Consider the following 55,802-nt stretch of genomic DNA (forward strand, 5'->3'; position numbering starts at 1 on the left):
GATATTGCCAGCCAGACGATTGAGGTCGGGGTGCTGCTGGAGGCCTCACGCCAGAGCGTGGTGCAACGCAAGTTTGCGGCCTGGGCGGCGATCCTGGCCTTCCCGACGGCGGTGGCGGGGATCTACGGGATGAATTTCCAGAACATGCCGGAGTTGGGCTGGCACTACGGGTATTTCGGGGTGCTGGGGTTTATTACGGTGGGTTGTCTGGGGTTGTGGGCGAGCTTCAAGAAATCGGGGTGGCTGTAGGAGCGAGCCTGCTCGCGAAAAACCTGAGAGCACCGCGGGCTGTCAGGTTTGGCGCGTTATCGTTCACGACCATCGCGAGCAGGGCTAGCTCCTACAGGTTTTAAACAGCTGTTGGCTTGTGCGCGACAAACCGCATCATCCACTCGGCAACCGTGGTGCCGTGGTGTTCCTGTTCCAGGCTCGCGATACCTTTGGAGTAGACCTGCTCGCCCAGTGCCTGTTGGCGAATATCCAGCAGTGCACGGGAGTAGTCGTGGATGAATTCCGGATGCCCCTGGAAGCACAGCACCTGGTCGTTGATGTGGTAGGCGGCAAACGGGCAGAAGTCGCTGGAAGCGATGACCGTGGCGTTCTCCGGCAGCGACGTGACCTGATCCTGGTGGCTGATCAGCAACGTCAGCTCCTCGCGCACCGGGTTCATCCACGGCGCCTTGGCGGCCAATTTGTAATTGTGGGTGCCGACGCCCCAGCCCTGGGTCGCACGCTCGCTCTTGCCACCGAGCAGCAACGCCAGCAACTGATGACCGAAGCAGACACCCAGCAACTTGTCGCCGCGCTCGTAGCGGGTCAGCAGATATTTCTTGAGGGTTTCGATCCACGGGTCGGTGCCGAAAGAGTCGGCCTTGCTGCCCGTCACCAGGTAGGCGTCGAACGTCAGGTCGTCGCTTGGGTACTCACCCTGCACCACGTTGTAGACGGTGAACTCGGCGGCAATCGGCTGCTGCGAAAACAGGTGTTTGAACATCTGCCCGTAGCCCTGATATTGGTCAACCAATTCCGGACGCAGGTGGTCGGTTTCCAGAATGCAGATGCGTAACGACATAAAAAATACCTGACACGTGATGGGAATAATGCACACCCCAGAGCCTGCCTTGAAACGCTGTGACAAGGCAAGCCCCGAAATGCATCATCTCCCCCTTAGAACGCCTCTCCTTTGGCGGCCTTCTCCAGCAGCAAGGCGGGAGGCGCGAACCGCTCGCCATACTGCGTGGCCAGATACTGGGCTCGGGCCACAAAGTCCTGCACGCCGTACTGATTGATGAACTGCAGCGCACCGCCGGTCCAGGCGGCGAAACCGATGCCGAAGATCGAGCCAATGTTGGCATCCGCCGTCGAGGTCAACACCCCCTCCTCCACACAGCGCACGGTTTCGATGGCTTGCACGAACAGCAGGCGATCACGCACGTCCTTGGGCGAAATCTGCCCGTCGGCTTTCTCGAAGCGGGTTTTCAACTCAGGCCACAGGTGTTTCTGGCCGCCCGCCGGATACTCGTAGAAACCTCCACCGCCAGCCTTGCCCGGACGCTTGAACTCATTGAGCAACAAGTCAATCACGGTAAATGCCGGGTGTTCTGTCAGCGGTTTGCCTTCTGCTTGCAGGTCCTTGGCCGTTTGCAGGCGGATATGGTTCATCAGGCTGAGGGAAACTTCGTCAGAGATCGCCAGCGGTCCTACCGGCATGCCGGCCTTGCGCGCTTCAGTCTCGATCATCGCCGCGCTCACGCCCTCACCCAGCATGGCAATGCCTTCATTGGTGAAGGTGCCGAACACCCGCGACGTGAAGAAACCGCGGCTGTCATTGACCACAATCGGGGTTTTCCTGATTTGCAGGACGTAATCGAAGCCGCGGGCCAGGGTTTCATCGCTGGTGTTGGCGCCCTTGATGATTTCCACCAGCGGCATTTTTTCCACGGGGCTGAAAAAATGCAGGCCGATGAACTTGCTCTGATCGGGCACGGCACACGCCAGGCCGCTGATCGGCAAGGTCGAGGTGTTGGAGGCGATCACCGCGTCCGCGCCGACGACCTTCTGCGCCGCCAACGAGACTTTGGCCTTCAAATCCCGATCCTCGAACACGGCCTCGATGATCAGGTCGCAACCGGCCAGGTCGGCATCGCTTTCGCTGGTTTGAATGCGTGACAGAACGGTGTCGCGTTGCTCGATGCTCATCTGTCCGCGAGCAACCTTCTTGTCCAGCAGCGCCGCCGAATGCGCCTTGCCCTTCTGCGCCGCCGCGAGGTTGATGTCCTTGAGCACCACATCGATCCCCGCCGACGCACTGACAAACGCAATACCGGCGCCCATCATCCCGGCGCCGAGCACGCCGACCTTGCGGGTGACATAAGGTGCAAAGCCTTGAGGCCGCGAGCCGCCGGCATTGATTTCGTTGAGCTGGAACCAGAACGTGCCAATCAGGTTTTTCGAGACCTGGCCGGTGGTCAGTTCGGTGAAGTAGCGGGTTTCGATCAAGTGCGCCGTGTCGAAGTCCACTTGGGCGCCCTCGACCGCTGCGCAGAGGATTTTCTCCGGCGCGGGCATCGTGCCCTGGGTTTTACTGCGCAGGATCGACGGCGCAATCGCCAGCATCTGCGCAACTTTCGGGTTTGACGGTGTGCCGCCCGGAATCTGGTAGCCCTTCACGTCCCAGCGCTGCACCGCCGCTGGATTGGCCAGAATCCACGTCCGCGCCTTGGCCAACAAGTCTTCGTGATCGGTCGCCAGCGCGTCGATCAATCCTGCCTGCAATGCCTGTGGTGGCCGCACTTTCTTGCCTTCAAGCAAATAAGGCAGGGCTTTTTCCAGGCCGAGCATGCGCACCATGCGCACCACGCCTCCGCCGCCTGGCAGCAGGCCAAGGGTGACTTCCGGCAGGCCGAGTTGCACCGACGGGTGGTCCAGCGCCACGCGGTGATGGCAGGCCAGGCAGATTTCCCAGCCGCCGCCCAGTGCGGCGCCATTGATCGCCGCGACCACAGGCTTGCCGAGGGTTTCCAGGGCGCGCAACTGGCCCTTGAGGCTCAGCACCATGTCGTAGAAGGCCTTGGCCTGGGGTTTGCCAACCTTGATCAGCTCGTTGAGATCGCCGCCAGCGAAAAATGTCTTCTTGGCCGAGGTGATGATCACACCGGCGATGCTGTCCTTGTCGGCCACCAGGCGCGTAACGCAGTCCGCCATGGCTTCGCGGTACACCGCGTTCATGGTGTTGGCGCTCTGGCCCGGCATGTCGATAGTCAGGACGACGATCTGGTCCTGGTCTTTTTCGTAACGAATGGCTTCGCTCATAACTGGGTTCCTTGATGTCCGGGCTCAGAGGCGTTCGATGATGGTGGCAATGCCCATGCCGCCGCCGACACACAGGGTCGCGAGGCCATAACGCAGGCGCCGGGCTTCCAGCTCATCGAGCAGCGTGCCGAGAATGGCGCAGCCAGTGGCGCCCAGCGGGTGGCCCATGGCGATTGAACCGCCGTTGACATTGACCTTGTCCGGATCGACGGCCATGTCCTTGATGAATTTCAACACCACCGACGCGAACGCCTCGTTGACCTCGAACAGGTCGATGTCTTCGACCCGCAGCCCGGCCTTGGCCAGCGCCTTGCGGGTCGCCGGCGCGGGGCCGGTGAGCATGATGGTCGGATCGGTGCTGGTGACCGCCGTGGCGACAATCCGCGCCCGTGGCTGCAAGCCCAGCGCCCGGCCCTTGGCTTCGGAGCCGATGAGCATCAGCGCCGCGCCGTCGACAATCCCGGAGCTGTTGCCGGGGGTGTGCACATGGTTGATCCGCTCGACATGGCTGTAGACCCGTAGCGCGGTGGCATCGAAACCCATCTGCCCCATCATCTCGAAACTCGGCTTGAGCTTGCCCAGGCCTTCCAGGGTCGAGTCGGCGCGGATGAACTCATCGTGATCGAGCAGGATGATGCCGTTCTGGTCCTGCACCGGCACCAGCGACTTTTTGAACGAACCGTCGGCCCGCGCCCGTGCAGCCTTTTGCTGGGAATGCAGGGCGTAGGCATCGACGTCCTGACGGCTGAAGCCTTCAAGGGTGGCGATCAGGTCGGCACCCACGCCCTGTGGCGTGAAGTGACTGTGCAAGTTGGTCGCCGGGTCCAGCGCCCAGGCCCCGCCATCGCTGCCCATCGGCACCCTGGACATCGACTCGACACCACCGACCACCACCAGGTCTTCGAAACCGGAACGCACTTTCATCGCGCCGAGGTTCACGGCCTCCAGCCCCGAAGCACAGAACCGGTTGATCTGTACTCCCGCCACGCTGACATCCCAATCGGCCACCTGAGCGGCAGTCTTGGCGATGTCGGAACCTTGATCACCAATCGGGGTTACGCAGCCAAGCACCACATCATCGACCTGGCTGGTGTCCAGCGCTGTGCGCTGTTGCAGTGCGGTGAGCAAACCAGCCACCAGGTTCACCGGTTTGACGCTGTGCAAGGCGCCATCGGCCTTGCCTTTGCCACGGGGCGTGCGTAACGCGTCGAAAATCAATGCTTGGGTCATGACGTCCTCGAACCGCAGTGCAGGTGGGTAAATACCGAGTGCCCACTCTTGGCCCGAGCCGCGTTTGATTCAATGACCGCAGCGCTCACAGACATTGACGCTCACGCTCAGACGAACGGTAGTCAGCTACCGTTCAGGACACCAAGCTGTCTAGCCAACGGCTGCCAAAGAAGCTGGCACTAGGCCTCATGCCATTTTTAACGCGAATTTGAAGAACACCATACGAAATGGATCTAAGCCAAGCGTACCGCGGGCTCTAAGGTGAACATGTACGAAGTTGTCGTCGGGTTTTGCCGAGGCACTCGTCACTACAGGAAGTGCAACGCGCTGCCATCATGGATGCTATGCGGGCAGGCATCAGGAAATAACAAAAAAGGCGGTCAAGCCATGTTCAAACAATCGAAAGTACGTCAAGCCGGGCTCATCCTTTTCGCCACCACGCTGTTGTTGATATTGCCGAACCTGACCAAGGTCATCGGCTAGTCGCGTCTATAAAGCTACGGCGTCACAGTTTTTGAATTGCCACTCTCAAAATGTGACTGGCCCGCTACCCGGGCCAGCGTGGCTGTGCCAATCTTTGCGGCACTTGCACGACATGGACGGCGATCACTTGAAAATGCTCATTCTGCTCGGGGCCACGCTGTTCGGCTCGCCCCTGTATGCCGCACAGCTGAACCTGGAACTGGGCGCGAACAGTCGCACCTGGCAGACCGAGCAATTGCTCAAGCATCCTCAGGTTCAAACCATCGACATCAGCAACGACGTTTCCTACAAGCGGGACATGAGCTACCGCGCCGTGCCGCTGTCCGCACTGCTGACCGGCATCAAGCCTGAAGACCACCTGCAAGCCGTTGCGCTGGATGGTTTTGCCGCCGAAATGACCGCCGCGCCGTTGCTCAATACCCAGGGTGCACAGGCGTGGCTGGCGATTGAAGACCCGAGCAAGCCCTGGCCACCGCTATCCGAAGGCAAGCCGGGCGCCGGGCCGTTCTATCTGGTCTGGAGCAATCCGCAGGCCGGCAACATCAGCCCAGAACAATGGCCATTCCAGGTGGCGAGCATCAAACGCCTGGCACCCGTGGCCGAGCGCTTTCCCGCACTGCTGCCCGATCCGGCATTGAAGGCGGATGATCCGGTGAACAAGGGATTTGCGTTGTTCCAGAAGAACTGCCTGGCGTGTCATCGACTCAATGGCGCCGGGGACGCGCAATTCGGGCCGGACCTGAATATTCCGTACAACCCGACCGAGTATTTCGGTGCGGACTTCCTCAAGCGCTACATCCGCGATCCACAGAGTTTGCGCCAGTGGCCGCAAGCGAAGATGCCCGGGTTCTCGGCCGAGGTGTTGCCGGATGGGGATCTGCAGAGCCTGGTGGGGTATTTGCAGCATATGGTCGGGCGCAAGGTTAAGCCGTAACAACATCGCTCCCACAAGGTTCCTTGGTATCGCGCCTACTGCTGCTGCACTGAAATCACCGGCGCTGGCGTCGGTGACACCAGCACCTTGGCGTGCATCTGCTCACACCCGCCGCCCCGGCGCATCCCGCGCACCGGGCAGGCATCCAGGTAATCCAGGCCCACCGCCAGTTTCAGATGGCGTTCCGGCCGGGCCAGCTCATTGGTCACGTCGAAGCTGTACCAGGCGTCATCCAGCCAGGCTTCGGCCCAGGCGTGGCTGGCCAGGTGTTCGCTGTTTTCGCTGTACAGATAGCCCGACACATAACGCGCTGGAATGCCCAGGCTGCGGGTGCAGGCGAGAAACGCGTGGGTGTGGTCTTGGCACACGCCGGACCGTCCGGCAAAGGCCTGGGCCGCGCTGGTGTCCACTTCCGTGGAGCCCGGTGTGTAGGTCATATGCTGGTTGAGGCCGTGCATCAGATCGATCAGCGCCGTGCGATCGCGACGTTGCCTGCATTCCTTCTCGGCGAACGCACGCAGGGCGGCGTCGGCTTCGGTCAAACGGGTGAAGCGCAGAAACGGCAGTGCCGACTGGCTCTCGTGTTCGGCCTCACGCAATTCGTCGATATCGACCTGGCCACGGGCACCGATGATGATCGCCTCATGGGGCTCGTCCATGGTCAGCACATGCAGGATGTTGCCGAACGGATCGAGTTGCGCCCGCACCGGACGCGGCAGGTCGAGCTGCCAGCTGAGCACGTGCTGGCGCTCGCTGTCGTGGGGGGTCAGGCGCAGATACTGGATGCTCGCCCGCACCTTGTCTTCGTAGTGATAGGTGGTTTCGTGGCTAATGGAAAGTCTCATGCGGCCTCCAGATAAGAACTGTGAATCGCGTTACCCAACTGGCGCACCAGCGGGATGAACTCGGTCAGCCAGGCGTGCAGGCCTTCTTCGAGAATTTCATGGATGCCGGTGTAGCGCAGGCGTGCGTCCATTTCTGCCGCCAGGCGTTGTGCCGGGCGACCGTTGGCCCCCGGCAATTGCGAGAGAATCTGGTCGATTTCTTCGGTGCAGGCGCGCAAGGATCGCGGTACATCGGCCCGCAGCAACAGCAACTCCGCCACATGCCTGGCGCCGGGGGCGTCGCGGTAGATTTCCGTGTAGGCCTCGAACGACGACAACGCCCGCAACAACGCGCTCCACTGGTAATACGCGTGAGCGGTGCCATCGCTGACCGCTTCGGCCTGATCGCCGGCCATTTCGTAGCGGGCATCGAGCAGACGCAAGGTGTTGTCCGCCCGTTCGATAAAGGTCCCCAGACGAATGAAGCGAAACGCATCGTTACGCATGATGGTGCCGTAGGACGCACCCCGGAACAGGTGGGAACGTTCCTTGATCCACTCGCAGAAACGGCTCATGCCGTAGCGACTGAGGCCCTGTTCGGCGATGCCGCGAATTTCCAGCCAGGTGGCGTTGATGTTTTCCCACATGTCGGCGGTGATGCGCCCACGCACCGCATGGGCGCTGGCCCGTGCCGCACCGAGGCAACTGTAGATGCTCGCCGGGTTGGCCGCATCCAGGGCGAAGAAATGCAGCAGCCGTTCGGCATGCAGTTCGCCATGGCGCTCCAGGTAATCGTCCAGGGTGCCGGTGATCAACAGCGGCATGGCCAGTTCGTGCAAACCGTCGCCACGACCGTCCTGCGGCATCAGCGACAGCGAATAGCTGATGTCGAGCATCCGGGCGAGGTTTTCCGCCCGCTCCAGGTAACGCGACATCCAATACAAATCCGAGGCAGTTCTACTTAACATGACAGGCTTCCTTTAATCCTCGACAACCCAGGTGTCCTTGGTTCCACCGCCCTGGGAGGAATTGACCACCAGTGAGCCCTCGCGCAGGGCGACGCGGGTCAAGCCGCCGGGCACGACCCGGGTTTCACGACCCGACAGGACAAACGGTCGCAAGTCGATATGGCGTGGCGCAATGCCGTTTTCGACAAAGGTCGGACAGGTCGACAGTGACAGCGTCGGTTGCGCGATATACGCATGGGGCTTGGCGATGATCCGCGCGCGGAAGGCTTCGATTTCCGCCGCCGTCGCCGCCGGCCCCACCAGCATTCCGTACCCGCCGGAGCCTTGGGTTTCCTTGACCACCAGTTCTGGAAGATTGGCCAGCACGTGGGAAAGCTCAGACGGATTACGGCATTGCCAGGTCGGCACGTTCTTCAGGATCGGTTCTTCATCGAGGTAGAAACGGATCATGTCGGTAACGAACGGATACACCGATTTGTCGTCCGCTACCCCCGTGCCAATGGCATTGGCCAGCACCACGTTGCCGGAACGGTAGGACGACAGCAGCCCCGGCACACCGAGCATCGATTCCGGGTTGAAGGCCAGGGGATCGAGGAAGGCGTCGTCGAGGCGACGATAAATCACGTCGACCGCTTTCGGCCCGTCGGTGGTGCGCATGTAGACCTTGTCGTCACGCACGAACAGGTCCGCGCCCTCCACCAGTTCCACGCCCATTTCCCGCGCCAGGAACGCATGTTCGAAGAACGCACTGTTGAAGCGCCCCGGCGTCAGCACCACCACGCTCGGGTTATCGATGGGGCTTGAACTTTTCAGGGTGTCGAGCAGCAAGTTCGGGTAGTGGTCGATGGGGGCAATGCGTTGCGCCGCGAACAGCTCGGGAAACAGACGCATCATCATCTTGCGATCTTCGAGCATGTAGCTGACGCCGCTCGGCGTACGCAGATTGTCTTCGAGCACGTAGTAGGTGCCGTCGCCGTCGCGCACCAGGTCGACGCCGGAGATGTGCGAATAGATATCGCGATGCAGGTCCAGGCCCTGCATCGCCAACTGGTACTGCTCGTTGGCCAGCACCTGCTCGGCCGGAATGATGCCGGCCTTGATGATGCGCTGCTCGTGGTAAAGGTCGGCGAGGAACATGTTCAACGCCTTGACCCGCTGGATGCAGCCGCGCTCGACAATCCGCCACTCGCTGGCGGGGATGCTGCGTGGAATGGTGTCGAAGGGGATCAGGCGCTCTGTGCCCTGCTCGTCCCCGTAGAGCGTGAAGGTAATCCCGGCGCGATGAAACAACAGATCGGCCTCGCGTCGCCGTTGTGCCAGAAGCTCGTCAGGCGTTTCGGCCAGCCAACGGGCAAACTCCCGATAATGCGGGCGGACCTGGCCGCCGGCATCGTACATCTCATCAAAATAGGTGCGGATCATGCCGTACTCCTTGTCACTCGGACGTCCAGACCTTCGCAAGGCCCGTGCCATCGGCATAAACGCTTAAATTTCAATCGGTTGGATAATCAACGCGCACGTACCGCACCAATCCTGTGCGGTAAATGCCCCAACCTGATCGCCCCCGCTTCATTGCAAGGCGTGGTGGTCGCCTATCACCAGCATAGTCAGAGTTGATTTCACTGCCCGGCAATGGGTACGGATAATCCAGGCATTCGCTGAAAAGCTCACCGGACTTCCCTTTTAGCCGCCTGCCCTGGCGGCTTTTTTTTGGTGTCCAACGCCCACAAATGAAAACGGCCAACCCGAAGGTCAGCCGTGATTGCTGATTGTCACTGTTCATAAGGTTATGCGAGTCGCCCTCGTACCTCCTGTTTCACACCCCAGCCTTCGATGATGCCGCCCAGAGGCTCGACCACTGCTTCGAAACCCTGTTCGAAGTCGCCGATATCGTCGTAGGTGGCATACATGACCTTGCACAGCTCCAGCGCCCAGGCGCCGTCGTCGCGCACACTGACTTGCGCATCCAGGGATTCACCACGGTGGAAATGACCTGCCGCCCTGCGTGCCCGCTCCTCATCCGGGAAAATGGCGTAGAACTCGATGGGATGAAACCGTGAAAAGTCAAAACCGCCTTCTTTCATGCGGCGCAGCACGCTGCTGCTGATGTCTTCTTGATAGGCTGTGCTCATGAAACGTCCTCCTCAAAACGATGGATAGACTTTCCGTACTCCCTCACCCGCAACCGAACAGCGCGAGCGACGGCAACCGATGTGCCGGCGGGAAACAAGCATGGAGCTGACAAGACCAGACCTTAGCGATTCATTCGCTGATCTCGCTTGCAGAGTAGCCTCAAGACAGAGCCCGTGCCAAGGCCTGGATGTGAATGCGACAGGTGTCGTTCAGATTGGAGTAATGCCGAGGATTTGAATGCTGTTCTGGAGTTTCAGGCTTTTGACCGTCGGATTGTCGGTGCGCCCCTCCAGATCATTGAGGTCGAGTTCGGCAGCAACTGGCAGGCGACGCGCGCGGATGAGTTTGGCGGCTTGCTCGTTGTTCGGGCATTCCGCGCTTTCGAACACTTCGTCAACTTGTTCGCCGTGATCATCTACGAAGGTGACTTTCCACTTTTGCATTGGTGCCTCCTCGATAAAACCCATGGATGGGCTTACCTCTATCTCGACCTTGTTAGCTGGCTAATTGTTCCGCCGGAGCAAACATATCGACGGATGTGAAAATCTCTCCCGACACCCATGCACAAACCATGTGGGAGCGAGCAGGCTCGCTCCCACAGGTTTTGTGTTTCAGCCAATCAGTCGTTACTTGGCTTGTTCACTGCCTGCAACACGTATTGCGGCAAGGCGAAGGCGCCGATGTGGATTTCAGGATTGTAGTAGCGGGTGATGATGCCGCTGCCCGCGAAGCGCTGTTGCAGGGTTTCGCGGGACAACTTGCGATAAGCGGTATTGCTGGCGCCCCAGGCGAAGGTCATCGAACCACCGATGTAGGTCGGTACGGCGGCCTGGTAGAAGTGCCAGTCCGGGAACAGGCTGCGCAGGCGACCGGCGGTGGTCTTCACTTCTTCGATCTGCATGAACGGCGTGCCGTTCTGGGTCACCAGGATGCCGCCTTCGTTCAGGCAGCGGTGGCAAGCCTGGTAGAAGTTTTCCGAGAACAGCACTTCGCCCGGTCCGATCGGATCGGTGGAGTCAGAAATGATCACGTCGAACTTTTCAGTGGTGGTAGCGACGAAACGCATGCCGTCGTCGATCACCAGGTTCAGGCGTGGATCATCGAATGCACCCTTGGAGTGATTCGGCAGGAATTCCTTGCACATGTCGACCACGGTGCCGTCGATCTCGACCATGGTGATGTGCTCGACGCTGCGGTGCTTGGCCACTTCACGCAACATGCCGCCGTCACCGCCGCCGATGATCAGCACGCGCTTGGCGGCACCGTGCGCCAGGATCGGCACGTGGGTGAGCATTTCGTGGTAGATGAATTCGTCGGCTTCGGTGGTCTGGATCACGCCGTCCAGCGCCATCACCCGGCCCATGCGCGGGTTCTCGAAGATCACCAGGTGCTGGTGCTCGGTGCGCACTTCGTGCAGCAGTTTTTCCATGCGAAAACGCTGGCCGTAGCCTTCGTAGAGGGTTTCCAGGTAGTCGCTGGCAGGGATGTTGCTCATGGGAAGTGCTCCGATGAATGCGGGTGGCAACGGACGGTTACCCGCCCATGATGGCCAATCGAGCGTCTCGATTGGCCGGGAAAGGCGCGCATTCTACGTCGCGCAACATGACAGGTCGAACCTCTGTTGATCAGCATTCCACAATCCTGTGGGAGCCTGTTCAGAGTTTGACGTTGCCCCGCGGCCCGGCAATGGCCCAGATGATCAGTCCCAGCACCGGCAACAGCGCGATCAGCAGTACCCAGAGGATTTTCATCCCGGTCCCGGCACTACTTTTGAAGACGTTGACGATGGCCCAGATGTCCAGGACAAAAATGATCAAGGCAACCAGGCTGTTGAACGTAGAACCCATGGTGACGCTCCCGAAAAGTGATATGCCCCCTCAGGATAGACGGTCGTCGCGAGGATTCCTTTTTATTGACAGTGTCTGGATCAGACGTGGATCGCCACTTTCAGGGCTTCCAGGGATGGCGCGGCTGTAATGCCCGCCTCGGTGCACAATTCCAGCACCCGTGGCACGTCGTTGCCGTAGACCAGGACCACCTGCAACTCGTCATCGAGCAACTGGCTGAAGTTCATCAGCGTGTAGCCACCGTTTTCCTTGTTCATGCTGCTCATCTGCACCTGGATGCGGTTGAGCGCGGTCAGGGCTTCGGTCCTGGCCAGTTGCTTGGGCTTGAGATTGAACTCCACCCCCGGGCCGAACGAGGCGACGATCTGCGCGAACAGGTCCATGTATGTGTCAGCCTGGAACAGCACCGTTTCCGGCAGGCTGCCGACCACCACCCACTCACCCAGCGGGATCGGGAAGGTTTCGTCGTAGTTGATGTCCGGATTGGCCGTCAGAAATACCTCGGGATCGGCGTAGGCCTGGGCTGCTTCGTCCGCGATCTTGAGGATTTCGTCTTCGCCCATGCACCCGGAGCTGATTTTGCTGATGAGTTCGACGAGTGCGGCTTTCATGGGGAGGATCCTGTAGCGAGGTGAATTTTGAGGGCGCGAAGGATAGCGCATTAATGAGGGAAATGCGGACCTGTGGCGAGGGGGCTTGCCCCCGTTGGGTCGCGAAGCGGCCCCAAAACATTCAATTGGGGTACATCAGACAGACCGCATTTGCTGACTTTACGGCTGCTCCGCAGCCGAACGGGACGGTGCGGCGATCCGACAAGCCCCCTCGCCACAAAAGCCCCCTCGCCACAGGGTACGTCGTCAGCTCAAGAGCTTTTGCAGTTGCGCTACGGTATCGGAAGCCCCCATGGTCCTGGCAGCCTCCAGCGCGGTGATGCCATTGGCGTCCTTGGCTTTCGGGTCGGCGCCCTTGCTGATCAGGTAATCGACCACTTCGACGCGGTTGAACATCGCCGCCATCATCAGCGCCGTGCGGCCATCGAAGGACGAGCCTTCAACCTGGGCGCCGCCATCGACCAAGGCCTTGATCACCGCCAGGTCGCCCTTGAAGGCGGCACCGGCAATCGGGCTCTGGCCGTTGTCGTTGCGGATCTCCGGGTCGGCCTTGTGCTCCAGCAGGACTTTTACCGTGTCCACATGCCCGTGATACGCGGCCAGCATCAGCAAGGTATCGCCCTTGTGGTTACGCAGGTTCGGCGGCAAACCCTTGGTCAGCAGCGCGGCCATCATCGCCGCATCGCCCTCCCGTGCCTTGTTGAATACCTGTTCGGTAAATTCGGCGGCTTCTTCGGGGGTCATCTGGCGGCTTTTGTCTGACATTGGGCACTCCCTTTTCTGTCATTCGTAAAAGCCGACAGTTTCCCGAGCGCCCCCGGCACTGTCACTTGTTTTTTCTCATGGGCCGCCATAGCCAGATTCAATAGCGGTACTTGCCGCCGTGAATGTCGGACAACAACTGCTCCGTGACCTGTACATAAGTCTGTGTCCCCGGCAACCAGGCATAGATCGGGTCATCGCCGGTTTTACCCGGGTCGAAGGCCTCGTCCTTGAGTCGGGTCTTCTGATATTTGAACGTCCCGGTGGTTTCCATTTTCACTTTCACCCGCAGGAACAACGGCACTGCATAGGCCGGCATCTGCTCGCGGGCGAAGGCCAGCAGCTCACTGAAGTCCAGAGTTGCCAAGGATTCGGCGGGAGTGATCGCCGCCATCCCGGCCCGGCCATTGGTGTTGCAGATTTCCACGCCATAGGCCACGGCTTCGGAAATAAGCGGGTGTTGCAGGAGGATGTTTTCGACCTCCGTGGTCGAAACGTTTTCGCCCTTCCAGCGGTAGGTGTCGCCCAGGCGGTCGACAAACTGCGCATGCCCAAAGCCGATGTTGCGCAACAGGTCGCCGGTGTTGAAGTAGCGGTCTCCCTTTTCGAACACATCCTGAAGCACGACCTTGGCGGTTTTCTGCGGATCGGTGTAACCGTCCAGGGGGGCCTTGTCGTCGATTTTTGCCAGCAACAACCCCTGCTCACCCTTGGCGACCTTGCGCATCAGGCCATTGGCCTGTCGAATCGGCGCGCCGCTGTCATGGTCGTACGCGACCAACTCCCAGGACATCAGGGAAAAGCCGATGGTGTTGTCGAAATTGAGAATGTTGGTGAAACCGATATTGCCGTCGCTGGCAGCGTACAGCTCGCAGATGTGATTCACCGCAAAGCGGGTCTTGAACTCGCTCCAGGCGCCGGGGCGCAGGCCGTTGCCGATCATTTTCTTCACATCGTGCCGGCTGTCCTCGGAGCTGGGCGGTTGATCGACCAGGTAGCGGCACAGTTCGCCGACATAACCGATGGTGGTTGCCCGGTACTTGCGCGCATCGTTCCAGAACTGACTGGCGCTGAATTTGCGGCGGATGGCGAACCCGCTGGCCCCACTGACGGCCGAACCCCAGCACACGCAAAGGCCCGTGGCGTGGTACAGCGGCAAAGTGCAATAGACGACATCCTCGGGGCGCATGTCCAGGGCGATCATGCCGAAGCTCGCAGAGCTGCGCATCCAGCGACCGTGCTTGAACACGCCGGCCTTGGGCAGCCCCGTGGTGCCCGAGGTGTAGATATAAAAGCAGGGATCGTCGAAGAAAATCTGCTGGCTGCTGGCCGGGTTGTCGCTGGCGTCGTCGAGGCTGACGGTCATCAGGTTGATGAAACCTTCAGGTGCGATACCGGGTTGGCGAGAGGTGTCCTGATCGGCAACGAACCAGGTTCGCGCAGCCTTGATCGACACCCGCTCACGCACCGCCAGGTACGCCGGGACCAACTCCTCACCGACAATGATCGCCACCGGTGCCACCAGGTTCACACTGTGTACCAGAGTGTCGCGAGTCTGCGAGGTATTGAGCAGCGCACTGACCGCGCCGACCTTGGCCACCGCCAGAATAGTCACCAGCAGTTCCGGGCGGTTCTCAATGAAGACCGCCACCACATCCCCCTTGCCGATGCCCTGATCGATCAGGTGATGGGCGATGCGGTTGGCCCATTGGTTGACCTCGGAGTAACTGAGCGTCACGTCGCCTTGCAACAGCGCCGGGCCATCCGGGTTGCGCAACGTGGCTTGCTCGAAACACCAGCCCAAACCACACGCCTGGGTCGGGTCCTTGACGTTGGCGGCCTTCATGCCCCTCACCACCCGGGGGATGGCCTTGGCGATGGAAGGCAGCTTGCGGAGCATCATGCTCCAGGTAATCGTGTCGTTCGACGTGCGACTCATGATGCTCCCGTTCGATCTTTTTATTGTCGGGCTGCGATGACTGAACCCGAAAATACGTCAACGGTTCTTGAGCTGTACACGCGGTTTTTGAAATGTTTTGTATCTGCGATCTTGATCCGCGATCTTGATCTGCGATTGATACACGACCAATCGTGAACCCCCGCACACACAATGGTTCAATCGAATCGCCGAGCGACCTCGCAAAATGCAGGATGCACGATGGCCGTTCATGCAGAATGCACGAAAGCAAAAATCACCACAGATACTAACTTGTTGTTTTATAAGATAATTTACAAACAACCCAGGCTGGCACAATCACTGCAACCCTCTCCGTATGCTTGCCATTCAAGAGCCAACGGAGCTGAAAGAAATGAACCTGATTCAGGAAAAATTTTCGTCCCTGTTCTCCAACTTCGAAGTCACCACCCATGCCCGGCCTGACGGTGGGATCCTGCTGACCCTGAGCGGCGGCGAAGGCAAGGTGTTCAAGCGCTCGATTTCCTATCAGCAATTGCACAATGGCGACCAACTGACGTGGGTCATCAGTGCGATTCGCCGCGACCTCGCCGAACAAGCCAGTGAACTGCCGCAGATCTCCATGCTGCAGAGCCAGCAACGGTTTGCCCTGCCGACCTATCACTCGCTGTAAATAAAATTGCCGGAAAAACACTGTGGGAGCGAGCCTGCTCGCGATAGCGGAGTGTCAGTCAACATCAATGTTGGATGACATATCGCTATCGCGAGCAAGCTCGCTCCCACAGGTTTTGCGGCGTTTAGAAATTGGCGGGATTTATCCGCGCAAAGCTGTCCACGGTGACATGCCCCGCCAGTTCCCCACCCTCGCGGGCCAGCCCGCAAGTGGCCATCCCCGCCATGCGCGCCGCGTCGAGTTCTTCGACGATGTCCGACAGAAACAGAATCTGCCCCGCCTCAAGGTTGATCGCCTGGGTGATGTTGGCGTAGGACTGCGCCTCGCGCTTGGGCCCCGAAGTGGTATCGAAATAGCCGCTGAACAGTGGCGTCAGATCCCCCGCCTCTGAGCAGCCGAAGATCAACCGCTGGGCCTGGATCGAACCGGACGAATAAACAAACAGTTGAAAGCCCTCCCGATGCCAGCGCTTGAGCGCTTCAACGGCGTCCGGATACACGTGCCCCTTCAACTGCCCGGCCTGATAGCCCTGCTCCCAGACCATGCCCTGCAACGCTTTCAGCGGCGTGGCCTTGCGGTCTTCAGCGATCCAGCCCAACAGGATCTCGACGACCCGCTCGACGTCGGCGTCCGGTTCATTGCTGTCGCGGCGCACGGCAGCCAGTTGCTCCGCCACATCGGCGCGTTCGGCATGCTGACGGACAAACGCCGGCAAGTGTTTGGCGGCATAGGGGAACAGCACGTCGAACACAAAACTCACCGCGCTGGTGGTGCCTTCGATGTCGGTGAGAATCGCTTTGATCGGCATCGACTCAGTCCTCCAGGCGCGGGAATCGGCTGGCGATGTCTTCGCCGGTGAAATTGGCCACCCAACCTTCCGGGTTGTTGAACAGACGGATCGCGACGAAGTGCGGATGTTCGCCCATGTCGAACCAGTGTTTGGTTCCGGCCGGCACCGAGATCAGGTCGTTTTTCTCGCACAGCACCGCGTAGACGTAATCGTCGATGTGCAGGGTAAACAGGCCACGGCCGGCAACGAAAAATCGTACTTCATCTTCGCCGTGGCGATGTTCGTCGAGGAACTTGGCACGCAGTTCGGCTTTTTGCGGGTGATCGCTGTTGAGGCTGATCACGTCGACAGTGACGTAACCGCGCTCGGTCATCAGCTTGTCGATTTGCTCCTGGTAGGCGGCAATCACTTCGTCCTGAGTGGCGCCCGGCTGGATCTTCGCCGCGGCTTGCCAGCGGTCGAAGCGTACGCCCTGCTCGGCCAGGGTCGAGGCGATGTCTTCGAAATGGGTCAGCACCTTGTTGGGGATTTCAGGGCTGGAGACGTGATAGACGGACAGGCTGCTCATCAGGGCAACTCCTTAACGGTTCATGCTTTAAAGAGCGAGCGCATCTTCAACTCGCACTCGAACAAAAATTCAAAGGCCTCGATCTGCCGCAGGGCATCGCTCATGCGCGCGCCCCAGGTGTACAGGCCATGGCCACGGATCAGGTAGCCGACGCAATCGGGATGGGCGTCGAGCCAAGGCTGCACCTTGGCGGCCAGTCGCGCAATGTCCTGGTCGTTGTCGAAAATCGGCACCCGCACCCGGGATTCGTGGGTCGTCACACCGCTGAAGGCCTTTTGCAGTTCGTAGTCTTCGAACTCGATGAAGTCTTGCGGCGTCAGGCGCGACAGCACGGTGGCGTTCACGGAATGGGTGTGCAACACGGCACCGATCTCCGGGCGCCAGCTGTAGAGCTGGGTGTGCAACAGGGTTTCGGCGGACGATTTCTTGCCCGGCTCCAGGCTGTTGCCCGACAGGTCGGTGGCCAACACGTCGTCCATGCCCAGTTGCCCCTTGTGCTTGCCGGACACGGTCAGCAAGGCTTCGCTCGGCGACAGGCGGGTCGAGTAATTGCTGCTGGTGGCCGGCGACCAGCCGCGGCCATACAGAAAACGCCCGGCGTCGATGATTTCCTGGGCGAGTTGTTCACGGGTAAGGCTCATGGCCTGTCCTCTTGCATACGTGTGGCAATGATAACGGCAGCCGCGACGGCTGCGAGACTGGCAATACTAAATGTCCATGCCGCGCCGAGGGCATTCCAGCTGTAGCCGGAATACAACGCGCCCAACGCACCGCCGGTGCCGGCCAATGCGGCGTACAGCGCCTGGCCCTGGCCTTGCTGGCGCGCACCGAAGCTACGTTGCACGAATGAAATGGCAGCGGCGTGAAAGCTGCCGAACGTCGCCGCGTGCAGGATCTGGGCAAACAGCAGTACCCAAAGAAACTCTGCGAGCGAACCCAGCAACAGCCAACGCAACGCCGCCAGCAGAAAGCTGGCCATCAGCACCCGGCGCAGTGAAAAGCGCGCGAAGATCCGGCTCATGGCCAGAAACATCAGGACTTCGGCGACCACGCCGACCGCCCAGAGCATGCCGATCACACCCCGGCTGTAACCCAGGCGCTCAAGGTGCAAGGTCAAGAACGTGTAATACGGTCCGTGGCTCATCTGCATCAGCGCCACGCAGCCGTAAAACGCCAAAACACCGGGGTTGCGCAGTTGCTTGAGGAATCCCTCCCCCGCCACCCGGTTGCCCGGGGCCGGTTGGGCATTGGGCACCCACAGACTGCTGAGCACGATGCCCACCATGATCAGCACCAGCGCCGCCGGATAGATGTCCAGGCTCAGCCATTCAAACAAACGGCCCAGCGCGACCACGGTGATGATGAAACCGATCGAGCCCCACAGGCGAATCTGGCTGTAGCGCGAGGTCTGGCTCTGCAAATGCGCCAGGGTGATGACTTCGAACTGTGGCAACACCGCGTGCCAGAAGAACGCATGCAAGGCCATGACCATCGCCAGCCAGGCGTAGGTCTTGCTGACGAAGATCAGCGAAAAGGTCAGCAGCGTGCACACCGCGCCGAAGCGCACGATGGCCAGTCGCCGACCGGTGTAGTCGCCCAGCCAGCCCCAGATGTTCGGCGCCACACAGCGCATCAGCATCGGGATCGCCACCAGCTCGCCGATGCGCGCGGCGCTGAACCCCAGGTGATCGAAGTACAGCGCCAGAAACGGCGCTGTCGAACCGAGCAAGGCGAAATAGAACAGATAGAAACTGGAGAGCCGCCAGTACGGGAGCGCCGCAGTCGCCATCAGACGGCTGCGACCATGATGTCAGCCATTTACAGCTGACCCAGCACCGGCGTGCTCACACGCACGTCGGCGTTTTGCCCACGATGGCGCAGCAGGTGATCCATCAGCACGATGGCCATCATCGCCTCGGCAATCGGCGTGGCGCGGATGCCCACGCACGGGTCGTGACGGCCCTTGGTGATCACTTCCACCGGGTTGCCATGGATGTCGATGGAGCGGCCCGGCGTTGTGATGCTCGACGTCGGCTTCAGCGCCAGGTGCGCAACGATGGGCTGACCGGAGGAAATACCGCCGAGAATGCCGCCCGCGTTGTTGCTGAGGAAACCTTCCGGGGTCATTTCATCGCGATGCTCGGTGCCACGCTGGGCGACGCTGGCAAAACCGGCGCCGATTTCCACGCCCTTGACCGCGTTGATGCTCATCAGCGCATGGGCCAGCTCCGCGTCGAGGCGGTCGAAGATCGGCTCGCCCAGACCCGGCATCACGCCTTCGGCGACCACGGTGATTTTCGCACCGACCGAATCCTGGTCGCGACGCAACTGGTCCATATAGGCCTCCAGCTCAGGCACTTTGTCCGGGTCCGGGCTGAAGAAGGCGTTCTGCTCGACCGAATCCCAGGTCTTGAACGGGATTTCAATCGGCCCCAACTGGCTCATGTAGCCGCGAATGACGATGCCCTGGCTGGCCAGGTATTTTTTTGCAATCGCACCGGCCGCGACGCGCATCGCGGTTTCACGGGCCGAGCTGCGACCGCCGCCGCGATAATCGCGCTCGCCGTACTTGTGGTGGTAGGTGTAATCGGCGTGGGCCGGGCGGAACAGGTCCTTGATCGCCGAGTAGTCCTTGGACTTCTGGTCGGTGTTGCGGATCAACAGGCCGATGGCGCAACCGGTGGTGCGGCCTTCGAACACGCCGGAGAGGATTTCGACTTCGTCGGCTTCCTGGCGCTGGGTGGTGTGGCGGCTGGTGCCGGGCTTGCGGCGGTCCAGGTCACGCTGCAGATCCTCCAGGGATATCTCCAGCCCCGGCGGGCAGCCATCGACAATGGCGACCAACGCCGGGCCATGGCTTTCGCCCGCGGTGGTGACAGTGAACAGCTTGCCGTAGGTATTGCCGGACATGCAGGACGCTCCGTGAAATGAACCTGAATACGTAATGCGCGCCAGTATACGCAGGCTACCCAAGTAGTTCATCCTCGAACCTTATGGGTGCCCGTGAGTCCAACCGGCATCTTCTTGATAATGGCGCGATGATGCTGCGAGTTCTAGCCTTGAGCCTTACCCTGATTTCCGGCTTCGCCCAGGCGACTGTCCTGCAACGACCGATCACATTGGATACGGGCACCGGCGAGCTTTTCGGCTCGCTGTTGCTGCCAAAATCCGACAATCGAGTGCCGGTTGTCCTGATCATTTCAGGCTCCGGCCCTACGGATCGTGACGGAAACAACGCCGACGGCGGGCGCAATGACAGCCTCAAGCGCCTGGCCTGGGTGCTGGCCAAACACAACATCGCCAGCGTGCGTTACGACAAGCGTGGCGTGGCCGCGAGCCTGGCGGCGACCCCGGATGAACGCAATCTGACGGTGGAAGCTTATGTGGCCGACGCCCAAGCCTGGGGTCGGAAACTCAAGACCGATCCGCGTTTTGGCCAGTTGATCGTGCTGGGTCACAGCGAAGGCGCCTTGATCGCCAGCCTCGCTGCGCCGGATATCGATGCCGACGCGGTGATTTCTGTCTCCGGCAGCGCAAGACCGGTGGATCAGGTCATTCGCGAGCAACTGGGCAATCGCCTGCCTCAACCGCTGATGCTGCGCAGCAATCAATTGCTCGACAGCCTCAAGGCCGGGAAAACCGACGACAATGTGCCGCCACCCTTGCAGGTGATTTTCCGCCCGAGTGTGCAGCCTTACCTGATTTCCCTGTTCCGCCAGGACCCGGCCGCGGCATTTGCGAAGTTGAAGATGCCAGCACTGATCATCCAGGGCAGCAACGACATCCAGGTCGGCGTCAATGACGCAAGGCTGCTCAAGGCTGCCAAACCGGACGCCGAACTGGCGCTGATCGAGGGCATGAACCACGTCATGCGCATCGTGCCTAACGACGTCAAACGCCAACTGGCCTCCTATAAGGACCCGCAGCTGCCCCTGGCGGCGGAGCTGGGCACGCGAATCCTCGGTTTTATTGACGGACTTCGCGCCAGTTAACCTCCAGTCTTGAAAAAAACGGCCGATAAGCCTTTGTCGCCAACACATTGGTTGGCGACAAGCTGAGCTTGGACAGGATCTCGCCGTTATGACTGACACCCAGACTTCACCCGACACCAGCGCTGAAAAAGACGCACCACCAGCGGTCGAGCTGCCCTGGGCGGACGTCCACGTCGAGCACCACAAGATGCTCCGTCTGGCGCCGCTGCAGACTGACCGCAACACAGGCGGACGCCCATTGCGCTTTGTCGAGTTAGGCTATGCCGAACGCAATGACAAGACGCACAGCCTGATGCGCATGAGCATCACCCTGCCCGGCCAGCGCGTACGCAAGGAACAGAATCATCTGGACGTGTGGGTCGATCACGCTGAAAAACGCGTGCATTTCGGTCCGGAAAGCGGACTGCAGATTGAACCGCTGAACCGTGGCATTGGTCGCTACATGGCGGCCCAGGGCATCAATTGGGCGAAAAAGCGCTGGCCGACCTACACCGTCGACGGCTTCGACCTGAACAACAAGGATGCACTGAACGAAGACACCCGCCTGCGCCGCGATCATTTTTTACGCGTGCACGGTTTCGACGTGGTGTATGCCGATGCCCAGCATTTGAAAGGCAGTGTCAAGCCGGTCAAGGTCGGCGACCTCTCTGGCGACTGGAACAGCGAAAAACTGCAGGTCGTGGAAATCCTCGAGGCGGCGCAGATGCTCCAGCAAGCCGAACAGAACCTGGCCGAGCAGGAAGTCAAACTCAAGAAACACGAAGAAAAGGTCAGCAAGTACAAACGCGAAGACGCCGGGTTGCGATTCACCATCACCTGCCTGGTGGCATTTGCGGTGTTTCAGGCGGGGTTGTTGATCTGGATTGCCACGCATCGTTGAAGGCTTGAGTTACTGCACCTTGTGGCGAGGGGGCTTGCCCCCGTTCGAGCGCGAAGCGGTCGCAAAACAGCTACCACAGACATATCTGGATAAATCTGGTGTGAGGGTTCAGGGCTGCTTCGCAGCCCAACGGGGGCAAGCCCCCTCGCCACAAATGCCCGGTCAGACGCGAGAAGCGAACAACGCCTGATGCTCACGACACTGCTGCGCGCTGAGCATGAACACACCATGGCCGCCACGCTCGAACTCCAGCCAGGCGAAGTCGACTTCCGGGTACAACGCCTCGACGTGCACCTGGCTGTTGCCCACTTCGACAATCAGCAAGCCCTTCTCGGTCAGGTGATCCGCCGCCTCGGCAAGCATGCGCCGCACCAGGTTCAAACCGTCATCACCGCAGGCCAGGCCCAGTTCCGGTTCGTGCTGGTATTCGTCCGGCATGTCGGCGAAATCTTCCGCATCGACGTAGGGCGGGTTCGACACGATCAGGTCGAAACGTTGACCCGGCAAGCCCTCGAAACCGTCGCCCTGCACCGTGTACACACGCTCATCGACACCATGGCGCTCGATGTTCTGATTGGCCACTTCCAGCGCTTCGAACGACAGGTCCGCCAACACCACCTCGGCATGCTGGAACTCGTAGGCGCAGGCGATGCCGATGCAACCGGAACCGGTGCACAGGTCGAGAATCCGCGCCGGCTCGGTAGCCAGCCAGGGGGTAAAACGGTTTTCGATCAACTCGCCAATGGGGGAGCGCGGGATCAGCACACGCTCATCGACGATGAACGACATGCCACAGAACCAGGCCTCGCCCAGCAGATACGCGGTAGGCACCCGATCTTCGATGCGGCGCTTGAGCAAAAGCTGCAGGTGAACCACTTCGTCTTCTTCCAGGTTGCAGTCGAGGTAGCTGTCGGATATTTCCCACGGCAGGTGCAACGCGCCCAACACCAATTGCCGGGCTTCGTCCCAGGCGTTGTCAGTGCCATGGCCGAAAAAAAGATCCTCCCCATGGAAGCGGCTGACGGCCCAACGGATATGGTCACGCAGGGTACGAAGGCGGGAAGTGATCACGACGGCAAACTCCAGAAAAATCGACGGGGGATTCTACCAGTCAAACGACTTCACGACGACGCGGGAAAGTACCGATTCAAATGTAGGAGTTATCCATTTTTTCGCTAGGCTATTGAACAAAACGTGACTATTGACAAGGCTACAGGCCAGCAACGACGGCACCTACGATCGTAGCGATTCACAGAACCGCTCAGCCAGAGGACAATGGCGCAAAAGCCCCACTCCAAGGAGCCCCAGAATGTCTGTTCCAAAAACGATGTTTCAACTCAGCGGCCGCGGTTATGCAGCGGCCAATCTGAGCCATGCCACCCTGGTCATCATCGATGCCCAGAAAGAATACCTCAGCGGTCCCCTGGCCCTGAGCGGCATGGATGAAGCTGTCGCGAACATCAAGCAATTGCTCGCCGCTGCCCGCGCCGCCGGCCGGCCGATCGTGCATGTCCGCCACCTCGGCACCCTCGGCGGGCTGTTCAACCCACAGGGCGTAGGTGGTGAGTTCATTCCGGGCCTGGAGCCACAGAGCGATGAAACCGTCATCGGCAAATTGTTGCCAAGCGCTTTTCACGGCACCGAACTGGCACAACGCCTGGAAGACCTCGGCGCCCTTGACCTGATCGTCTGCGGTTTCATGAGCCACTCCAGCGTCAGCACCACGGTACGTGCCGCCAAGAACCTGGGCTTCCGCTGCACCCTGGTGGAAGACGCCTGCGCCACCCGCGACCTGCCTTACAAGGGCGGCGTGCTCAGTGCCGCACACGTCCATCAGACGGAAATGGCGATCATGGGCGACAACTTCGCCACCCTCGCGCTGACCCGTGAACTGATCTGATCGACGCTCAATGAGCGGCCTGGAACGCCGCTCATCCGCAAAAGCCTCCCATTTGCCGTAATTGTCTTAGCCTCAGGAACATCCCGGTCAACTCCCGGTCGAAGGGCCGATACCCATTGAGGAAGGTCGGAATGAAGTTATCCGATGGTTTTGACGCTCGCCGCTTGCGGCCCAAAGGCCAAAGCAACTGGCGTTTTCGAATCGGCGCGACGTTCGCGGCGTTGCTGGCGATGTGCGGCGTGTTGCTGGCCATGGCCGGTGCCGCCAGCCTGCTCGGCCACGCACCCGCCCTGGGTGAATTGAACACAAGCCGCACCGGTGCTGCCGTGATCCTGGCCATCGGCCTGTTCGTGCTGTACCTCGGTGTCTGGCTATGGCGCCGTTGCCGTCGTCGCTCGCGGCAGTCGCGGGAGCTGGCCATGTCCCCGCACCTGATGAAAAAACACGACTGAGCCTGGCATCGCGCGCGTTTTTGTCGCGCCCGATTCGCTTCGAGTTGGGTAAACTGGCCGCCCTTCGCGGAGGCTGACATGCAAGACGACGATTTTTCCCTGTTCAAAAGCGCGATCCAAGGCGTCAAGCCGATCAAGCACGATCGCGCCGAAACCGGCAAACCCAAGGCTGACCGCGCGCAGATTGCCAAGCTGCGTCAAGCGGCCACCGTGCGCACCGAATCCACCACCGTCGACGGGCTGTCCGATCAGTTCGTCATCGACGTCGGCCCTGAAGACGAGCTGATGTGGGCCCGCGATGGCGTGCAGGAAAGCCAGATGCGCAAGCTCAAGGTCGGGCAGATTCCTTTCGAAGGCAGCCTCGACCTGCACGGCATGAGCGTGGAAAAGGCCCGGGAAACCCTCTGGGCATTTTTGGCTGAAGCCACCAAATTCGAAATCCGCTGCGTGCGCGTCACCCATGGCAAGGCTGTTCGCCTGGACGGCAAGCGGCCGATGATCAAAAGCCACGTCAACACCTGGCTGCGCCAGCATCCACAGGTACTCGGCTTTACCTCGTGCCAGGCGAAACATGGTGGTGCCGGCGCGGTTTATGTGATGCTCAAACGCACCATGATGGAAGGTCGTGACGAGTAAAGCTGACGCGTCACGCTTGCAGCGTCGTGTCCGTCACCGTACCCTTGCCCTTTGCGTAAAATCCCACAGGTAGTTTCATGTCCCTGGAACAGAATTACACGGCGATCCTCGGCCAGCTCGGCGAGGACGTTTCCCGCGAAGGCCTGCTCGACACGCCAAAACGTGCCGCCAAAGCCATGCAGTACCTCTGCCGCGGCTATGAACAGACACTGGAAGAGGTCACCAACGGTGCCCTGTTCAGCTCCGACAACAGCGAAATGGTGCTGGTCAAGGACATCGAGTTGTACTCGTTGTGCGAACACCACCTGCTGCCGTTCATCGGCAAGGCTCACGTCGCCTACATCCCGAGCGGCAAGGTCCTGGGCCTGTCGAAAGTGGCGCGGATCGTCGACATGTACGCCCGCCGCCTGCAGATCCAGGAAAACCTCAGCCGCCAGATCGCCGATGCGGTCCAGCAGGTTACCGGCGCCCTGGGCGTTGCGGTGGTGATCGAGGCCAAGCACATGTGCATGATGATGCGCGGTGTGGAAAAGCAGAATTCGACGATGATCACCTCGGTGATGCTCGGTGAGTTCCGTGAAAACGCCGCCACCCGCAGCGAATTCCTCAGCCTCATCAAGTAATTTGCGGCACGAAGAAAACCGGCGTTCATCGCCGGTTTTTTTTCGCCCGCAAAAAATCAGGTAAGCTGCGCGCCCTTATTCGTTTGCACCGTGAGGCTTTCAACGTGTTCGTAAAAGCGCTTCGTGTCGGCCTTGGCCAACTGATCATCTTCATCGACTTCATCACCCGCCCAGGCAAGAAGCAGCGCCCGGCGGAAGTTCAGGCACAGGTCAATTCGGCTGCCAAGGGCCTGACGCTGTATCAATTCCACGCCTGCCCGTTCTGCGTGAAGACTCGCCGTACCCTGCGCCGCCTGAATGTGCCGGTGGCCCTTCGCGACGCGAAGAACAACGAACAGGATCGCCAGACCTTGCTGGAGCAAGGCGGCAAGATCAAGGTGCCGTGCCTGCGCATTGAAGAGAATGGCCAGACCACCTGGATGTACGAGTCCAAGGTGATCATTGATTATCTGGACAAGCGTTTTGCGGCAGCCTGAAAAATTTGGGCGGGGCTGATGCCCCCATCGCGAGCAAGCTCGCTCCCACAGTGGATTTGTGGTGTACACAAAACCTGTGGGAGCGAGCTTGCTCGCGATGAGGCCGGCACAGGCACCATAAATTTCAGACAAAAATAAACCGGCCCATTGGCCGGTTTATTTGTTTCTAGGCTGCTTTTGCGGCCTGGGCAGCGCGCACCACCGCCGCCAACCGCTTGAGCCCCTCATCCAGCCGCGCCGGATCAATGTGACTGAAGTTCAATCGCAGATACCCCGGATGGTTGTCCGGCTCGGGGAAGAACGGCTCCCCCGGCATGAACGCCACGTCGTTGGCCAGCGCGGCATTCAGCAAGGTGCGGGTGTCTTGCGGCTGCTTGAGTTTCAACCAGAAGAACAGCCCGCCCTGCGGCACGTTCCAGTCCGCCAGATCGGAGAAGTGCGTTTCCAGCGCAGCCTGAAACGCATCCCGACGCCCCCGATAAAAATCGCGCAACTGACTACGGTGTTGCTGATATTTCTCGGTGCCGATCCATTGCAGCGCCTGCCACTGGCCGACCCGATTGGTGTGCAAATCCGCCGACTGCTTGAGTTTCAACAGATGTGGAAACAGGTCCGGGCTGGCGATCAAGTAGCCGACACGCAAACCCGGCAACAGGGTTTTCGACACGGTCCCGGTATAGATCCAGCTGGCCTTCTTCAAGCGACTGACAATCGGCGTGGCGCTGCCACCGTCGAAGGTCAGCTCGCGGTAAGGCTCGTCCTCAATCAGCGTCACGCCAAACTCATCAAGCAATGCCGCCACCGCGTTGCGCTTGGCTTCGCTGTAACGCACCGCCGATGGATTCTGGAATGTCGGGATCAAGTAGATGAAAGACGGGCGGTGTTGTTCCAGGCGAGCACGTAGCGCCGTCAAGTTCGGTCCGTCAGCCTCCAGCGGCACGGTCAGGCAGTCGGCGCCGAACAGCTGGAAAATCTGCAATGCCGCCAGATAAGTCGGCGCTTCGAGCAGGATTTCGGTGCCCTTGTCGATATACAGCTTGGCGGCCAGGTCGAGGGTCTGCTGTGAGCCGCTGACCACCAGTACCTGGCTTGCCTCACATGGCACTCCCAACGCTCGCGCCTCGGCGGCCAGTGCTTCGCGCAGCGCCGGTTCGCCCTCGCTCATGCCGTATTGGCCCATGGAAACCGGCATCTCGGCCCACTCGACCTTCGGCAACATGGTTTCGGCCGGCAACCCGCCGGCAAACGACATCACCTGCGGACGTTGGGCCGCTGCGAGGATTTCACGGATCAAGGAACTTTTAAGGCGTGAGACACGTTCGGAAAAAGCCATGGGGATCACCGGTAGCGAGGCATGTGAAAAATGAGTCAAACTTGTTGACCGAAATTACGCCTCCCCGAACGGATACGTCAATATGCTTGACCTTAAAAACCCGCTTTCCCAGCAGCAAGCCATGGAAGCGTTTTTCTTCGGCTACCAGGCCTTCACCGCCAAGGCCGATGAAATGCTCGAACGCCGCGGCCTGAGTCGGGTGCATCAGCGCATCGTGTTTTTCATCGCCCGCTATCCGAACCTGAGTGTCAAGGAACTGCTGGCTTTACTCGGGGTGAGCAAGCAGGCGTTGAACATGCCGTTGCGTCAGTTGGTCGAGATGCATCTGGTGGACAGCGTCGCGTCCGAGTCGGACAAGCGTAAGCGGCTGCTGGAACTGACCGATGACGGCGCTCGTTTCGAACAGTCGTTGCGCCGTGAGCAGGTGAAATTGCTGGAGCGGGTGTTTGTCGAGGCTGGGGAGACGGCGGTGAATGGCTGGCTGGCGGTGAATCTGGCGCTTGGGGAGAATCAACAAAAAACCTGAGCCCGAAAGTCCTTCGCGAGCAGGCTCGCTCCTACAGGGGTATGCGATCAACTGTGGGAGCGAGCTTGCTCGCGATGGCATCGGAACAGGCGATATATCCCTATTGCCAAACTTTTCGTCTACAAAACCAAAAACATTATTTGCTTTCTTTGTATACAAAAGCATAATCCACTTCGTGCGAGTTCCTGACCAAGAGGTCAACAAATTCGCAAGTACCTCAAAGGGCCGCTGCCACCCCTCTCGGATCCGGCCCTGGAAATAAAAATAAAACTCTTGAGGAGTACTCGCTGTGGAAAGCCGCAAATCCGAAGCACCGACGCTGGAAATCTCGCCGCCATTACGCAATGGCTTGCTGGAACGTCTGTTCAAACTCAGCTTGCACGGCACCACGGTGAAGACCGAGCTGATTGCCGGTCTGACAACCTTCATCACCATGGCTTACATCATTTTCGTCAACCCCAACATCATGGCCGACGCCGGGATCGATCACGGGGCGGCGTTCGTCGCCACCTGTATCGCCGCGGCACTCGGCTGCCTGTTGATGGGCCTGTACGCCAACTGGCCGGTCGGCCTGGCACCAGGCATGGGGCTGAACGCCTTCTTCACCTACACCGTGGTTGGCACCATGGGCTACAACTGGGAAACCGCCCTCGGCGCGGTGTTTGTGTCCGGTGTGTTGTTCATGATCCTGACCTTCTCGCGGATCCGCGAATGGCTGCTCAACAGCATCCCGGTCAGCCTGCGCTTCGCCATGGGCGCCGGCGTGGGTCTGTTCCTGGGGCTGATCGGCCTGAAAACCGCAGGTATCGTCGTCGATAGCCCGGCGACCCTGATCAAGCTCGGCTCCCTGCGCGAACCCGGTCCGCTGCTCGCCGCCGTGTGCTTCCTGATGATTGCGATCCTCAGCTATCACAAGGTGTTCGGCGCGATCCTCATCAGCATCATCACCGTGACCCTCGCCGGTTGGGGCCTTGGGCTGGTGCACTACGAGGGCATCATGTCCGCCCCACCGAGCCTGGCTCCGACCTGGATGGCCATGAACGTTGTGGGTGTATTCAACATCAGCATGGTCAGCGTGGTCCTGGCCTTCCTCTTCGTGCACATGTTCGACACCGCAGGCACCCTGATGGGCGTTGCCCAGCGTGCCAACCTGGTGGGCGCTGATGGCAGGATCGAAAACCTCTCCCGCGCCATGAAAGCCGACAGTGCTTCCAGCGTATTCGGTGCGGTAGTCGGCGTTCCTCCGGTCACCAGCTACGTGGAAAGTGCTGCCGGTGTTGCAGCGGGTGGTCGGACTGGTCTTACCGCAGTGACCGTAGGTGTGCTATTTATTGCAGCCATGTTCTTCGCACCGCTGGCCGGGATGATTCCTGCCTATGCAACCGCGGGCGCGCTGATTTATGTAGCGATGCTGATGATGGGCGGCATGGCCCACATCGAATGGGACGAAGCCACCGACAGTATTCCGGCGATTGTCACCGCCATCATGATGCCGCTGACTTTCTCGGTCGCCGACGGCATCGCACTGGGCTTCATCACCTACGTGGCGATGAAGGCCGGTACCGGCAAGTACAAGGAAATTTCGGTGAGCCTGTGGGTGCTCTGCGCGATCTTCATCGCCAAGTTCATCTTCTTGTAAACCACACGCGGTACACGCTTGAAAACAGCCTCACCCCGTCGGGTGGGGCTTTTGTGCAAATGGAGGAAAGTGATGAGTCTGGAAACCTGGCTGCTGTTCAGCGGCGCTGCGCTGATAGTGATCCTGATCCCGGGGCCGCTGTCGTTGCTGATGATCAGCAACAGTCTGAATTACGGCCTGCGCCGCTCTTACCCGGCCTTTCTCGGCGGCGTGTCGGCATCGATCTGCCTGCTGAGTGCTTCGGCGCTGGGCCTGGGGGCGTTGTTGCTGGCGTCGGAACAGCTGTTCAGTGCCCTGAAGATTCTTGGCGCCCTCTACCTGTTCTACCTCGCCTGGCAGAGCTGGCAGCAATCGCGCCTGCCTTCCCATGGCGCTGAAGTGCCACAGGCCGCGCCGGTGCCACGCTTTCGCGCACTGTTCGGGCGTGCGTTCATGCTGGGCGCAAGCAACCCGAAAGACATCCTGTTCTTCGCCGCTTTCCTGCCTCAGTTCTTGAGTGCCGAACAGCCGTTCCTGCCACAACTGCTGGTGATGATCGTGACCTGGACCGTGCTCGACCTGCTGTGCAAATTGGCCTACGGCCTCGGCGCCCATGGTGCGGCACGCTATCTGCGCAGCGGCAACGGCCAGAGCTGGTTCAACCGGATCAGTGCGGGGCTGTTCAGTGGTGCGGGGGCTGCATCGTTGTTGAGCCGATAACAGTTGTAGGAGCGAGCTTGCTCGCGATGGACGTTAACGATGACGCGGGCCATCTGAATGCCCGCGTTGTCTGGGCCTCCATCGCGAGCAATCGAGCGTCGACCGGCTGCTCCTACAGAAGACGAAAAAAAGCCCGCAGTGTGAGCGGGCGAAAGACCAAAGAAGCTATATGCGCAGTCGCTTCCAGGTTGCAGCAGCTGCCTGGGGGATCAGCTGCCGCGGTAGGTGGAGTAGCTGTAAGGCGAAATCAACAACGGCACATGGTAGTGATCCTGCTCGGCGGAGATGCCGAAACGCAGCACCACGACATCCAGGAATGCAGGCTCCGGCAGCTGAACGCCACGGGCGCGGTAGTAATCGCCGGCATGAAACTGAACCTGATAGACCCCGGTGCGGTAGTCATCGCCTTGCAGCAGCGGTGCATCGACACGGCCATCGCTGTTGGTTATCGCGCTGGCGACCAATTCCAGGTGCGATCCTTCAACGCGGTACAACTCGACCTTGATCGAGCTGCCCGGGCAACCGTGTGCTGCGTCCAAAACGTGTGTAGTCAAACGTCCCATTGATTCTGCGCGCCTGCCTGCGTGGAGCAGTCAGACTTCGCGCCTCCCGAAGTCAGTTGAAAAGGAGACCGCACCGATTCGGAGCACGAAAAGCTGCGGCGAGCGACTGATTAAGACACTTTTCAAAAAAATTGTACACAATAAAAACGACATTTTTCGCATGACACCCGCCATCTGCATGTTTACTGCCGATTTCCCGCCAAACCGCACCGCCTATGAACCCTTCAATCAATAATTGACCAGTCAGGCAGATTTCTTGCAGGCTCACGCCAATAGCAGTAAAAGATGACAGTCGGTGAAAAATGCGAAAAATCAGGCTTACAAAGTGAATATAAAGTTGTATACAATCAGCCCATCGCTGTGACGCAAGCCCGCCATCCCATTTTCAGCTGCGTCACACCAACCGTCATCATCGAATAAGAAGGAAGCCTGCAGTGAGCGCTGACTACCCACGCGACCTGGTCGGTTACGGCAGTAACCCTCCTCACCCCCACTGGCCGGGCAATGCCCGTATTGCCCTGTCGTTCGTACTCAATTACGAAGAAGGCGGCGAGCGCAACATCCTGCACGGCGACAAAGAATCCGAAGCGTTCCTCTCGGAAATGGTTTCAGCCCAGCCGCTGCAAGGCGCGCGCAACATGAGCATGGAATCCCTCTACGAGTATGGCAGCCGTGCCGGCGTGTGGCGGATCCTGAAGCTGTTCAAGGAATTCGACATTCCACTGACCATCTTCGCCGTGGCCATGGCCGCCCAGCGTCACCCGGACGTGATCCGCGCCATGGTCGATGCCGGCCACGAGATCTGCAGCCATGGCTATCGCTGGATCGACTACCAGTACATGGACGAAGCCCAGGAACGCGAGCACATGCTCGAAGCGATCCGCATCCTTACCGAAATCACAGGCACTCGCCCGCTGGGCTGGTACACCGGCCGTACGGGTCCAAACACCCGTCGCCTGGTGATGGAAGAAGGTGGTTTCCTCTACGACTGCGACACCTACGACGACGACCTGCCCTACTGGGAACCGAACAACCCGACCGGCAAGCCGCACCTGGTGATCCCGTACACCCTGGACACCAACGACATGCGCTTCACCCAGGTCCAGGGTTTCAACAAGGGCGACGATTTCTTCGAATACCTCAAGGATGCGTTCGACGTGCTTTATGCCGAAGGCGCCGAAGCCCCGAAAATGCTGTCGATCGGCCTGCACTGCCGCTTGATCGGCCGTCCGGCGCGTCTAGCTTCGCTCAAGCGCTTTATCGAATACGCTAAAAGTCATGAACAGGTGTGGTTCAGCCGTCGCGTCGACATCGCGCGTCACTGGCAAGAAACCCACCCGTACACAGGGGCTGCCAAATGAGCACCTTTCAAACCGTCAAACCTTCGGCCCTGAGCCGCGACGCCTTCGTCGCCGCTTTCGCCGACATCTACGAACATTCGCCATGGGTGGCCGAGAAGGCCTACGACCTGGGCCAGGATGCCTCGATCGATGAGATCGAAACCCTGCACCAGCGCATGAGCGACATCCTGTTGAGCGCCGATCACACCAGTCAGCTGGCATTGATCAACGCTCACCCGGACCTGGCCGGCAAAGCCGCCGTCCAGGGCCAACTGACCGAAGCCAGCACTAATGAACAGGCTGGCGCCGGTATTCACCAATGCACGGCCGAAGAGTTTTCTCGCTTCACCGAGCTGAACGACGCCTACAAAGCCAAGTTCAAGTTTCCCTTCATCATGGCGGTAAAAGGCAGCAACCGGCATCAGATCCTCGCAGCGTTCGAAACGCGCATCCACAACCCGGTCGACACCGAGTTCAAGTGCGCGCTGGCGGAGATCAACAAGATCGCCCTGTTCCGATTACTGACCCTATAGCAAGCCTGGCCCCAGCGGATTCAAGAACGCCGAAACCGCCCGGGGGCCTGGCAAGTATCCCAAGCCACTTATTTAAAGGCAGACAAGAAGAATGAAAGCTTACGCCGTACCTTTCGAGAAGTTCGTCAACCTGGCCGATGCCCGCCTGGGCACCAAAATCATCTCGGTCACCGATGACTGGTTCGCAGACGCCAACCGTCTGTTTCAACCGACCCCGGCCGTATGGAAGGAGGGCGTGTTCGATGACAACGGCAAGTGGATGGACGGCTGGGAATCGCGCCGCAAGCGCTTCGAAGGCTTCGACAGCGCAGTGATCCGCCTGGGCGTACCGGGTTCGATCAAGGGCGTCGACATCGACACTTCATTCTTCACCGGCAACTTCCCGCCATCGGCGTCCCTGGAAGCCTGCTTCCTGACCGAAGGCGAGCCGAACGAAAACACCCAGTGGGTTGAAGTGCTGTCGGCCGTCGAGCTGCAAGGCAACAGCCACCACTACCACGAAATCAATAACGACCAGGCCTTCAGCCACCTGCGCTTCAACATCTACCCGGATGGCGGTGTGGCCCGTCTGCGCGTGTACGGCGTGCCGTTCCGTGACTGGTCGGCTACCGGCGACAACGAGCAAGTCGACCTGGCCGCCGCCCTTAACGGTGGTCGCGCCCTCGCCTGCTCCGATGAACACTTCGGTCGCATGAGCAACATCCTCAACCCGGGCCGTGGCATCAACATGGGCGATGGCTGGGAAACCGCGCGTCGTCGTACCCCGGGCAATGACTGGGTCATCGTCGCGCTGGGTCATGCCGGCGAAGTCGAAAAAGTCATCGTCGACACCCTGCACTTCAAGGGCAACTACCCGGACAGCTGCTCGATCCAGGGCGCGTTCGTGAAGGGCGGTACCGACAGCCAGATCGAAACCCAGTCGCTGTTCTGGCGCGAACTGCTGCCAAGCCAGAAGCTGGAAATGCACGCCGAGCACACCTTCGCCGAGCAGATCAAGGCACTGGGCCCGATCACCCACATCCGCCTGAACGTGTTCCCGGATGGTGGTGTGAGCCGCCTGCGCGTTTTGGGCAAGGTCGCTAAATAAGCGGTGGGACCAATCGCGAGCAAGCTCGCTCCCACAGGTTTTGTGAACGCCACAGTCCACTGTGGGAGCGAGCTTGCTCGCGATGGCGATAGAACTAACAACACAGAATTCGGATAAGAACAGCATGCGCACACTGACGATTGAACCGCTGACCAAAGAAGCCTTCGCCCCTTTCGGTGACGTGATCGAAACCGACGGCAGCGATCACTTCATGATCAACAACGGTTCGACCATGCGCTTCCATAAACTGGCTGTGGTCGAAACCGCCACGCCAGAGGACAACGCGATCATCAGCATCTTCCGCGCCGATGCGCAGGACATGCCGCTGACCGTCAGCATGCTGGAGCGCCATCCGCTGGGCAGCCAGGCTTTCATTCCGCTGCTCGGCAACCCCTTTCTGATCGTGGTCGCGCCACTTGGCGATGAACCTGTATCAGGCTTGGTCCGCGCCTTCGTCACCAACGGCAGGCAGGGCATTAATTACCATCGCGGCGTCTGGCACCACCCGGTGCTGACGATCGAAAAGCGGGATGACTTCCTGGTGGTTGATCGCAGTGGCACAGGCAATAACTGCGATGAGCATTTTTTCAAAGAGGATGAGCGTTTGATCCTCGCCCCCCACCAATAAGAGAAGGTCTGATCACTCGACAACAGAGTGACAGGCGAGAGGTAAAGACTGTGGAAGCACATCTGTTGGAATGGCTGAACCTGAGCGTGCGCTGGGTTCACATGATTACTGGCGTGGCCTGGATCGGTGCGTCGTTCTACTTCGTCTGGCTGGAAAACAACCTCAATCGGGTCAATCCGAAAAGCGGTCTGGCCGGTGATTTGTGGGCGATCCACGGCGGCGGTATCTATCACCTGGAAAAATACAAACTGGCTCCACCGACCATGCCGGACAACCTGCACTGGTTCAAATGGGAAGCCTACTTCACCTGGATGTCGGGTATCGCGCTGCTGTGCGTGGTGTTCTACTCCAACCCGACGCTCTACCTGCTGGCTCCGGGCAGCACCCTGAGCGGTCCTGAAGGCGTGGCCATCGGCCTCGGCTCGCTGTTCATCGGTTGGTTCATCTACTCCTTCCTGTGCGACTCGGCCCTGGGCAAACGCCCTGCCCTGCTAGGTTTCATCCTGTTCGTCCTGATCATCGGCGCAGCCTACGGCTTCAGCAAGGTGTTCAGCGGTCGGGGTGCGTACCTGCACGTCGGCGCGATCATCGGCACCATCATGGTCGGCAACGTGTTCCGCATCATCATGCCGGCACAGCGCGCACTGGTTGCGGCGATTGCCGAGAACCGCACGCCGGATCCGGCGCTGCCGGCCAAAGGCCTGTTGCGTTCGCGTCACAACAACTACTTCACCTTGCCGGTGCTGTTCATCATGATCAGCAACCACTTCCCGAGCACCTACGGCAGCCAGTACAACTGGTTGATCCTGGCCGGGATCGCGGTACTGGCGGTGTTGGTGCGTCACTACTTCAACACCCGTCACGACAGCCACAAGTTTGCCTGGACCCTGCCAGTGGCAGCGGTGGGCATGATCTGCCTGGCTTATGTGTCCGGTCCGAAGCCGATGTCCAGCGCCCCAGAAGTGGCCAACGCTCCAGCGAAAATCGAATACCAGCCGCTGCCGGAAACCGCAGTGGGCGGTGGTTTGAAACCTGCTGAAGCCAAACCCGCAGAAGCACCTGCTGCCGCTCCGGCTCAGGCATCCAATGCCGGCCCGGGTTTCGACAAGGTGCACAGCGTGATCCAGGAGCGTTGCACGGTCTGCCACTCGGCCAAACCAACCAGCCCGTTGTTCAGCGCAGCCCCGGCCGGGGTGATGCTGGACACTCCCGAGCAGATCCGCCAGAACGCACCTCGGATTCAGGCGCAAGCCGTCACCAGCCAGATCATGCCACTGGGCAACATCACCCAGATGACCCAGCAGGAACGTGACCTGATCGGTGCCTGGATTGTGCAGGGAGCCCAGACCAATTAATCGCTAAAGCATCGCGGGCAAGCTCGCTCCCACAGGTTTTGCATGGCCTGTGTGGGAGCTGGCTTGCCTGCGATTGGCCGCAACGCGGTCCACCAGATTCGAATACAGCTGCCAGCAGCACTGCAGTTGTAAATCACAAGAATAAAAAGATCCGAGGTGTTGCATGTCCGAGCTATCCGAAGCGCGCATCCCCGACGCACCCGCCATTCAGCGTTTGCCCCTCTTGCAACTGATCCTGGTCGGTTTGCAACATGTACTGCTGATGTACGGTGGTGCCATCGCGGTACCGCTGATCATCGGACAGGCCGCTGGCCTGAGTCGTGAAGAAATCGCCTTCCTGATCAACGCCGACCTGTTGGTGGCGGGTATCGCCACCATCGTCCAGTCCCTCGGCATCGGCCCCATGGGCATTCGCATGCCGGTGATGATGGGCGCCAGTTTCGCCGCCGTCGGCAGCATGGTCGCCATGGCCGGCATGCCCGGTATCGGCCTGCAAGGGATCTTCGGCGCGACCATCGCCGCCGGGTTCTTCGGCATGATCATCGCCCCGTTCATGTCCAAAGTCGTACGCTTCTTCCCGCCGCTGGTGACCGGCACAGTCATCACCTCGATCGGTTTGTCGCTGTTCCCCGTGGCTGTGAACTGGGCCGGCGGCGGTGCCAGCGCCACTCAATTCGGTTCACCGATTTACCTGACCATCGCCGCACTGGTACTGGGCACCATCTTGCTGGTGCATCGCTTCATGCGCGGTTTCTGGGTCAATATTTCCGTGCTGATCGGCATGTGCCTGGGCTATGTGCTCTGCGGCCTGCTCGGCATGGTCGACCTCAGTGGCATGGCTCAGGCTCCATGGCTGCAATTCGTCACACCGCTGCACTTCGGCATGCCCAAATTCGAACTCGCGCCGATCCTGTCGATGTGCCTGGTGGTAGTGATCATTTTCGTCGAGTCCACCGGGATGTTTCTGGCGCTGGGCAAGATCACCGGCCAGGAAGTCTGTCCACGGATGCTGCGTCGAGGCTTGTTGTGCGATGCCGGCGCTTCGTTCTTCGCCGGCTTCTTCAACACCTTCACCCACTCCTCCTTCGCCCAGAATATCGGCCTGGTACAGATGACCGGCGTGCGTTGCCGTTCGGTGACCATCGTTGCCGGCGGGTTGCTGATCGTCTTGAGCCTGCTGCCCAAAGCCGCGTTTTTGGTGGCGTCGATTCCTCCGGCAGTACTGGGCGGCGCAGCGATTGCGATGTTCGGCATGGTCGCCGCCACCGGAATCAAGATTCTCCAGGAGGCCGACATCGGTGACCGTCGCAACCAGTTGCTGGTGGCGGTGAGCATCGGCATGGGTCTGATCCCGGTTGTACGCCCGGAGTTTTTCGCCCACCTGCCCGTGTGGATGAGCCCGATCACCCACAGCGGCATCGCCATGGCCACCCTCAGCGCGCTGACGCTGAACCTGCTGTTCAACATCCTTGGTGGCGCCGAACGCGCGGCCATCAACGACTGCCACGCCCACTAACAGGTAAAGACACGACCCCTGTAGGAGCGAGCTCGCTCGCGATGGACCCGAGAGCATCACGGGTATTCAGACAACACGCGTAATCGTTGACGACCATCGCGAGCAAGCTCACTCCTACAGGGTTTGGGGTTGCCTGCGCCTCGCAAAAATAAAAACAAGAGGGAGCAACAGATGATTCGGACACAAACCAACCTGCTGTTGGGTGCTGGCCTGCTGGCCGCGAGTCAGGCCATGGCCGGCGATCTACTGCTGTGGCAGACCAACAGCCTGAGCTATCTGTATGGCAAGAACTTCGCGATCAATCCAGCGATCCAGCAGACGATAACCTTCGAACACGCCGACCGCTGGAAGTACGGCGACAACTTCATGTTCATCGACAGCACCTACTACAACGGCGAGAAAGACCGAAACAAAGGTGTTCATGCCTATTACGGCGAGTTCAGCCCACGCCTATCCTTCGGCAAGATCCTCGACCGCCGTTTCGAATTCGGCCCGATCAAGGACGTGCTGCTGGCCATGACCTACGAGAACGGCGAAGACGACACCGAGGCCTATATGATCGGCCCTGGTTTCGACCTCGCGGTACCGGGCTTCAACTTTTTCACCTTGAACTTCTATTACCGCCAGACCGAAGGCTCGCGCCCTGGCGATGATGTCTGGCAAATCAGCCCGGCCTGGTCCTACACCCTGCCACTGGGCAACTCGAACCTGTTGATCGACGGCTACATCGACTGGGTGGTGGATAACGACCAGAACGCCCGCGGCACCTATCACGCCAACCTGCACTTCAACCCGCAGATCAAATACGACCTGGGCAAAGCCCTGGGCTGGCGCGAGAAACAGGTGTATGTCGGCACCGAATACAGCTACTGGAAAGACAAATACGGCGTCCAGGACAGCTCCCGTTTCAACACCAATGAAAACACCGCCAGCCTGCTGGTAAAGGTGCACTTCTGATGCTGCTCCGCAACCGTGCCCAAAACCTGCCGTCGGTGCGCCGTTGCGGAGCACTTGAGACCTGGCCGAGGAGTCAGTATTCTCCGCGGCCGCCCGAATCCGGTTTAAAAAAAAGCCCGGATGTAAAACCTGACCAGAAAGCCAACTTATCCCGGCTCTGGCAGGCACCAAGGCACTCCAAAACCCCTCTCAATCGACCGCTCTTGAGCCGTCGAACGGGAGTTTTTTTGCTTTTTGAAAGCCTTGGCTCAGCTCTTGCTAACAGCATTAAAGCTGACCGAATGGATGATTTTTTACCGCTACAGAAAAAGGCGCCACACCAGAGCGCCGACCTTAAAAAAATAACGTGGAACCACCTACTTTTTGGGAGCAACCGAATGAAACGTACGTGCACTAGCCTGATGCTGGCGGGATCGATGCTGGCCGGGGGCCAGGCCATGGCCGGCGATTTGCTGCAGTGGCAGGACAACAGCCTGACCTACCTGTATGGCAAGGACTTCCAGGTCAACCCGCGCATCCAGCAGACGGTGACCTTCGAACACGCCGATGGCTGGAAGTACGGCGACAACTTCTTCTTCATCGACAAAATCTTCTACAACGGCAAGGAAGACCATTTCGCGGGTGAAAACACTCACTACGGCGAATTCCAGCCACGCCTGTCGTTCGGCAAGATCTTTGACCAGAAGCTGGAGTTCGGCCCGATCAAGGACGTGCTGCTGGCCATGACGTATGAGTTCGGCGAAGACGACACCGAGTCGTACCTGGTCGGTCCTGGTTTCGACCTGGCCATTCCTGGTTTCGATTACTTCCAGTTGAACTTCTATAATCGTCACACCGAGGGTGGCCGTCCGGGTGACGATGTCTGGCAGATCACTCCGGTCTGGTCCTACACCATTCCGGTGGGTGGCTCGGACGTCCTGATCGACGGCTTCATGGACTGGGTGGTAGACAACGACGTCAACAGCAAAGGCGAGTACCACGCCAACCTGCACTTCAACCCGCAGGTCAAATACGACCTGGGCAAGGCGTTGAATCTGGGTGCCAAGCAGCTGTACGTCGGTGTCGAGTATGACTACTGGAAAAACAAATACGGTATCGAAGACAGCGAGGGCTTCAAGACCGATCAGAGCGTGACCAGCTTCCTGGTCAAGGTTCACTTCTGATCTGAAAACCTCCTGTAGGAGCGAGCCCGCTCGCTATCGTCGTGAACGATAACGCTGGGGTCCTGATACCCCGCGGTGTCCTTTCGTCCATCGCGAGCGGGCTCGCTCCTACATCTCAAGCCGAAACCAAAGACTCCCCAATTCCAAGAAACCGGCACAACTCCCCGCGCTTGGCCAACGCATCCCGCCGCCCCAGTTCAATCAACTCGCTGCAATACCCCGCCTCGAACAGCAGGTAGCTCAAAACCCCCGCCCCACTGGTCTTGGTCGCCCCCGGCCCGCGCAGAAACAGGCGCAATGCCGCCGGCAATTCCTGGCGATGACGCGCGGCAATCTCATCGATCGGCTGGCTCGGAGAAATCACCAACACGTCCACTGGCGCCACGCCCAAAGCGCGGGTGGGTGTACCGTCGGGCATCAGGTGACTGAACTGGTTCAGGCGCTGCAACAGCTCGATGTCGCTTTCCAGGCTGTCAATGAACGTACTGTTGAGCATGTGCCCGCCGATCTGCGCCAGTGACGGCTGCTGACCGGTGTAGCTACGCAACAAGGGTTGTCGCGGGTCAATCCCGCGGGGGTTGCCACTGACGCCCACCACCAGCACCCGACTGGCACCCAGATGCAACGCCGGACTGATCGGCGCCGACTGACGCACCGCGCCATCACCGAAATACTCTTCGCCGATTTTCACCGGGGCGAACAGCAGTGGGATGGCCGAACTGGCGAGCAGGTGTTCAACGGATAACCGGGTGGGAACACCGATACGCCGATGGCGCAACCAGGCATCGATCTTGCCGCCGCCCTCATAGAAGGTGACGGCCTGGCCGGACTCATAGCCGAACGCGGTAACCGCCACCGCATGCAATTGCTTCTGTGCGATCGCTTCGGCGATGCCACCCATATGCAGCTTGTCGTTGAGCAAATCCCGCAACGGAGAACTGTTGAGCAGCGCCACCGGAACCTGGGCACCGATGCCGAGCAAACTGTGGCTGACAAAACGGCTGGCCTGGCGGATCACCCCGGGCCAGTCGCTGCGCAACACCAGATGACTGCGAAAGCCCTGCCAGAATGCCGTCAGGCGTTCGATGGCGTTACGAAAGTCCATCGCCCCGCTGGCGAGGCTGACGGCGTTGATCGCGCCCGCCGAGGTGCCGACGATCACCGGGAACGGATTGCGGGCCCCCGGCGGCAGCAATTCGGCAATCGCCGCCAGCACCCCGACCTGATAGGCCGCCCGAGCCCCGCCACCGGAAAGAATCAACCCTGTAACCGGTTCGCCTGGACTCATGCACAACTCTCCATGGTGCTTGATGGGATTTCGTTGTTTCAACCTGTTCCCTTGCTCGCGATGGTTGTGAAAACGCCGCGGGGGTGTCAGGTGCCCCGCGTTATCGTTGGCCACCATCGCGAGCGAGCTCGCTCCTACACGCGTTTGGCGTACAGCTTGGGCTCGCCCGGTGGGCGGCTCTTGAAGCGGCGATGGGCCCACAGGTATTGCTCGGGATGCTCGCGCAGAACGCTTTCGATCCATTGGTTGATGCGCAGGCAGTCGGCCTCCTCGGTTTCGCCGGGGAAGCCTTCGAGCGGCGCATGGATCACCAGGCGATATCCGCTGCCGTCCGCCAGACGTTCCTGGGTGAACGGCACCACCAGCGCCTTGCCCAGTCGCGCAAACTTGCTCGTGGCGGTGACGGTCGCGGCCTGAATGCCGAACAGCGGCACGAAAATGCTTTGCTTGGCGCCGTAGTCCTGATCCGGTGCGTACCAGATCGCCCGGCCCGAGCGCAGCAGTTTGAGCATGCCGCGCACGTCTTCGCGTTCCACCGCCAGCGAATCGAGGTTGTGCCGCTCGCGGCCCTGGCGCTGGATGTAGTCGAACAGCGGATTCTTGTGCTCGCGGTACATGCCGTCGATGGTGTGCTGTTGACCGAGCAACGCTGCGCCGATTTCCAGCGTCGTGAAGTGCAGGGCCATCAGGATCACGCCCTTGCCCTCACGCTGAGCCTGCTGCAAATGCTCCAGCCCTTCGATATGAGCAAGATTTGCCAGGCGCTTGCGCGACCACCACCAGCTCATCGCCATCTCAAAGAACGCGATGCCGGTGGAGGCGAAGTTTTCCTTGAGCAGGCGTTTGCGTTCGGCGGCGGTTTTTTCAGGAAAACACAGTTCCAGATTGCGCTTGGCAATGCGCCGTCTGTCGCCGGCCACGCGATACATCAATGCGCCCAGTGCGCGACCGATCCACAGCAGTGCCGGGTACGGCAGCTGGACGATCAGCCACAACAGCCCCAGGCCACACCACAGTGGCCAGAAACGTGGAGATAGAAATGCTTTTCGAAAACGCGGGCGGTCCATTAATGCTTCCGGAATGACAATGGCCGCGCATTCTACATCGTTCGACCCGGCTTGCGGCCCGCGGGCGTTCTCGTTATAAGTCTCGGCACTTTTAGTGACAAGTCGTTGTATGCCGACCATGAGCCAAACCGAACCGCTAGACCAAGATCCCGTGTTCCAGTTGAAGGGCAGCATGCTGGCCATTACGGTGCTGGAACTGGCCCGTAACGACCTCGAAAGCCTTGATCGGCAACTGGCCGCCAAGGTCGCCCAGGCGCCCAACTTCTTCAGCAACGCGCCACTGGTACTGGCCCTGGACAAACTCCCGGCCAACGGAGGCGCGGTCGATCTGCCAGGGCTGATGCGCGTCTGCCGCCAGCATGGCCTGCGTACCCTGGCGATCCGCGCCAGCCGCATCGAAGACATTGCCGCCGCCATCGCGGTCGACCTGCCGGTACTGCCACCGTCCGGTGCCCGGGAGCGTCCACTGGACCTGACCGAAGGCGAACCGAAGAAAAAACCGGAAAAACCGCCCGAGCCGACCATCAAGCCGACGAAAATCATCACCTCGCCGGTACGCGGTGGCCAGCAGATTTATGCCCAGGGCAGCGATCTGGTGGTGATCTCCTCGGTAAGCCCGGGAGCGGAACTTCTCGCCGATGGCAACATCCATGTATACGGCCCGATGCGTGGTCGCGTGCTGGCCGGCGTCAAGGGCGACACCAAGGCGCGGATTTTCTGTCAGCAAATGAGTGCTGAACTGATTTCCATCGCCGGGCATTACAAGGTTTCCGAAGATCTGCGCCGCGACCCTCTATGGGGTTCGGGTGTGCAGGTCAGCCTGTCCGGCGACGTGTTGAACATCATTCGGCTTTAACGGATACTGCCGCATTTTCCAAGCATCTCTAAAACGTAGCGAAAACGGCTCAAACGAAGTAGGAAAAAGGCCGAAAGCAGTGTTTACCGGGGGTAAACGCCGCTCAAAACCGGATTCCAGCCAAGGCTGTCCGACTGCAGTAGTTTTTCAGGAGATGTTTTTCAGGGACTGAAAAGTCCTTCTTCCTTAGGGGTGAAACACCTTGGCCAAGATTCTCGTGGTTACATCCGGCAAGGGTGGTGTGGGTAAGACCACCACCAGCGCCGCTATCGGTACCGGCCTCGCTCTGCGCGGCCACAAAACAGTGATCGTCGACTTCGACGTGGGCTTGCGCAACCTCGACCTGATCATGGGTTGCGAGCGCCGCGTGGTGTATGACTTCGTCAACGTGGTCAACGGCGAAGCCAACCTGCAACAGGCTCTGATCAAAGACAAGCGCCTGGAAAACCTCTACGTGCTGGCCGCCAGCCAGACCCGCGACAAAGACGCGCTGACCGTCGAAGGCGTGGAAAAAGTCCTGATGCAACTCAAGGAAGACTTTGAGTTCGTGGTCTGCGACTCCCCGGCAGGCATCGAGAAAGGCGCCCACCTGGCCATGTACTTCGCCGATGAAGCGATCGTCGTGACCAACCCGGAAGTCTCCTCGGTACGTGACTCCGACCGCATGCTCGGCCTGCTGGCCAGCAAGTCCCGTCGTGCCGAACGCGGCGAAGACCCGATCAAGGAACACCTGCTGATTACCCGTTATCACCCGGAACGTGTGAGCAAAGGCGAAATGCTCGGCGTAGAAGACGTCAAGGACATCCTTTCGGTGACCCTGCTCGGCGTGATCCCTGAATCCCAGGCGGTGCTCAAGGCATCCAACCAGGGTGTTCCGGTGATTCTCGACGACCAGAGCGATGCCGGCCAGGCCTACAGCGATACCGTGGACCGCCTGCTGGGCAAGACCGTGGATCATCGATTCCTTGATGTACAGAAGAAGGGATTCTTCGAGCGCCTGTTTGGAGGCAACTAAGCAATGAACCTTTTTGACTTCTTTCGTGCCAACAAAAAGCAAAGCACCGCGTCGGTAGCGAAAGAGCGTCTACAGATCATCGTGGCGCACGAACGCGGCCAACGCAGTACCCCGGACTACCTGCCAGCCTTGCAGAAGGAACTGGTGGAGGTGATCCGCAAGTACGTCAATATCGGGTCCGATGACGTGCACGTCGCACTGGAAAGCCAGGGCAGCTGCTCGATTCTGGAACTCAATATCACCCTGCCAGATCGCTGAGTCGATCCGGCTGGAGCCACGGCGGCTCAGGCCCCTTGCGCGACTGCAAGGGACCTGAACCGCCGTTGGCGTTTGTTACGAGGCTGTTTTAATGCCGCTGTCCAACATCCACATCATCCATCAGGATGCCGCCGTACTGGTGGTGAACAAACCGACCCTGTTGCTCTCTGTCCCTGGCCGGGCCGACGACAACAAGGACTGCCTGATTACCCGCCTGCAGGAAAACGGCTACCCGGAAGCGCGAATCGTCCATCGGCTGGACTGGGAGACTTCCGGCATCATCCTGCTGGCCCGCGACCCGGACACCCATCGCGAACTGTCCCGGCAATTTCACGACCGCGAAACCGAAAAGGCCTACACCGCCCTGTGCTGGGGTCAGCCGGAACTGGACAGCGGCAGCATCGACCTGCCCTTGCGCTACGACCCGCCGACCAAGCCACGCCACGTGGTCGACCATGAATTCGGCAAACACGCACTGACCTTCTGGCGAGTGCTGGAGCGTTGCGGCGATTGGTGCCGCGTTGAGCTGACACCGATCACCGGCCGCTCCCACCAGTTGCGCGTGCACATGCTCTCGATTGGTCATCCGCTGCTGGGTGACGGGCTCTATGCCCATGAGCAGGCGCTGGCGGCCTGGCCGCGCCTGTGTCTGCACGCGAGCATGCTCAGCTTCACCCATCCGCAAAGTGGCGAACGCCTGCGCTTCGAGTGCCCGGCACCGTTTTAGGCGCTTTACGCAAACCCTGTGGGAGCGAGCTTGCTCGCGATGAGGCCGGCACATCCAGCATTTATTTTGGCTGACACTCCGCTATCGCGAGCAAGCTCGCTCCCACAGGTGATCTTCCCCATCCTTAGCCCACCGCCAATTCCCTGACCAATACGTTAAACTGGCGCCACTGCTGTCTGGAGCTACTTTATGCGCGAAGAGTTGAACCAAGGCCTGATCGATTTCCTCAAGGCCTCCCCTACCCCGTTCCATGCCACCGCCAGCCTTGTTCAGCGTCTGGAAGCGGCGGGTTACCAACGCCTCGACGAGCGCGAGCCGTGGAATACCGAAGCCAACGGTCGCTACTACGTCACCCGCAACGACTCTTCGATTGTCGCGATCAAGATGGGCCGCCATTCACCGCTGCACGGCGGTATTCGCCTGGTCGGCGCCCACACCGACAGCCCGTGCCTGCGCGTCAAGCCGCAACCGGAACTGCAACGCCAGGGCTTCTGGCAACTGGGCGTTGAAGTCTATGGCGGCGCGCTGCTGGCGCCGTGGTTCGACCGCGACCTGTCCCTGGCGGGCCGCGTAACCTTCCGTCGTGATGGCAAGGTCGAGAGCCAGTTGATCGACTTCAAGGCACCGGTCGCGATCATTCCGAACCTGGCGATTCACCTCAACCGTGAAGCCAACATGGGTTGGGCAATCAACGCCCAGACCGAACTGCCGCCGATCCTCGCGCAATTTGCCGGTGACGAGCGCGTGGACTTCCGCGCGGTGCTCACCGATCAACTCGCCCGTGAACACGGCCTGAACGCGGACGTGGTGCTCGATTACGAGCTGAGCTTCTACGACACCCAAAGCGCTGCGGTCATTGGCCTGCATGGCGACTTCATCGCCGGCGCGCGCCTGGACAACCTGCTGTCGTGCTACGCCGGCCTGCAAGCGCTGTTGACGGCCGACACCGACGAAACCTGCGTGCTGGTCTGCAACGACCACGAAGAAGTCGGTTCCTGCTCGGCCTGCGGTGCCGACGGCCCGATGCTTGAGCAAACCTTGCGTCGCTTGCTGCCTGAAGGTGATGAATTCGTACGCACCATTCAGAAATCCCTGCTGGTTTCGGCTGACAACGCCCACGGCGTGCATCCGAACTACGCCGACAAGCACGATGCCAACCACGGCCCGAAACTCAACGCCGGCCCGGTGATCAAGGTCAACAGCAATCAGCGCTACGCCACCAACAGCGAAACCGCCGGGTTCTTCCGTCACCTGTGCATGGCTGAAGAAGTGCCGGTGCAAAGCTTCGTAGTGCGCAGCGACATGGGCTGTGGTTCGACCATCGGCCCGATCACCGCCAGCCACCTGGGCGTGCGCACCGTGGATATCGGCTTGCCGACGTTCGCCATGCACTCGATCCGCGAACTGTGCGGCAGCCATGACCTGGCGCACCTGGTCAAGGTGCTGAACGCGTTCTACGCCTGCCGCGAATTGCCGTAAACCCCGCAATACCCTGTAGGAGCGAGCCTGCTCGCGATGGACGTGAACGATTACGCGTGTTTTCTGGATAAACACGGCGCCCTGAAGTTCATCGCGAGCAAGCTCGCTCCTACAGACAACACGGTGCAAAAAAGCCGCCTAGACTTCCAGTATCCCTTCGACAAGGCCGTCTCCATGATTTCGATGTCTACCTTTCACGCCATGCTGATTCCGATTCTTGCCGGGATGCTCCTGCTGGCCGTCGGCTTCAACTTTCGCGATAAGAATGCCGGTGTGTTTGCCATGTGGATCGGCATGCTGACCATTCTCGCGACCGTTGTTCTCAAGATCCTCGCCAAACTCAACGAATAATTCCTCGCCCTTGGCTCGCATTGATTTTGACGGGCTCGTACACTCGGTCGATCCGCTCCCTGCGAGGTTGACCGCCTAGTGTTCGCTCGTCTTTTTTCCCTCCCGTGTATTGTCCTTGTCTGCCTGATGACGCTGCTGTCAGTGGCGCCTGCCCAAGCGGCCGGCCTGCCGGGCCTGCTCAACAACCAGGCCAAGGCGCAGCCCGAAGCACAGGAACCGCTGGGGCAATCTCTGGACGAAGTGATCAAGTCACTGGAGAACGACCAGCAACGCACCAAGCTGCTGGCCGACCTGAAAAGGCTCCGCGACACCACCAAACAGGCCCAGCCGATTACCGAAGAAGGCGTACTGGGCCTGATTGGCGGAACCCTGGCCAATTTCGAGAAGAAATTTTCCGGCGTCGACAGTCCGCTCACGCTCTGGTCCAGTGAATTCGATCAGGCCAGGGAAGAACTGGTGGCGCTGGCGCTGCCGGCCAATGAATGGCTGCCCATGCTGTTCGCCTTTGCCATGATCCTGATGATCTGGAGCCTGCTGGCCGCTGCCCTGATCTGGATCAGCCACCGCGTGCGGATGCGTTTCGGCCTGACCGAAGAACTGCCGCAGCATCCCAGGGCCCTGGACATGTTGCGTTTTGCGCTGCGCAAACTCGGGCCATGGCTGATCGCCCTGGTGATCACGGTCTACATGAGCTACGCCCTGCCCTCGTCCCTGGGCAAAAGCCTGGCAATGGTGCTGGCCTATGCACTGGTGGTCGGCACCTGCTTCTCGGCCATCTGCGTGATTGCCTTTTCCCTGCTCGACGGCCCACACCGCCACCGCGCCTTGTACATCCTGCGGCACCAGGCGTTTCGGCCGCTATGGCTGATCGGCAGCTTCGCCGCGTTTGGCGAAGCGCTGAGCGATCCGCAACTGGTCAACAGCCTCGGCAGCCATCTGGCCCATACCGCCGCGACTGCCGCCAACGTCCTGGCCGCGCTCTCCACGGGGCGCTTCATCCTGCGTTTCCGCCGGCCGATCGCCCACCTGATCCGCAACCAGCCGCTGTCCCGGCGCCTGACCCGCCGCGCCCTCAACGACACCCTGTCGATTCTCGGCACCTTCTGGTACGTGCCGGCGCTGGTGCTGGTGGCCATTTCCCTGTTCGCGACGTTCATTTCCGCCGGCGACACCAGCACCGCCCTGCGCCAGTCGCTGATCTGCACCGTTTTGCTGGTGTTGTGCATGGTCATCAACGGCCTGGTACGCCGCCACGCCCTCAAACCGCAGCGCGGCATCCGGCGCTACGCGGTGTATTCGGAACGGCTGAAAAACTTCTTCTACACCATCGTCCACCTGTTGGTGTGGCTGGCCTTTATCGAACTCGGCCTGCGGGTCTGGGGCATGTCGTTAATCCGCTTTACCGAAGGTGACGGCCATGAAGTCAGCGTCAAACTGTTCAGCCTCGCCGGCACGCTGCTGTTTGCCTGGCTGATCTGGATTCTCAGCGATACCGCCGTGCATCACGCGCTGACCCGCTCGCGCAAAGGCCTGGCCAATGCCCGCGCACAGACGATGATGCCGCTGATCCGCAATGTGTTGTTCATAGCGATTTTCATCATCGCGCTGATCGTTGCCCTGGCGAACATGGGCATGAACGTCACGCCCCTGCTGGCTGGTGCCGGTGTGATCGGTCTGGCCATCGGTTTTGGTGCGCAGTCGCTGGTAGCCGACCTGATTACCGGGTTGTTCATCATCATCGAAGACTCCCTGGCCATTGACGACTACGTGGATGTCGGCGGCCACCTCGGCACGGTCGAAGGCCTGACCATCCGTACCGTGCGTCTGCGGGACATCGACGGCATCGTCCACACCATTCCGTTCAGCGAAATCAAAAGCATCAAGAACTACTCCCGGGAATTCGGCTACGCGATCTTCCGGGTAGCGGTGCCGGCCAACATGGACATCGACAACGCAATCAAACTGATGCGCGAAGTCGGCCAGAAAATGCGCACCGACCCGCTGCAGCGGCGCAACATCTGGTCGCCGCTGGAGTTCCAGGGGGTGGAAAGTTTCGAGTCGGGCAACGCGATCCTTCGCGCCCGGTTCAAGACGGCGCCGATCAAGCAGTGGGAGGTTTCGCGGGCGTTCAACCTGTCGCTCAAGCGGCACATGGATGAAGCCGGACTGGATCTGGCGACACCGCGGATGAGTATTCAGGTGATTACCGCGGGTGGTGCGCCAGAACAGTCCGTGTAGGAGCGAGCTTGCTCCGGGCGGCGTTCCGACGATGAACTCAAGAACGCCGCGTTTAGCCAGTAAACACGCGTAATCGTTAACGACCATCGCGAGCAAGCTCGCTCCTACAGGAAGGTCGGACGTTAGACCACATCCACCCCGACATGAATCGCATCATGCCGCCAGAACTCCAGGTCGCAGTCGATCAAGCGTTCATGCTGGTCATAGTTGACCCGGGCAATCTGCAAGCCCGGGCTACCCACCGACACTTTCAACGCCGCCGCCGCATCCACCGACAACGCCGTAGGTACAATCTCGAAGCGCACCCGCCCGTAGTGCAAATCGTAATGCCGCGCATACAACTCGGTAATCGACTGATTCAGATCGAACTCAAGAATCCCCGGGAAATACTGTGGGTTCAGATAGTGTTCCACATACAACACCAGTCGCCCGTCAATCCGCCGTGAACGGCAGATCTGAATCACGCTCGACAGCGCCGGCAATTGCAGCCAGGCACACACCGCCGCCGACGCCGGCTGCAATCGCGCCGAAATCACCTCGGTCGACGGCACCCGCCCCTGGGCGCTGACCATCGCGTGAAAGTGGCTACGCTGCATGAGGTTGTAGGCCAGGCGTGGCGGCGAGACGAACCAGCCGCGACGCTCCTCGCGATAAATCTGCCCCTGGGACTCCAACTGCAACAACGCTTCACGCAAAGTGATCCGTGTGGTGCCAAACAATTCACTGAGCTTGCGTTCGGCCGGCAATTTGCTGCCGGGGGTCAACAGTCCATGGTCGATCTGCTCCTGAAGCACCTGGCCGATGGCTGTTACCGCTTTTGTTGCCTCTTCACGCATCAACGTTTCCTTTCTGGACTAGACCAGCACCATTTCAGGGCAGAACCGCAGTGTAAACCGGCTCATTCAATAGTCTGCAAGCGTAGGCAGCGCAGATGAACCAGATGTGACAAAGCCGCCCAACGGTCGCCATTCCCTGCCTTCAACAACTTGCAATTCATCGGCCAAGTCCCTTGCCACCCGGGGCCTTGACCATGGTCTACGCTTAGCAGGCCAGTCGCGATACCGATGAACAAAAAGTCATTCCGGGCGACGAACGACATCAAAGTGTCATCCAGCCTCCTTAAATTGGCTCAGGTATTGCTGACCTAGACCAACAAACCGTAATCGCAGCGTTGAACACGACCCAAGGAGCTTCGGAATGAAAAAGCTTTTCCTGGCATCACTGTTAGGCTCGACCATCGCAATGTGCACCGCCGCCATGGCGGCCGATGATCTGAAAACCCTGGAAGCCGCTGCGAAAGCGGAAGGCGCCGTCAACAGCGTTGGCATGCCCAATGACTGGGCCAACTGGGCCGGCACCTGGAAAGACCTGAGCGACAAATACGGCCTCAAGCACATCGACACCGACATGAGCTCGGCCCAGGAGATCGCCAAGTTCGCCGCGGAGAAAGACAACGCCAGCGCCGACATCGGCGACGTCGGTGCAGCGTTCGGCCCGATCGCGGTCAAGCAAGGCGTGGTCCAGCCTTACAAGCCTTCGACCTGGGATCAGATTCCGGCCTGGGCCAAGGACAAGGACGGCAACTGGGCACTGGCCTACACCGGCACCATCGCTTTCATCGTCAACAAGAAGTTGCTGCATGGCTCCGAGGCGCCAACCAAGTGGGCTGACCTCAAGGGCGGCAAATACAAGGTCTCCATCGGCGACGTGAGCACCGCGGCCCAGGCAGCCAACGGCGTATTGGCCGCGGCACTGGCCAACGGTGGCGACGAGAAAAACCTCAAGCCTGCCCTGGATCTGTTCGCCGACATCGCCAAGCAAGGTCGCCTGTCGATGTCCAACCCGACGATTGCCACCATGGAAAAAGGCGAAATCGAAGTCGGCGTGGTCTGGGACTTCAACGGCCTGAGCTACAAGGCCAAGATGGCCAACCCGGATGACTACGTGGTGCTGATCCCGTCCGACGGCTCGGTGATCTCCGGCTACACCACCATCATCAACAAGTACGCGAAAAACCCGAATGCAGCCAAGCTGACCCGCGAATACATCTTCAGTGACGCCGGCCAGATCAACCTGGCCAAGGGCAACGCCCGTCCGATCCGTGCCGAACACCTGACCCTGCCAGCCGAGGTGCAGGCCAAGCTGCTGCCTAACGAGCAGTACAAGAAGGTCACGCCGATCAAGGACGCGGACGCCTGGGAGAAGACTTCCAAGGCCCTTCCTCAGAAGTGGCAGGAAGAAGTCATCATCAATATGCAGTAAGCGGGTAGCCCACTAACGGGAGGCCTGATGGAGATCCCTGTGGGAGCGAGCTTGCTCGCGATAGCGACCTGACATTCAGCATTGATGTTGAATGGAAGTCCCTCATCGCGAGCAAGCTCGCTCCCACAAGGGATTGGTTGCGTACTTGAATCATCTGTTTCACGGAGTCATCGCCCCTATGAAGCACAACGTCATCCTTGTCGTGCTCGACGGCCTCAACTACGAGGTCGCCCGCCACGCCATGGGGCACCTGCAGGCCTACGTCGGCGCAGGACGCGCGGCACTCTACAAACTGCAGTGCGAGTTGCCGGCCCTGTCCCGCCCCCTGTACGAATGCATCCTGACCGGCGTCGCGCCGATCGACAGCGGCATCGTCCACAACAATGTCTCGCGCCTGTCCAACCAGCGCAGCATCTATCACTACGCCACTGACGCAGGCCTTGTCACCGCGGCGGCGGCCTATCACTGGGTCAGCGAGCTGTACAACCGCTCGCCCTTCGTGGCGGCCCGGGACCGTCACACCGATGACCCGCAACTGCCGATCCAGCATGGGCATTTTTACTGGAACGATCACTACCCGGATTCGCACCTGTTCGCCGATGCCGAAAACCTGCGCCTGCGCCATGCACCGAATTTTCTGCTGATCCACCCGATGAACATCGACGACGCCGGGCACAAGCACGGCCTCGACACCCCGCAGTACCGCAACAGTGCCCGCTCGGCCGACATCATCCTGGCCGACTACCTGCAAGGCTGGCTCGATGCCGGTTACCAAGTGCTGGTCACCGCCGACCACGGCATGAACAACGACCGCTCCCACAATGGGCTGCTTGCCGAAGAACGCGAAGTACCGCTGTTCGTCCTCGGCGACGCTTTCAGTTTCGATTCGGGCGCTGCGCCCGAACAGACTGACATTTGCGGCACCGTCTGCGAACTGCTGGGCGTGCCTCACGACAAGCCGGTGTGCCGGGAGCTTCTGAAGTGAATTCCATGACTAGCGGCAAATGGCTCGCAGCCTTGTGCCTGGTGCCATTTGCGCTGTTCTTCATCGTGTTCGAAATCGCACCGCTGACCTGGGTGATGATCAACAGCCTGCAATCGGAAGAGTTCGGCTGGGGCCTGGCCAACTTCAGCAAGATCTTCAGCTCGAAGTTTTACCTGCAGGCCATCCAGTACAGTCTCGAGATCAGCTTCTGGTCCAGCGTGTTCGGGATCGTCATCGCGGTACTCGGCGCCTATTCCCTGCGCCGGGTGGACTCGAAACTGCGCAATTTCGTCAACGCCTTCGCCAACATGACCAGTAACTTCGCCGGCGTGCCCCTGGCCTTCGCGTTCATCATTCTGCTCGGCTTCAACGGCAGCTTCACCATCCTGCTCAAGCAGGCCGGAATAATTCAGGACTTCAACCTGTACTCGAAAACCGGGCTGATCATTCTCTACACCTACTTCCAGATTCCCCTCGGCGTGCTGCTGCTGTATCCGGCCTTCGATGCACTGCGCGAAGACTGGCGTGAGTCCGCTGCGCTGCTCGGCGCCGACGGTTGGCAGTACTGGCGGCACATCGGCTTGCCTGTTTTGACGCCGGCACTGCTGGGCACTTTCGTGATCCTGCTGGCAAACGCCCTCGGTGCCTACGCCACGGTGTACGCCCTGACCACCGGCAACTTCAACGTACTGCCGATCCGCATCGCGGCGATGGTGTCCGGTGACATTTCCCTGGACCCGAACCTGGCCAGCGCCCTGGCCGTGGTGCTTGTGGCCTTGATGACCCTGGTGACCATCGTGCATCAGTTGCTGTTGAAGAGGAGCTACCATGTCTCGCGCTGAACTGGGGCCCGCCGGTGTCTACCACCGCGTCGTGGTGTATCTGCTGTTTGCCATCCTGCTGTTGCCGCTGCTCGGTACGCTGATCTATTCGATCTCCAGCAGTTGGTCGGCGACCATTCTGCCCAGTGGCTTCACCCTCAAGTGGTACATCCAGCTGTGGAGCGATCCGCGCTTCCTGAATGCGTTCGGGCAGTCGCTGCTGGTCTGCGTCGGTTCGCTGATTCTTTCGGTAGTGCTGATTCTGCCGCTGCTGTTCGTGGTGCATTACCACTTCCCGAAACTCGACGCACTGATGAACATCCTGATCCTGCTGCCCTTCGCCGTGCCGCCGGTGGTGTCGTCGGTGGGGCTGTTGCAGCTTTATGGTTCCGGACCATTCGCCATGGTCGGCACGCCGTGGATCCTGATCGGTTGCTACTTCACCGTGGCGCTGCCGTTCATGTACCGGGCGATCACCAACAACCTGCAAGCGATCAACCTGCGCGACCTGATGGATGCCGCCCAGTTGCTCGGCGCCAGCACCTTTCAAGCCGCCTTCCTGGTGGTGCTGCCGAACTTGCGCAAGGGCCTGATGGTGGCGTTGCTGCTGTCGTTCTCGTTCCTGTTCGGTGAGTTCGTGTTCGCCAACATCCTTGTCGGTACCCGCTACGAAACCCTGCAGGTCTACCTCAACAACATGCGCAACAGCAGCGGTCATTTCACCAGTGCGCTGGTGATTTCCTACTTCTTCTTTGTGCTGGTTCTGACCTGGATTGCCAATATCTTGAACAGGGACAAAAGCGAATGAGCTATGTCAGCGTCCAACATCTTCAGAAAAGCTTCGCCGGCACCACGGTGTTCAGCGACATCAATTGCGAAATCCAGAAAGGTGAATTCGTCACCCTGCTCGGTCCGTCCGGTTGCGGCAAATCCACCCTGCTGCGCTGCATCGCCGGCCTGACTTCGGTGGATGGCGGCAAAATCCTGCTCGATGGTGCCGATATCGTGCCGGTGAGCCCGCAGAAACGCGGGATCGGCATGGTGTTCCAAAGCTATGCGCTGTTCCCCAACATGACCGTGGAGCAAAACGTCGCCTTCGGCCTGCGCATGCAAAAGGTCAATGCCGATGACAGCCGCAAACGCGTCGCAGAAGTGCTCAAACTGGTGGAACTCAATGACTTTGCCGCGCGTTACCCGCATCAACTGTCGGGCGGTCAGTGCCAGCGCGTGGCCCTCGCCCGCTCCCTGGTGACCCGGCCACGCCTGTTGTTGCTGGACGAACCGTTATCGGCCCTGGACGCGCGGATTCGCAAGCACCTGCGCGAACAGATCCGTCAGATCCAGCGCGAACTGGGCTTGACCACGATTTTCGTCACACACGATCAGGAAGAAGCCCTGACCATGTCTGACCGGATTTTCCTGATGAATCAGGGAAAGATCGTACAAAGTGGCGACGCCGAAACCCTCTACACTGCGCCAGTCGATGTGTTCGCCGCCGGGTTCATCGGCAACTACAACCTGCTGGACGCCGACAGCGCCTCGAAGCTGTTGCAGCGACCGATCAACAAGCGCATTGCCATTCGCCCGGAAGCCATCGAACTGAGCCTCAACGGTGAACTGGACGCGCAAGTACGCAGCCACAGCCTGCTGGGCAACGTGATTCGCTACCGGGTCGAAGCCCGGGGCGTGGAATTGGTGGTGGATGTGCTGAACCGCTCGGCGGCCGACCTGCATCCCGATGGTCAGCGCCTGGCGCTTTCCATCGATCCGACGGCCCTGTGTGAGGTAGCCTGATGCCTTTGCTGACGCTGAAGAGAGAACTGCACTGATGGCCCTGGCAATTTTTGATCTGGACGAAACCCTGATCCACGGCGATTGCGCCTCACTGTGGAGCGAGCAAATGGTCCGCCTCGGCTGGGTCGATGGCGAGTCGTTCCTGCGTCGCGACAAGGAATTGATGGATGCCTACGGCAGGGGCCATCTGGCCATGGAGGACTACATGGCCTTCAGCCTGGAACCATTGATTGGTCGTACACCTGAAGAAGTCGCGCACCTGGTTGGTCCGTGGGTAGAGGACTTCATCGAGCCGATCATTTTCAGCGATGCCACCAAAGCCATCGCGGCGCATCGCAAGGCCGGCGACCGGATCCTAGTGATCTCGGCCTCGGGCACGCACCTGGTCGGTCCCATCGCCGAGCGCCTGGGCATCGACGAGATTCTGGGCATCGAACTGGAAGTGGCCCATGGCGTCTACACCGGCCACACCGTTGGCACCCTGACCTACCGCGAAGGCAAGATCACCCGCTTGCTGGAGTGGCTGGATGCAGAGGAGGAAAACCTCGAAGGCGCGAGTTTCTATTCCGACTCACGCAATGACCTGCCGCTGTTGCTGAAGGTGGATTTCCCCCACGTGGTCAACCCGGATCCGGTGTTGCGCGAGCAGGCTGAAAAGGCTGGCTGGCCGATCCATATCTGGAAGTAACCCGGATCCCCTGTGGGAGCGAGCTTGCTCGCGATAGCAGTGTGTCAGTCAACGTTAATGCCGACAGACAGACCGCCATCGCGAGCAAGCTCGCTCCCACAGTTTTTTGTGTTGTCAGGTGAGGCTTTCGTCAATCACCAGCACCACTTTCCCCGCCACGGTATTACTCGCCAACTCGGCAAACGCCGCCTCGGCATCCTTGATCGGGAATGTCCTGGCCAGTTGCGGGCTCAAGCGCCCCTCGGCAAACAACGGCCACACATGCTGGCCCAAATCACTGAACAGATCGGCCTTGAACTGATCGTCGCGACTGCGCAAAGTCGAACCCAGCAACTGCACACGCTTGGCCAGCACCTGAGCCAGATCCAGCTTGGCCTCGCGGCCGCCCATCAGACCGATCAACACCCAGCGGCCATCCTGCGCCAGCAGCTTGAGGTTCAGGGCCGCGTAATTGCCGCCCACCGGATCGAGAATCACATCGAACGGCCCCAGATCCCGCAGGCTTTCCAGATCGCCATTACGCACCACGCCGCCCTGGGCGCCCAGCGCTTCGCAGTACGCCAATCGCTCTGCGGAGCCGACGCTGACCCAGCACGGGTTACCGAAGGCTTTGCACAGCTGAATG

The 55,802-nt window shown here is 60.0% G+C and carries 59 protein-coding genes (2 of these 59 running past the window's edge); 34 read left to right on the forward strand and 25 right to left on the reverse strand.

Annotation, left to right across the window (positions count from 1 at the left end):
- Positions 1–249, forward strand: partial view of a magnesium and cobalt transport protein CorA gene (locus AC1RP7_RS18135; protein ID WP_057715730.1) — the end only. 723 nt of this gene lie to the left of the window's left edge; the window shows 249 of its 972 coding nt (coding positions 724–972); the start codon falls outside the window, past its left edge; the stop codon is at positions 247–249.
- Positions 250–349: 100 nt separating this feature from the next.
- On the opposite strand, the gene AC1RP7_RS18140 is transcribed toward AC1RP7_RS18135, so the two are convergent.
- The 3 genes from AC1RP7_RS18140 to AC1RP7_RS18150 form a co-directional block, all read right to left on the reverse strand.
- Positions 350–1,072 carry an amidotransferase gene (locus AC1RP7_RS18140; protein ID WP_102672401.1) on the reverse strand — a complete coding sequence of 241 codons (723 nt, stop codon included), beginning with the start codon at positions 1,070–1,072 and terminating at the stop codon, positions 350–352.
- A 95-nt stretch (positions 1,073–1,167) separates the two neighbouring features.
- Positions 1,168–3,312, reverse strand: coding sequence for a 3-hydroxyacyl-CoA dehydrogenase NAD-binding domain-containing protein (locus tag AC1RP7_RS18145; protein ID WP_493181764.1), 2,145 nt, complete (start codon positions 3,310–3,312; stop codon positions 1,168–1,170).
- Between the two features lie 24 nt (positions 3,313–3,336).
- A complete protein-coding gene (locus AC1RP7_RS18150) occupies positions 3,337–4,542 on the reverse strand; it encodes an acetyl-CoA C-acetyltransferase (RefSeq protein WP_102672399.1) in 1,206 nt (401 codons plus the stop codon).
- Between the two features lie 595 nt (positions 4,543–5,137).
- Between AC1RP7_RS18150 and AC1RP7_RS18155 the strand changes: the two genes are divergently transcribed.
- Positions 5,138–5,959, forward strand: coding sequence for a c-type cytochrome (locus AC1RP7_RS18155; protein ID WP_090454001.1), 822 nt, complete (start codon positions 5,138–5,140; stop codon positions 5,957–5,959).
- Positions 5,960–5,994: 35 nt separating this feature from the next.
- On the opposite strand, the gene AC1RP7_RS18160 is transcribed toward AC1RP7_RS18155, so the two are convergent.
- From AC1RP7_RS18160 to AC1RP7_RS18205, 10 genes are all read right to left on the reverse strand, one after another.
- Positions 5,995–6,804: a transglutaminase family protein gene (locus AC1RP7_RS18160; protein WP_057715735.1), complete on the reverse strand. Its 810-nt coding sequence runs from the start codon at positions 6,802–6,804 to the stop codon at positions 5,995–5,997.
- A complete protein-coding gene (locus AC1RP7_RS18165) occupies positions 6,801–7,751 on the reverse strand; it encodes an alpha-E domain-containing protein (protein WP_057715736.1) in 951 nt (316 codons plus the stop codon). The genes AC1RP7_RS18160 and AC1RP7_RS18165 overlap by 4 nt, the downstream gene beginning before the upstream one ends.
- 12 nt (positions 7,752–7,763) lie before the next feature.
- The gene (locus AC1RP7_RS18170; protein WP_007988088.1) at positions 7,764–9,173 is read right to left on the reverse strand and encodes a circularly permuted type 2 ATP-grasp protein; all 1,410 of its coding nucleotides are present in this window, start codon (positions 9,171–9,173) and stop codon (positions 7,764–7,766) included.
- 365 nt (positions 9,174–9,538) lie between these two features.
- The gene (locus AC1RP7_RS18175; protein ID WP_007971898.1) at positions 9,539–9,883 is read right to left on the reverse strand and encodes a ribonuclease E inhibitor RraB; all 345 of its coding nucleotides are present in this window, start codon (positions 9,881–9,883) and stop codon (positions 9,539–9,541) included.
- Between the two features lie 210 nt (positions 9,884–10,093).
- A complete protein-coding gene (locus AC1RP7_RS18180) occupies positions 10,094–10,327 on the reverse strand; it encodes a hypothetical protein (RefSeq protein WP_057715738.1) in 234 nt (77 codons plus the stop codon).
- A gap of 176 nt (positions 10,328–10,503) precedes the next feature.
- Positions 10,504–11,379, reverse strand: coding sequence for a polyamine aminopropyltransferase (gene speE / locus AC1RP7_RS18185; RefSeq protein ID WP_090453999.1), 876 nt, complete (start codon positions 11,377–11,379; stop codon positions 10,504–10,506).
- Positions 11,380–11,539: 160 nt separating this feature from the next.
- Positions 11,540–11,731: a PLDc N-terminal domain-containing protein gene (locus tag AC1RP7_RS18190; protein ID WP_493181760.1), complete on the reverse strand. Its 192-nt coding sequence runs from the start codon at positions 11,729–11,731 to the stop codon at positions 11,540–11,542.
- Between the two features lie 80 nt (positions 11,732–11,811).
- A complete protein-coding gene (locus AC1RP7_RS18195) occupies positions 11,812–12,342 on the reverse strand; it encodes a hypothetical protein (protein ID WP_493181759.1) in 531 nt (176 codons plus the stop codon).
- A 246-nt stretch (positions 12,343–12,588) separates the two neighbouring features.
- Positions 12,589–13,107, reverse strand: coding sequence for an ankyrin repeat domain-containing protein (locus AC1RP7_RS18200; RefSeq protein ID WP_218496822.1), 519 nt, complete (start codon positions 13,105–13,107; stop codon positions 12,589–12,591).
- A 97-nt stretch (positions 13,108–13,204) separates the two neighbouring features.
- A complete protein-coding gene (locus AC1RP7_RS18205) occupies positions 13,205–15,043 on the reverse strand; it encodes a long-chain-acyl-CoA synthetase (protein WP_493181757.1) in 1,839 nt (612 codons plus the stop codon).
- A gap of 370 nt (positions 15,044–15,413) precedes the next feature.
- Here AC1RP7_RS18205 and AC1RP7_RS18210 point away from each other — a divergent pair, with 370 nt between their 5' ends.
- Positions 15,414–15,692, forward strand: coding sequence for a DUF3509 domain-containing protein (locus AC1RP7_RS18210; protein WP_057715744.1), 279 nt, complete (start codon positions 15,414–15,416; stop codon positions 15,690–15,692).
- Between the two features lie 124 nt (positions 15,693–15,816).
- On the opposite strand, the gene mtnC is transcribed toward AC1RP7_RS18210, so the two are convergent.
- Genes mtnC through aroC form a run of 5 tightly spaced genes read right to left on the reverse strand, consistent with a single transcriptional unit; the run spans position 15,817 to position 19,960 of the window.
- Positions 15,817–16,500, reverse strand: coding sequence for an acireductone synthase (gene mtnC, locus AC1RP7_RS18215; protein WP_340314440.1), 684 nt, complete (start codon positions 16,498–16,500; stop codon positions 15,817–15,819).
- A 4-nt stretch (positions 16,501–16,504) separates the two neighbouring features.
- Positions 16,505–17,050 (reverse strand): 1,2-dihydroxy-3-keto-5-methylthiopentene dioxygenase, encoded by a 546-nt coding sequence (locus AC1RP7_RS18220; protein ID WP_102672392.1) that lies wholly within the window; start codon positions 17,048–17,050, stop codon positions 16,505–16,507.
- A gap of 20 nt (positions 17,051–17,070) precedes the next feature.
- The gene (locus AC1RP7_RS18225) at positions 17,071–17,691 is read right to left on the reverse strand and encodes a methylthioribulose 1-phosphate dehydratase (protein WP_493181754.1); all 621 of its coding nucleotides are present in this window, start codon (positions 17,689–17,691) and stop codon (positions 17,071–17,073) included.
- Complete coding sequence (locus tag AC1RP7_RS18230; protein ID WP_090453989.1) at positions 17,688–18,839, reverse strand: MFS transporter; 1,152 nt, start codon at positions 18,837–18,839, stop codon at positions 17,688–17,690. Before AC1RP7_RS18230 ends, AC1RP7_RS18225 begins: the two co-directional genes overlap by 4 nt.
- Before the next feature lie 29 nt (positions 18,840–18,868).
- Positions 18,869–19,960 carry a chorismate synthase gene (gene aroC / locus AC1RP7_RS18235; RefSeq protein ID WP_057715749.1) on the reverse strand — a complete coding sequence of 364 codons (1,092 nt, stop codon included), beginning with the start codon at positions 19,958–19,960 and terminating at the stop codon, positions 18,869–18,871.
- 83 nt (positions 19,961–20,043) lie between these two features.
- On the opposite strand from aroC, the gene AC1RP7_RS18240 reads away from it, so the two are divergent.
- Both AC1RP7_RS18240 and AC1RP7_RS18245 read left to right on the forward strand, forming a co-directional pair.
- Positions 20,044–21,042: an alpha/beta hydrolase gene (locus AC1RP7_RS18240; RefSeq protein WP_057715750.1), complete on the forward strand. Its 999-nt coding sequence runs from the start codon at positions 20,044–20,046 to the stop codon at positions 21,040–21,042.
- 88 nt (positions 21,043–21,130) lie between these two features.
- A complete protein-coding gene (locus tag AC1RP7_RS18245) occupies positions 21,131–21,922 on the forward strand; it encodes a hypothetical protein (RefSeq protein WP_150812349.1) in 792 nt (263 codons plus the stop codon).
- A gap of 162 nt (positions 21,923–22,084) precedes the next feature.
- Here AC1RP7_RS18245 and prmB read toward each other — a convergent pair whose 3' ends face one another.
- On the reverse strand, positions 22,085–22,993 hold the full coding sequence (gene prmB, locus AC1RP7_RS18250; RefSeq protein WP_057715752.1) for a 50S ribosomal protein L3 N(5)-glutamine methyltransferase: 909 nt from the start codon (positions 22,991–22,993) through the stop codon (positions 22,085–22,087).
- 238 nt (positions 22,994–23,231) lie between these two features.
- Here prmB and AC1RP7_RS18255 point away from each other — a divergent pair, with 238 nt between their 5' ends.
- The 5 genes from AC1RP7_RS18255 to AC1RP7_RS18275 all read left to right on the forward strand — a co-directional run bounded on the left by AC1RP7_RS18255 (position 23,232) and on the right by AC1RP7_RS18275 (position 26,009).
- Positions 23,232–23,822 carry a cysteine hydrolase family protein gene (locus AC1RP7_RS18255; protein ID WP_056721821.1) on the forward strand — a complete coding sequence of 197 codons (591 nt, stop codon included), beginning with the start codon at positions 23,232–23,234 and terminating at the stop codon, positions 23,820–23,822.
- Between the two features lie 131 nt (positions 23,823–23,953).
- Complete coding sequence (locus AC1RP7_RS18260; RefSeq protein WP_008048404.1) at positions 23,954–24,274, forward strand: hypothetical protein; 321 nt, start codon at positions 23,954–23,956, stop codon at positions 24,272–24,274.
- Between the two features lie 78 nt (positions 24,275–24,352).
- Positions 24,353–24,910 (forward strand): Smr/MutS family protein, encoded by a 558-nt coding sequence (locus tag AC1RP7_RS18265; RefSeq protein ID WP_057715753.1) that lies wholly within the window; start codon positions 24,353–24,355, stop codon positions 24,908–24,910.
- Positions 24,911–24,987: 77 nt separating this feature from the next.
- Positions 24,988–25,533 carry a GTP cyclohydrolase I FolE gene (gene folE, locus AC1RP7_RS18270; RefSeq protein ID WP_007988130.1) on the forward strand — a complete coding sequence of 182 codons (546 nt, stop codon included), beginning with the start codon at positions 24,988–24,990 and terminating at the stop codon, positions 25,531–25,533.
- A gap of 104 nt (positions 25,534–25,637) precedes the next feature.
- On the forward strand, positions 25,638–26,009 hold the full coding sequence (locus tag AC1RP7_RS18275) for a glutathione S-transferase N-terminal domain-containing protein (protein WP_046042961.1): 372 nt from the start codon (positions 25,638–25,640) through the stop codon (positions 26,007–26,009).
- Positions 26,010–26,175: 166 nt separating this feature from the next.
- Here AC1RP7_RS18275 and AC1RP7_RS18280 read toward each other — a convergent pair whose 3' ends face one another.
- A complete protein-coding gene (locus AC1RP7_RS18280; RefSeq protein WP_493181753.1) occupies positions 26,176–27,342 on the reverse strand; it encodes an aminotransferase-like domain-containing protein in 1,167 nt (388 codons plus the stop codon).
- Positions 27,343–27,424: 82 nt separating this feature from the next.
- Here AC1RP7_RS18280 and AC1RP7_RS18285 point away from each other — a divergent pair, with 82 nt between their 5' ends.
- From AC1RP7_RS18285 to AC1RP7_RS18295, 3 genes are all read left to right on the forward strand, one after another.
- Positions 27,425–27,868: a MarR family winged helix-turn-helix transcriptional regulator gene (locus AC1RP7_RS18285; RefSeq protein ID WP_493181751.1), complete on the forward strand. Its 444-nt coding sequence runs from the start codon at positions 27,425–27,427 to the stop codon at positions 27,866–27,868.
- A 289-nt stretch (positions 27,869–28,157) separates the two neighbouring features.
- Positions 28,158–29,507, forward strand: a complete 1,350-nt coding sequence (locus AC1RP7_RS18290; RefSeq protein WP_057715756.1) for an NCS2 family permease — start codon at positions 28,158–28,160, stop codon at positions 29,505–29,507.
- A 72-nt stretch (positions 29,508–29,579) separates the two neighbouring features.
- Positions 29,580–30,206 carry a LysE family translocator gene (locus AC1RP7_RS18295; RefSeq protein WP_340314459.1) on the forward strand — a complete coding sequence of 209 codons (627 nt, stop codon included), beginning with the start codon at positions 29,580–29,582 and terminating at the stop codon, positions 30,204–30,206.
- A gap of 209 nt (positions 30,207–30,415) precedes the next feature.
- On the opposite strand, the gene uraH is transcribed toward AC1RP7_RS18295, so the two are convergent.
- On the reverse strand, positions 30,416–30,769 hold the full coding sequence (uraH, locus tag AC1RP7_RS18300; RefSeq protein WP_003223171.1) for a hydroxyisourate hydrolase: 354 nt from the start codon (positions 30,767–30,769) through the stop codon (positions 30,416–30,418).
- 434 nt (positions 30,770–31,203) lie between these two features.
- Between uraH and puuE the strand changes: the two genes are divergently transcribed.
- The 8 genes from puuE to AC1RP7_RS18340 all read left to right on the forward strand — a co-directional run bounded on the left by puuE (position 31,204) and on the right by AC1RP7_RS18340 (position 39,348).
- Positions 31,204–32,130, forward strand: a complete 927-nt coding sequence (gene puuE, locus AC1RP7_RS18305; RefSeq protein WP_057715758.1) for an allantoinase PuuE — start codon at positions 31,204–31,206, stop codon at positions 32,128–32,130.
- Positions 32,127–32,642: a 2-oxo-4-hydroxy-4-carboxy-5-ureidoimidazoline decarboxylase gene (uraD, locus tag AC1RP7_RS18310; protein WP_057715759.1), complete on the forward strand. Its 516-nt coding sequence runs from the start codon at positions 32,127–32,129 to the stop codon at positions 32,640–32,642. Before puuE ends, uraD begins: the two co-directional genes overlap by 4 nt.
- A gap of 91 nt (positions 32,643–32,733) precedes the next feature.
- Positions 32,734–33,729: an allantoicase gene (gene alc, locus AC1RP7_RS18315; RefSeq protein ID WP_057715760.1), complete on the forward strand. Its 996-nt coding sequence runs from the start codon at positions 32,734–32,736 to the stop codon at positions 33,727–33,729.
- A 124-nt stretch (positions 33,730–33,853) separates the two neighbouring features.
- Positions 33,854–34,357 (forward strand): ureidoglycolate lyase, encoded by a 504-nt coding sequence (locus AC1RP7_RS18320; protein WP_085723223.1) that lies wholly within the window; start codon positions 33,854–33,856, stop codon positions 34,355–34,357.
- Positions 34,358–34,407: 50 nt separating this feature from the next.
- On the forward strand, positions 34,408–35,712 hold the full coding sequence (locus AC1RP7_RS18325; RefSeq protein ID WP_340314462.1) for a urate hydroxylase PuuD: 1,305 nt from the start codon (positions 34,408–34,410) through the stop codon (positions 35,710–35,712).
- 163 nt (positions 35,713–35,875) lie between these two features.
- On the forward strand, positions 35,876–37,228 hold the full coding sequence (locus AC1RP7_RS18330; protein WP_090453974.1) for a nucleobase:cation symporter-2 family protein: 1,353 nt from the start codon (positions 35,876–35,878) through the stop codon (positions 37,226–37,228).
- A gap of 171 nt (positions 37,229–37,399) precedes the next feature.
- The gene (locus tag AC1RP7_RS18335; protein WP_154946577.1) at positions 37,400–38,185 is read left to right on the forward strand and encodes an outer membrane protein OmpK; all 786 of its coding nucleotides are present in this window, start codon (positions 37,400–37,402) and stop codon (positions 38,183–38,185) included.
- 377 nt (positions 38,186–38,562) lie between these two features.
- Positions 38,563–39,348: an outer membrane protein OmpK gene (locus tag AC1RP7_RS18340; protein ID WP_493181749.1), complete on the forward strand. Its 786-nt coding sequence runs from the start codon at positions 38,563–38,565 to the stop codon at positions 39,346–39,348.
- Between the two features lie 115 nt (positions 39,349–39,463).
- On the opposite strand, the gene AC1RP7_RS18345 is transcribed toward AC1RP7_RS18340, so the two are convergent.
- Both AC1RP7_RS18345 and AC1RP7_RS18350 read right to left on the reverse strand, forming a co-directional pair.
- A complete protein-coding gene (locus AC1RP7_RS18345; protein ID WP_090453970.1) occupies positions 39,464–40,636 on the reverse strand; it encodes a patatin-like phospholipase family protein in 1,173 nt (390 codons plus the stop codon).
- A 134-nt stretch (positions 40,637–40,770) separates the two neighbouring features.
- Positions 40,771–41,703, reverse strand: a complete 933-nt coding sequence (locus AC1RP7_RS18350) for a lipid A biosynthesis lauroyl acyltransferase (RefSeq protein WP_090453969.1) — start codon at positions 41,701–41,703, stop codon at positions 40,771–40,773.
- 118 nt (positions 41,704–41,821) lie between these two features.
- Between AC1RP7_RS18350 and minC the strand changes: the two genes are divergently transcribed.
- The 7 genes from minC to AC1RP7_RS18385 all read left to right on the forward strand — a co-directional run bounded on the left by minC (position 41,822) and on the right by AC1RP7_RS18385 (position 48,627).
- Positions 41,822–42,559: a septum site-determining protein MinC gene (gene minC, locus AC1RP7_RS18355; RefSeq protein WP_090457784.1), complete on the forward strand. Its 738-nt coding sequence runs from the start codon at positions 41,822–41,824 to the stop codon at positions 42,557–42,559.
- Between the two features lie 202 nt (positions 42,560–42,761).
- Entirely contained in the window at positions 42,762–43,574 is an 813-nt protein-coding gene (minD, locus tag AC1RP7_RS18360) for a septum site-determining protein MinD (RefSeq protein WP_090453967.1), read from the forward strand.
- Positions 43,575–43,577: 3 nt separating this feature from the next.
- Entirely contained in the window at positions 43,578–43,832 is a 255-nt protein-coding gene (gene minE / locus AC1RP7_RS18365; RefSeq protein WP_007974947.1) for a cell division topological specificity factor MinE, read from the forward strand.
- A 91-nt stretch (positions 43,833–43,923) separates the two neighbouring features.
- On the forward strand, positions 43,924–44,559 hold the full coding sequence (locus tag AC1RP7_RS18370) for an RluA family pseudouridine synthase (protein WP_046037585.1): 636 nt from the start codon (positions 43,924–43,926) through the stop codon (positions 44,557–44,559).
- A 189-nt stretch (positions 44,560–44,748) separates the two neighbouring features.
- Entirely contained in the window at positions 44,749–46,038 is a 1,290-nt protein-coding gene (locus AC1RP7_RS18375) for a M18 family aminopeptidase (RefSeq protein WP_057715768.1), read from the forward strand.
- A gap of 36 nt (positions 46,039–46,074) precedes the next feature.
- A complete protein-coding gene (locus AC1RP7_RS18380) occupies positions 46,075–46,389 on the forward strand; it encodes a hypothetical protein (RefSeq protein ID WP_489340657.1) in 315 nt (104 codons plus the stop codon).
- A 126-nt stretch (positions 46,390–46,515) separates the two neighbouring features.
- Positions 46,516–48,627 (forward strand): mechanosensitive ion channel family protein, encoded by a 2,112-nt coding sequence (locus AC1RP7_RS18385; protein WP_493181746.1) that lies wholly within the window; start codon positions 46,516–46,518, stop codon positions 48,625–48,627.
- A 122-nt stretch (positions 48,628–48,749) separates the two neighbouring features.
- Here the strand turns inward: AC1RP7_RS18385 and AC1RP7_RS18390 are convergent, their stop codons facing one another.
- Positions 48,750–49,463, reverse strand: a complete 714-nt coding sequence (locus AC1RP7_RS18390; protein ID WP_057715771.1) for a UTRA domain-containing protein — start codon at positions 49,461–49,463, stop codon at positions 48,750–48,752.
- Positions 49,464–49,824: 361 nt separating this feature from the next.
- Between AC1RP7_RS18390 and AC1RP7_RS18395 the strand changes: the two genes are divergently transcribed.
- The 6 genes from AC1RP7_RS18395 (at position 49,825) to AC1RP7_RS18420 (ending at position 55,177) form a co-directional block, all read left to right on the forward strand.
- Positions 49,825–50,889, forward strand: a complete 1,065-nt coding sequence (locus tag AC1RP7_RS18395; RefSeq protein WP_493181744.1) for an ABC transporter substrate-binding protein — start codon at positions 49,825–49,827, stop codon at positions 50,887–50,889.
- Positions 50,890–51,067: 178 nt separating this feature from the next.
- Positions 51,068–51,874 (forward strand): alkaline phosphatase family protein, encoded by an 807-nt coding sequence (locus AC1RP7_RS18400; protein ID WP_057715773.1) that lies wholly within the window; start codon positions 51,068–51,070, stop codon positions 51,872–51,874.
- Between the two features lie 5 nt (positions 51,875–51,879).
- A complete protein-coding gene (locus AC1RP7_RS18405) occupies positions 51,880–52,716 on the forward strand; it encodes an ABC transporter permease (RefSeq protein WP_493181928.1) in 837 nt (278 codons plus the stop codon).
- The gene (locus AC1RP7_RS18410) at positions 52,703–53,503 is read left to right on the forward strand and encodes an ABC transporter permease (RefSeq protein ID WP_090453956.1); all 801 of its coding nucleotides are present in this window, start codon (positions 52,703–52,705) and stop codon (positions 53,501–53,503) included. Before AC1RP7_RS18405 ends, AC1RP7_RS18410 begins: the two co-directional genes overlap by 14 nt.
- The gene (locus AC1RP7_RS18415; RefSeq protein WP_218497218.1) at positions 53,500–54,489 is read left to right on the forward strand and encodes an ABC transporter ATP-binding protein; all 990 of its coding nucleotides are present in this window, start codon (positions 53,500–53,502) and stop codon (positions 54,487–54,489) included. The genes AC1RP7_RS18410 and AC1RP7_RS18415 overlap by 4 nt, the downstream gene beginning before the upstream one ends.
- Before the next feature lie 34 nt (positions 54,490–54,523).
- Entirely contained in the window at positions 54,524–55,177 is a 654-nt protein-coding gene (locus AC1RP7_RS18420) for an HAD family hydrolase (RefSeq protein WP_150814121.1), read from the forward strand.
- A 114-nt stretch (positions 55,178–55,291) separates the two neighbouring features.
- Here AC1RP7_RS18420 and AC1RP7_RS18425 read toward each other — a convergent pair whose 3' ends face one another.
- Positions 55,292–55,802: the 3' portion of a zinc-binding dehydrogenase gene (locus AC1RP7_RS18425; protein WP_218497216.1), read on the reverse strand. Its footprint extends 452 nt past the window's final position; the window shows 511 of its 963 coding nt (coding positions 453–963); its start codon lies beyond the right edge, outside the window; the stop codon is at positions 55,292–55,294.

Source organism: Pseudomonas sp. GW822-FHT01E03 (genome assembly GCF_058802985.1).

Bases quoted from the DNA above. Each gene is read 5' to 3' on its own strand.
- uraH (WP_003223171.1), bottom strand. From the start codon at position 30,769: ATGGGACGTTTGACTACACACGTTTTGGACGCAGCACACGGTTGCCCG.
- AC1RP7_RS18150 (WP_102672399.1), bottom strand. From the start codon at position 4,542: ATGACCCAAGCATTGATTTTCGACGCGTTACGCACGCCCCGTGGCAAA.
- AC1RP7_RS18335 (WP_154946577.1), top strand. From the start codon at position 37,400: ATGATTCGGACACAAACCAACCTGCTGTTGGGTGCTGGCCTGCTGGCC.
- AC1RP7_RS18225 (WP_493181754.1), bottom strand. From the start codon at position 17,691: ATGAGCCTTACCCGTGAACAACTCGCCCAGGAAATCATCGACGCCGGG.
- AC1RP7_RS18385 (WP_493181746.1), top strand. From the start codon at position 46,516: ATGACGCTGCTGTCAGTGGCGCCTGCCCAAGCGGCCGGCCTGCCGGGC.
- AC1RP7_RS18180 (WP_057715738.1), bottom strand. From the start codon at position 10,327: ATGCAAAAGTGGAAAGTCACCTTCGTAGATGATCACGGCGAACAAGTT.
- AC1RP7_RS18175 (WP_007971898.1), bottom strand. From the start codon at position 9,883: ATGAGCACAGCCTATCAAGAAGACATCAGCAGCAGCGTGCTGCGCCGC.
- AC1RP7_RS18220 (WP_102672392.1), bottom strand. From the start codon at position 17,050: ATGAGCAGCCTGTCCGTCTATCACGTCTCCAGCCCTGAAATCCCCAAC.
- AC1RP7_RS18160 (WP_057715735.1), bottom strand. From the start codon at position 6,804: ATGAGACTTTCCATTAGCCACGAAACCACCTATCACTACGAAGACAAG.
- AC1RP7_RS18415 (WP_218497218.1), top strand. From the start codon at position 53,500: ATGAGCTATGTCAGCGTCCAACATCTTCAGAAAAGCTTCGCCGGCACC.
- AC1RP7_RS18420 (WP_150814121.1), top strand. From the start codon at position 54,524: ATGGCCCTGGCAATTTTTGATCTGGACGAAACCCTGATCCACGGCGAT.
- AC1RP7_RS18390 (WP_057715771.1), bottom strand. From the start codon at position 49,463: ATGCGTGAAGAGGCAACAAAAGCGGTAACAGCCATCGGCCAGGTGCTT.
- AC1RP7_RS18145 (WP_493181764.1), bottom strand. From the start codon at position 3,312: ATGAGCGAAGCCATTCGTTACGAAAAAGACCAGGACCAGATCGTCGTC.
- AC1RP7_RS18195 (WP_493181759.1), bottom strand. From the start codon at position 12,342: ATGAAAGCCGCACTCGTCGAACTCATCAGCAAAATCAGCTCCGGGTGC.
- AC1RP7_RS18165 (WP_057715736.1), bottom strand. From the start codon at position 7,751: ATGTTAAGTAGAACTGCCTCGGATTTGTATTGGATGTCGCGTTACCTG.
- alc (WP_057715760.1), top strand. From the start codon at position 32,734: ATGAAAGCTTACGCCGTACCTTTCGAGAAGTTCGTCAACCTGGCCGAT.
- AC1RP7_RS18295 (WP_340314459.1), top strand. From the start codon at position 29,580: ATGAGTCTGGAAACCTGGCTGCTGTTCAGCGGCGCTGCGCTGATAGTG.
- AC1RP7_RS18245 (WP_150812349.1), top strand. From the start codon at position 21,131: ATGACTGACACCCAGACTTCACCCGACACCAGCGCTGAAAAAGACGCA.
- mtnC (WP_340314440.1), bottom strand. From the start codon at position 16,500: ATGCCGATCAAAGCGATTCTCACCGACATCGAAGGCACCACCAGCGCG.
- AC1RP7_RS18190 (WP_493181760.1), bottom strand. From the start codon at position 11,731: ATGGGTTCTACGTTCAACAGCCTGGTTGCCTTGATCATTTTTGTCCTG.
- AC1RP7_RS18370 (WP_046037585.1), top strand. From the start codon at position 43,924: ATGCCGCTGTCCAACATCCACATCATCCATCAGGATGCCGCCGTACTG.
- AC1RP7_RS18200 (WP_218496822.1), bottom strand. From the start codon at position 13,107: ATGTCAGACAAAAGCCGCCAGATGACCCCCGAAGAAGCCGCCGAATTT.
- AC1RP7_RS18140 (WP_102672401.1), bottom strand. From the start codon at position 1,072: ATGTCGTTACGCATCTGCATTCTGGAAACCGACCACCTGCGTCCGGAA.
- AC1RP7_RS18285 (WP_493181751.1), top strand. From the start codon at position 27,425: ATGCTTGACCTTAAAAACCCGCTTTCCCAGCAGCAAGCCATGGAAGCG.
- AC1RP7_RS18210 (WP_057715744.1), top strand. From the start codon at position 15,414: ATGAACCTGATTCAGGAAAAATTTTCGTCCCTGTTCTCCAACTTCGAA.
- AC1RP7_RS18410 (WP_090453956.1), top strand. From the start codon at position 52,703: ATGTCTCGCGCTGAACTGGGGCCCGCCGGTGTCTACCACCGCGTCGTG.
- AC1RP7_RS18340 (WP_493181749.1), top strand. From the start codon at position 38,563: ATGAAACGTACGTGCACTAGCCTGATGCTGGCGGGATCGATGCTGGCC.
- uraD (WP_057715759.1), top strand. From the start codon at position 32,127: ATGAGCACCTTTCAAACCGTCAAACCTTCGGCCCTGAGCCGCGACGCC.
- minE (WP_007974947.1), top strand. From the start codon at position 43,578: ATGAACCTTTTTGACTTCTTTCGTGCCAACAAAAAGCAAAGCACCGCG.
- AC1RP7_RS18320 (WP_085723223.1), top strand. From the start codon at position 33,854: ATGCGCACACTGACGATTGAACCGCTGACCAAAGAAGCCTTCGCCCCT.
- AC1RP7_RS18155 (WP_090454001.1), top strand. From the start codon at position 5,138: ATGGACGGCGATCACTTGAAAATGCTCATTCTGCTCGGGGCCACGCTG.
- AC1RP7_RS18265 (WP_057715753.1), top strand. From the start codon at position 24,353: ATGCAAGACGACGATTTTTCCCTGTTCAAAAGCGCGATCCAAGGCGTC.
- AC1RP7_RS18260 (WP_008048404.1), top strand. From the start codon at position 23,954: ATGAAGTTATCCGATGGTTTTGACGCTCGCCGCTTGCGGCCCAAAGGC.
- AC1RP7_RS18405 (WP_493181928.1), top strand. From the start codon at position 51,880: ATGACTAGCGGCAAATGGCTCGCAGCCTTGTGCCTGGTGCCATTTGCG.
- AC1RP7_RS18205 (WP_493181757.1), bottom strand. From the start codon at position 15,043: ATGAGTCGCACGTCGAACGACACGATTACCTGGAGCATGATGCTCCGC.
- AC1RP7_RS18350 (WP_090453969.1), bottom strand. From the start codon at position 41,703: ATGGACCGCCCGCGTTTTCGAAAAGCATTTCTATCTCCACGTTTCTGG.
- aroC (WP_057715749.1), bottom strand. From the start codon at position 19,960: ATGTCCGGCAATACCTACGGCAAGCTGTTCACTGTCACCACCGCGGGC.
- AC1RP7_RS18400 (WP_057715773.1), top strand. From the start codon at position 51,068: ATGAAGCACAACGTCATCCTTGTCGTGCTCGACGGCCTCAACTACGAG.
- AC1RP7_RS18230 (WP_090453989.1), bottom strand. From the start codon at position 18,839: ATGGCGACTGCGGCGCTCCCGTACTGGCGGCTCTCCAGTTTCTATCTG.
- AC1RP7_RS18330 (WP_090453974.1), top strand. From the start codon at position 35,876: ATGTCCGAGCTATCCGAAGCGCGCATCCCCGACGCACCCGCCATTCAG.
- AC1RP7_RS18380 (WP_489340657.1), top strand. From the start codon at position 46,075: ATGGACGTGAACGATTACGCGTGTTTTCTGGATAAACACGGCGCCCTG.
- folE (WP_007988130.1), top strand. From the start codon at position 24,988: ATGTCCCTGGAACAGAATTACACGGCGATCCTCGGCCAGCTCGGCGAG.
- AC1RP7_RS18170 (WP_007988088.1), bottom strand. From the start codon at position 9,173: ATGATCCGCACCTATTTTGATGAGATGTACGATGCCGGCGGCCAGGTC.
- minC (WP_090457784.1), top strand. From the start codon at position 41,822: ATGAGCCAAACCGAACCGCTAGACCAAGATCCCGTGTTCCAGTTGAAG.
- AC1RP7_RS18345 (WP_090453970.1), bottom strand. From the start codon at position 40,636: ATGAGTCCAGGCGAACCGGTTACAGGGTTGATTCTTTCCGGTGGCGGG.
- speE (WP_090453999.1), bottom strand. From the start codon at position 11,379: ATGAGCAACATCCCTGCCAGCGACTACCTGGAAACCCTCTACGAAGGC.
- AC1RP7_RS18375 (WP_057715768.1), top strand. From the start codon at position 44,749: ATGCGCGAAGAGTTGAACCAAGGCCTGATCGATTTCCTCAAGGCCTCC.
- AC1RP7_RS18240 (WP_057715750.1), top strand. From the start codon at position 20,044: ATGGGTGCCCGTGAGTCCAACCGGCATCTTCTTGATAATGGCGCGATG.
- AC1RP7_RS18395 (WP_493181744.1), top strand. From the start codon at position 49,825: ATGAAAAAGCTTTTCCTGGCATCACTGTTAGGCTCGACCATCGCAATG.
- AC1RP7_RS18255 (WP_056721821.1), top strand. From the start codon at position 23,232: ATGTCTGTTCCAAAAACGATGTTTCAACTCAGCGGCCGCGGTTATGCA.
- AC1RP7_RS18280 (WP_493181753.1), bottom strand. From the start codon at position 27,342: ATGGCTTTTTCCGAACGTGTCTCACGCCTTAAAAGTTCCTTGATCCGT.